Origin of the sequence: Streptomyces polyasparticus (genome assembly GCF_014493765.1) — a bacterium.
GTDB classification, from domain to species: Bacteria; Actinomycetota; Actinomycetes; order Streptomycetales; family Streptomycetaceae; genus Streptomyces; species Streptomyces polyasparticus.
The window spans coordinates 169,931-227,601 of sequence record NZ_JACTVJ010000005.1 but is presented as its reverse complement, the minus strand read 5'-3'; the positions used below and the strand labels follow the sequence as shown (position 1 = coordinate 227,601).

Here is a 57,671-nt window from a genome sequence, read left to right as displayed (position 1 = left end):
AGCCCGATCTGTATCTGCAGCAGGCCTACCAGTTCGGTGTGCTCGAGGACTTCGACCATCTGTACCGGTACGCGAACCTCTACGAGATGATCGAGCACCGCAAGGCGGACGCGATCGTGGAAGGCCTGACCGAGGTGATGCCGGGCCGGCCCACCAAGTTCCACCACCGCCACCCCGAGGACAACGTCCGCGAACCGTACGACCGTACGACGGCGAACCCGCTGTCCAAGCTGCACGCGCTGACCATCATGTCCGCCGAGCAGCAGACCATGAACTTCTACATGAACGTCGGCCCCCAGTACATGGAGCCGATCGCCCGCCAGCTGTACCAGGAGATCGCCCTCATCGAGGAGGAGCACGTCACCCACTACGAGTCCCTGGTCGACCCGGGGGAGACCTGGTGGGAGCAGCTCGTCACGCACGAGTACAACGAGTGCTACCTCTACCACTCCTTCATGGAGCAGGAGTCCGACCCGCGGGTGAAGGCGATCTGGGAGCTCCACCTGAACATGGAGCTCGAACACCTGCGTATCGCCTGCGACTTGATGCGCCGGCACGACGGCCGCGAACCGCAGGAGATCGTCGCGCCCCAGCTGCCGCCCGTGCTCACCTTCGAGCCGAACCACGGGTACGTCCGCGAACTGCTCGACACCCAGATGGACCTGACGACGCTCGGTACCGGCTACGTGCAGGAGGCGCACGAGCGGTTCCAGAAGCTGCAGGAGCAGATCCACGGCGGCGAGGAGCCCCCCAGCGAACGCGTGATGGCGCAGCACCGGCAGCTCTTCGGCGGCGAGTACCGCTCGCAGCCCTCCGGTGAGCACCCGGATATGGCCTCGCGCGAACGGAAGGAGTGAGCGATGTCGCAAGCCCCCGAAGCACCTGACGCCCGCGTGGCCCCCGAATCCTCCGAAGATGCCGTGGCCCTGCTGATGCGGCAGCACGGTGACATCCGCAATCTCTTCGACGAGGTCGAGAAGACCTCGGGCGAGGCCCGCGCCGATGCCTTCCGCCGCCTGGTGCATCTGCTCGCCGTGCACGAGACGGCCGAGGAGGAGGTGCTGCACCCCATGGCGCGCACCGCCTACGCCGGCGCCGAGAAGGTCGTCGAGAAGCGGCTCGCCGAGGAGAAGGAGGCCAAGGAGCTCCTGTCCCGCCTGGACGGCATGGACACCGAGGACCCGAAGTTCCTGCCGCAGCTGCTCACCCTGCGCACCGAGGTGATGAAGCACGCGCGCGCCGAGGAACGCTACGAGTTCCTGCACATCCGCAGGAACTCGAGTCCCGCACAGCTCGCCACGATGGCCAAGGCGCTGCGGGCCGCGGAGGCGACGGCGCCCACCCATCCCCACCCGGGCGTCGAGTCCGCCACCAAGAACGCCCTGCTCGGCCCGGTCGCGGCGATCGTGGACCGCACGCGCGACGCGGTACGGAAGGCCATGGGGCGTTGACGGGGCACGGAAGGTCCCTGCGCGGCGGAGTCCTCGGCGGGGTCGGGCTCGCGGCCTTCGTCGACGAGGTGGTGTTCCATCAACTGCTGCACTGGCACCACTTCTACGACAAGGCCTCCAGCGAGGCCGGCCTCGTCTCCGACGGGATCTTCCATGCCTTCGGCTGGCTGGCGATGGTGTCCGCGGTGTTCCTGTTCGCGGACCTCAGACGCCGCGGCACGCTGGCGAGGACCGCCTGGTCGGCGGGGCTCTGCCTCGGGCTCGGCGGCTTCCAGCTGTACGACGGCACCTTCCAGCACAAGGTCCTGGAACTCCACCGGATCCGCTACGACGTGGAGTTGGCTCCGTACGACTGGACCTGGAACACCATCGCCGCCCTGTTCCTGATCGCCGGTGCGGTGCTCCTGGTCCGGGCCCGGGGCCGCCGATGACGGCGGTCCTCGGGTGGGCGGTGGCGGTGTGCTGCCTGGGGTACGTGGGCGCGGCGGCCCGGCTGCGCACGCGCGGGGACGCTTGGTCGCTCGCACGGACCGCGTCGTTCTGCGCGGGCGGCGCGGTCGTCGTCGCCGCGCTCTCCGCCCCCTGGGACGCGTGGCCGCCGTTCACCGGCCACATGGCCGCGCATCTGGCCCTCGGGATGGTCGCTCCGCTGCTGCTCGCCGTGGGCCGGCCGGTCACCCTGGCGCTGCGCGCCCTGCCCGTCGCACCGCGGCGCGCTCTGCTCGGCTGCGTCCGCTCGCGGGCCGCGGCCCAGCTGATGTGGCCGCCCTTCGCCGCGCTCGTCCACACCGCGAGTCTGTGGGCGCTGTACCGGACGCCCGTCCTCGCGGCCGTACACCACAGGCCGTGGGCGCATCTGCTGGTCTCGGTCCATCTCCTGCTTTCCGGGCTCCTGTTCACGTTCGCGGTGCTGGCCGCGGAACCGGTGCGGCACCGCACCGGAACCGCCCTGCGCGCCGGGGCGCTGCTCGCCGCCTCGGCCGCACACGGCGTCCTGGCCAAATCCCTGTACGCCACGGCCCCGCCCGGCACGGCGTACCGCCCGGACGATCTGCACGCCGGCTCCCAACTCATGTACTACGGCGGGGACATCACCGGCATCGCCCTCGCGGTGCTGCTCGCCCACCAGTGGTACGCGGCCGGCGGCCGGGCCCTGCACCGCGAGCGCCGCCACGCACTCGGCGGGGCGCGACCCGGGGCCGCCGCGCTGCGGGATTGACCCCTGCCCGCCGGGGTACGCGCCACTCCCCACCCCGTCCGTACGGAGAGGCTGCCCAGGCATGAGCGTGATCGAGGGCTCGGTCGAGGTCGACGTGCCGATCAGGACGGCCTACAACCAGTGGACCCAGTTCGAGAGTTTCCCCCGGTTCATGGACGGCGTGGAGCGGGTCGACCGGCCGCAGGCCACCTTGTCGCACTGGGTGACCCGCATCGCCGGTGTGACCCGCGAGTTCGACGCGAAGGTCGTCGAGCAGCGCCCCGACGACCTGGTGGCCTGGTGCAGCCTGGACGAGCCCGACCACGCGGGGACGGTGAGCTTCGAGCCCCTCGGCGAGAGCCGCTGCCGGGTGACGTACCGCCTCGAATTCGCCCCGCAGGGCCTGCTTGAGCGGGCCGGTGACGCGATCGGTCTGGTCCGCAGGCAGGCCGAGGCCGGTCTGCGGGGCTTCAAGGAGTACATCGAGGGCCAGGGCAGGGAGACCGGCGCGTGGCGCGGCACCATCAGCGGCGGCCAGGTGAAGCCGCACGCCGGCCACCGGCCACGGCCGGTGCCGCACTGGCCCACCGGCTGAAGCGACGCCGGGCCCCGAGGAGAGCGGAGACCGAGCGCAAGGCTCTGACTCACTGGAGCCGACGAGACCGAGCGAAAGGCTGACGCGGTGCGAGAGTCATCGACTGCAGACCCGGGCGGCGAGCACGCGAGGGTCACGCCGCCGAAGACGTGGGCGGCCGGTGTCCCGGCCGTCGCCGAGGCGCTCCGGTACTCCCTGTCCGAGACGTCCCCGCGGCGTGCGGGCCGCAATCTGCTCGACCTGAACCAGACCAAGGGCTTCGACTGCCCCGGCTGCGCCTGGCCCGATCCGGAGCCGGGCGAACGGCACGTCAACGAGTACTGCGAGAACGGTGCGAAGCACACCAACGACGACGCCACCTCCCGACGTATCACCCCCGAGTTCTTCGCGCGCCATTCCGTCTCCGAGCTCGCGGGGGCCTCCGACCGCTGGCTGAACCAGCAGGGGCGGCTGACGCACCCCATGGTCAAACGGCCCGGCTCCGACCACTACGAGCCCATCAACTGGCATGACGCGCTGGGGCTGCTGGCCGCGGAGCTACAGGCTCTCGGCACCCCCGACGAGGCGGTCTTCTACACCTCGGGCCGGGCCGGCAACGAACCCGCGTTCGTACTGCAGCTCTTCGCCCGCGCGCTGGGCACCAACAACCTGCCGGACTGCTCCAACCTGTGCCACGAGTCCAGCGGCACCGCGCTCCACCAGACGCTGGGCATCGGCAAGGGCGATGTGAGCCTGCCCGACCTCCACCACGCCGACCTCGTCCTCACCCTGGGCCAGAACCCGGGCAGCAACCACCCCCGGATGCTGTCCGCGCTCGAAGTGACCAAGCGCAGGGGAGGGGAGATCGTCGCCGTGAACCCGCTGCCCGAAGCGGGTCTGATGCGCTTCAAGAACCCGCAGAAGCCGAGCGGTGTCGTCGGCCGCGGCACCAATATCGCCGACCAGTTCCTCCAGATCCGCCTGGGCGGAGACCTCGCCCTGTTCCAGGCCCTGAACCTCCTGTTGCTCGAAGCCGAGGAGGCCGCGCCCGGCACGGTCCTGAACCGCGCCTTCATCGAGGAACACACCGACGGTTTCGAGAAGTTCGCCGGCCATCTGCGCCGCACCGTCTCCTGGCCGGACGTCCTGGCCGCGACAGGCCTCGCCCGCGCACAGATCGAGGAGCTGCGGGACCGGGTCATCGCCGGCGAACGGATCATCGTCTGCTGGGCGATGGGCCTCACGCAGCAGAAGCACGCGGTGCCCACCATCCGCGAACTGGTCAACTTCCTTCTGCTACGGGGCAGCATCGGCAAACCCGGCACGGGCGTGTGCCCGGTCCGCGGACACAGCAACGTCCAGGGCGACCGGACCATGGGCATCTGGGAGCAGATGCCGCAGGACTTCCTCGACGCGCTGGAGCGGGAGTTCTCCTTCAAGCCGCCCACCGAGCACGGCCTGGACACGGTGAACGCGATCCGCGCCATGGCCGAAGGACGGATCAAGGTCTTCCTCGGGCTCGCGGGCAACTTCGTACGCGCCACGCCCGACAGCGACTTCACCGCGGACGCCGTACGCCGCTGCCGCCTCACCGCGCATATCTCCACGAAGCTCAACCGCTCCCACACGGTTTGCGGCGAGACCGCGCTGATCCTGCCCACCCTCGGCCGCAGCGAGCGGGACTGCCAGAGCGGCGGCGAGCAGTTCATCACCGTCGAGGACTCCATGAGCCAGGTGCACGCCTCGGCGGGGCAGCTGGAGCCGGCGTCGAAGCACCTGCTCAGCGAGGTCGCGATCCTCAGCAGGCTCGCCCGCCGCACGCTCGGCGACCAAGTGCCCGTCCCCTGGGAGGAGTTCGAGGCGGACTACGGTCATATACGGGACCGGATCGCAAGGGTCGTGCCGGGCTTCCGCAACTTCAACTCCCGGGTGGCCAAGCCCGGCGGCTTCGGTCTGCCGAACCCGGTCAACGACGGCGTCTTCCCCACGCCCAGCGGCAAGGCGCAGTTCACCTGCAACGACTTCGAGGCGCCGGGCACACCCGAGGGGCATCTCCTGCTCCAGACGCTGCGCTCGCACGACCAGTGGAACACCGTCCCGTACACCATGAACGACCGTTACCGGGGCATCCACGGCTCGCGCCGCGTCCTCCTGGTCAACCCGGCCGACCTGCGCGCCCTCGGTTTCGACGGGGGCGACCTGGTGGACGTGATCAGCGTCTGGCGCGACGGCACCGAGCGGCGTGCGGCGGGCTTCCGGCTCGTCCCGTACGCGACGCCGCCGGGCTGTGCGGCCGCGTACTACCCGGAGACCAACGTCCTCGTGCCGTTGGACAGCGTGGCCGACCACAGCAACACACCGACCTCCAAAGGCATCGTGATCCGCCTCGAACCGCGCTCCAAGGCACCGTGAGCGGCCTCGCCGCACCCGCGGTGCGGGGTGGCGACCTCTCCCGTCTTCGGGCCCCTGCTTTCCGCAGGCCTCCCGCACGCTTGCCGTCTGCCGGCACTACTCCTGCTGTACGTCTTCGCCGCCGTCATCCCCTTCCCCCGGAGCCGGCCGCCGCCGCAGTGCCGGCAGGACCGGCAGCACCGCCGCCGCCTGGGACGGGGCGGGCGCCGGTGCGCGCCGGCATACGAGGGCATCGGGATCCGTGGCCGGTACCTGGAGGCTGTAGCCCTCGGGGCAGGAGGGTCCCGCCTCGCCGCGCGGGCCCTGCGCGCCCTCGGGACCCACGGGTCCGGCCGGTCCCGGGTCGCCCCGCTCACCCTTCGTACCGCCGTCGCCGGGCGGCCCCGCGGGACCGGCCGGACCCATGGCGCCGTCCGCGCCCGCCGGTCCGGGGGCGCCACCGGCCCCCGGATCGCCCGAGGGGCCGGGCGCACCGTCCGCACCGGGGGGACCGGAAGGGCCGACGGGCCCGCGCTCTCCCCGCGCCCCGCTCGCGCCCGCCTTGCCGCTCGCGCCCGCCCTGCCGGGAGCGCCGGGGCTTCCGGCCGGTACGCGCACCCGCGCCAGCAGATCGTCCACCGCCTCCGACGGATCGGGCGCGGCCGGGGTTTCGCCCGCCGCCGAGACCTGGCGGCGCAGCGTGCGGACGTCCTCGGCGAGCGTCGACAGGGCCTCGCCCCTGCGCGTCGCCTCCTGCGCGAGACGGTCGGCCCGGCGCTCGCCCTCGTCGATACGGGCCCACAGGATGACGGCGATCCCGGACAGCGCGATCAGGAGGCAGACGAGGAAGATCTTGCGCCAGCGCAGCGCGAGCAGCCGCTCGATGCGGTTGGTCACGGGTGCCTCCGGGGGCGGGCGGGAGCCGAAGCGGGGGTGGCGCGATGGGCGCCGCGGGGGAGGAGGGCGGTGTGGTCCACGCTCCCGGGAAGCGGAGCGGCGGCGCGCGGCGCACCTCCCGGATACGGGACACGGCGTCGTACAGGAGGAATCAATGCGGACCTCCGAGCCGGTGTACGTCGAGGCGCAGCCGGGCGATCTCCGTCTGATCGGCCGCGTGCAGACTGGCCAGTTCGGCGATGCGGGAGTCGCGTTCGGCGACCTGGCGTTCGAGCCGGTCGCGTTCCGCCTGTAATCGCTCCGTCAGGCTCGAATATCCGGTCAGCGCGTTCTCGCCGCGCTTGCCGAGGTATGCCACCAAGGCCGCGCCCAAGACCCCCACGCAGGCCAAGGTCGAGCCGAGCAGGGTGGTGCCGGCATCCAAGGAGTGCCTCCTACTTGGCCACCGGATTGTGCCGGTGTGAACTCTCGGCGGAACAACGAGCGCGGAGCGAACTTGTTTGCTCCGATGTGCCCGGTACATCCGGAAGTGTGCTGACGGTGCGTCACTTCCGGTGCGTCAGCGAGGGGCTCCGCGGCCGGATCCGGTGGGGTTCCTGCGTACGGACGGCGGGTCTCTTGCGTACGGATCCGGCGGGCGCCCCGCGCGCGACCGTGTGGGATGTGCCGGACGTGGTACCCGGCCGGCATGAAGGCAGCGACCAAGGTGCGCGGTTGGCTTGACGGACTCCGCAAGGGATGGGGCTCCGGGCCCCGGCCCGCGGCCACGCCCCGGGAGAGCGACGTCGCGCAGGACGCGGCCGTCGCGGGCTCCCGGCCGGCCGGCGGTGAGCGGCCCGGGGAGGACCGGCCGGGAGACGAGGGCACCCGGGGGTCGACCACCGGCAGCGGGCCCAGCGGGCGGCCGGTGGGCCGGGTGGCCGGTGAGGACGCCGGCGACGTGGGGGAGAGCGGGGCGGAGGCGCGCGGAGAGCGCTGAGACGAAGCGATGACGCGGGCGACCTGACGTGGACCCTGCCGGATGACGCGGGCGAACGGACGCGGACGAACCGAGTGCTGACGCAGGTGAAGCGCCCGAGCTCAGGCCGCCGGTGCCTCGAAGCCGTGCACCGAAGCGTCGCGTACCGTCCGTCCCAGCTCGCCCGGGCGTATCGCCGCGCGCGTGCCTGCTTCGAACGCGCCCCGTACCAAAGGCAGTTGTTCAAGGCGGGGCGACAGGGCGGCGAGAGCGATGGCCGCGATCACACCCGTCCACGCGACCGGACCCAGCGGAGTGCAGCCGAAGAAGTGGCTGACGCCCGGGGTCTGCACCAGCGCGGCGAGCACCGCCGCCGAGCCCAGTGCCGTGACCCACACCAGCGGGCTGTGCCGCCGGCCCGCAAGGGTCTGGACGAGCTGGGCGCCGACCACTCCGCACAGCGCCATCGTGCTCGACCGCCGGACGGTGCCCGGCGTGAACCGGCCGATCAGATACGCGGTCACCGCCCCCAGGCATGTGGTCACCCCGCGCCGGCGGATCTGCCGCAGCAGCGGCTCGCCGAGAAGGTGCGTGCCCATCGGCCGCGCCGCCTGCCGGGCGCTGCTCTCGTCGTCGCTCGGCGTCACCGCCACGGCCAACGCAGGGAACATGTCCGTGAGCAGATTGACCAGGAGCAACTGCCGCGTGGAGAGCGGCGAGGCGCCCGAGACCAGGGTGCCGAGCACGCTGAACCCGACCTCGCCCGCATTGCCGCCGATCAGGATGCTGATCGCGTCGGCCACGCTGCGCCACAGCGCGCGTGCCTCGTCCACGGCGTCGGCCAGGACCGACAGATCGCCGTCCGTGAGCACGATGTCGGCCGCGCCCCGTGCGGCGGCCGAGCCGCGGGTCATGAGGGCGACGCCCACGTCCGCGGCGCGGATGGCGGCGGCGTCGTTGGCGCCGTCCCCGGTCATCGCCACGACCCGCCCCGCTTCCCGCAGCGCCTCGACGACGTGGAGCTTCTGCTCGGGCGCGACCCGGGCGACGACCTCCGCCCGGTGCAGCGCCGCGGCGCGGTCGCCGCGGTCCATGGCGAGCAGCTCGTCCCCGGTGATCACCTCCGTGTCCTCGGACCAGCCCAGCTGGACGGCGACCGCGTGCGCGGTGCGCGGATGGTCGCCGGTGAGCATCACGGGCAGGACGCCCGCGTCCCGCAGCCGCGACAGAAGGGCGGCGGAGGTGGGGCGGGGGACATCGGCCAGGGCGAGCAGGCCCTTGAACTCCAGGTCCTGGAGCGGGTCTTCGAGCCCGCGGCCCCGGGCGGTGGCCACGGCGAGCACCCGCAGGCCCTCGCCGGCCAGGCGCTGTGCCGCCTCGGAGGCGTGCGCGGGCAGGTCGCGGCAGGCCCGCAGGACGACCTCGGGCGCCCCCTTCACCACGAGGACGTCATCGGCTCCGTTGCGTCCCGTGGCGGCGGCATAGCCGCGGCTCGCCTCGAACGGCAGCTCCTCGCGCGCCTCCCACACATCGTCCCCGGGCGCCGCGGCGAGCACCGCCTCGTCGGTGGCATGCCGTGGCCGCCGCCCGTCGCCTTGGTCCGGCTGCGGGCAGGCCCGGGCGGCCAACGTCCTCACCTCTACGGTGTGTTCGTCCTCCGCTCCGTACAGCGTGCCGTCCGCCGTGGCGACGCGTACGAGATGCAGCCGGTTCTCCGTGAGCGTCCCCGTCTTGTCGAAGCACACCGTGTCGACCCGGCCGAGCGCCTCCAGGGTGCGGGGCGTCCGCACGAGCACGCCCCGGCGCGAGAGCCGCCGTGCCGCCGCCATCTGGGCCACGGTCGCGACGAGGGGCAGACCCTCGGGCACGGCCGCGACGGCCACCGCGACCCCGCTGCTCACGGCGCGCCGCAGCCCCGTGCCGCGCAGCACGGCCAGACCGCTCACGGCCGCGCCGCCGAACAGCGTCAACGGCAGCGCCTTGCGCGTCAGTTCCTGCAGCCGGGCCTGGACTCCGGCGGCCGGCGGGGTGCGGGCGGCGAGGGTGGCGGCCCGCCCCGCCTCGGTGCGCTCGCCCGTGCCCACCACCACGGCCGTGGCCTCGCCGGCGACCACGGTGGTCCCCTCGAAGACCATGCAGTGGCGTTCCGCCACGGGGGCGTCCGGCGTCGGACCGGTCCCCTTGCCGACCGGCAGGGACTCGCCGGTCAGCGAGGACTCGTCGACCTCGAGACCCTCCTGCTCCACGATCCGCGCGTCCGCGGGGACGACGTCGCCCGCGACGAGGACGATCCGGTCGCCGGGCGCCAGGCGGGCCGCGTCCGTGGTCAGGGCTCCGTTCGCCCCCGGTCCGGCTGCCCCCGCTCCGTTCGCCCCTGTTCCGGCCGCGACTTTCCGCGCCTTCGGTTTCTGCTCCGCCGCGAGGCCGGCGAGCGCCTGCTCGGCCCGCAGCCGCTGGATGCCGCCGGCCAGCGCGTTGAGATCCATGGCGCCCACCACCAGGAGCGCGTCCACGACCGAGCCGAGCAGCGCGGAAGCGGCCGCACCCGTGGCGAGCACCGGCGTGAGCGGATCGTCGAGCTCCTTGCGTACGGCGCCGGTCAGTTGCAGCGTCCAGCGCGCGGGGGCCAGCAGGGGCGAGCCGAGCGTGGCGCGGGTGCGCCGGCCGGCCGCCGCGCGCCATCGTTCGACGGCCGACGGCTCCGCGGCCGCCCGCGCGAGCCGGGCCTCGGCCTCGTCGACGGTCAGCTCGTGCCACGGCACGCGCGCACGCGGCTTCGGCGGGCGGGCCCGCGCCACCTCGGCGGCGGACCGCAGGCCGCCGAACAGGGCGAGTGAGGCGGCGGAGTTCACCGGAGCGTGCCGCGTGCCGGGCAGGGCGGGCCAGGAGCGCGGCCGTGTGCCGGCCGCGACCATCAGTCCGGACAGGGCGGCGCCGGCCCGCGCGAGCATCAGGGACCGGCTGCCCACGCTCCGGGCCGCCGGGATCGCGGCCACGAGCCGCCACACATCGGTGAGTCCGCCGCGCGCGAGCACATCCGCGCCCCACGCCACGGCGGAGTCCGCGTCGGTGACGGCGACGGCGATGTCCCCGGCCAGCAGGCCCCGCAGCACCTCCTCGTCACCGGAGGCGGGCACCCGTGCCACGGTCATGACCGTCCGCCCCTCGTCGTGCAGTCCGGACACGATCCGCTCCAACGGCCGCCCCCGCGGGGCCACTTCATCGGCCACGGAGGTGAACTCGGACAGCGCCGGATCGCTGGTGAGCACCACATGCAGCCCCGCTCGCCGGGCCGCGTCGAGCACGGCCTCCGTCAGCGGATCGGCCTCGGGCTCTTCCCGTACGGGGGCAGTCTCCGCGGCGGTGCCGATACGAGCACCGGCACCGATACAGGCACCGGCATCGACACCGGCACCAGCACCGGCATCGAGACCGGCACCGGGATCGAGACCGGCACCGGCATCAGCACCGGTCCGCGTCGCATCCCGTCCCCGCAGCGCCCCCGCCTCCAGAACCAACGTGTCCACGAGCTCGAGCCGCCGCAGCCGGCGCGCATCGCGTACGAGCACGCCGTCGCGCGCCAGCCCCAGGCCGAGTACGGAGCCGAAGGCCGCCGGTCCGTACCGTGCCGCCTTCGGCGAGCCGGCGAGCACCGCCTCCGCGGCCTCGCGCAGATCGTGTTTGACCAGGAGCGCCGCCGCGGCCCCCGCCCCGCTGCCCGCGCCCGCCGCGGCCGCGTACTCCTGGGCGGGCGTCACACGCAGCGCGGGCCGCGCGGCACCGGGCTCGCCGACGCTGCGCCGTCCCGGCGCGCACACCTCGTCGTGCGCGGTCTCGAAGAGCGCCGCACGCGCCGTCGCCTCCGCCAACTGGCCGGTGCGCAGCGCCGCGTCGAGCACCAGCGCCACAGGGGACTGGCCCGCTCCGTGGGCCGCGGCGTTGGCCGCCGCGAGCACCAGATCGCGCCCCGTACGGCCGAACCGACCGCGCAAGGCGGCTCGCGCCCGCGGGCTCTCCCGCAGCAGCGTCACCCCCGCGGTGACCAGGCGTGAAGAGGCGGGCAGTCGTAGGGCGAGCCCCGCCACGGCCCCCGCCACCCCCGCGGCGTCCAGGGCCAGCGCGGCCGCCGCCGTGCGGACCTCGCGTACGTCTCCCGGATGGGTGAGCTCCTCGTCCAGGACGTCCTCGGTCAGCTCCAGGCCGTGCTCGGCGAGGAGTTGGAAGACCTCCTCCAGTACGGACTCGGTGTCGGCGCCGGAGGCCAAGGAGAGCACCACCCGCTCAAGACCTTCGTCCCAGTGCACCTGCCGGATCGCGGGATGCCGCGCGATCCGGCCCGCCGCCCGCCGGGCGGCCGCCCCGAGCCGGTCCCGCCTGCGCCCCGGGGTGCTCGACCGCAGCGGGACGTGCACACGGGAGCCCGCCCGCCAGCCGGGACCGTGCCCCGGCAGCGCGCCGGCCGCGACGTGCTCCACCCGGACCGCCGCGGTGCCCACGGCCGCCGTCGCGTTCGCGGCGGCCCGCAGCGCACCCGTCGTCATCCCGGCGGCCGCACCCACGAGCGAGGCCGGTCGAAGCCGCCGAGGCATGCCGAAGTCCATGTCCGTCCCTCACCCGAGCCCGCTGTCGTACGAAGTGGTGTGCGCGGCCGAGTGATCCGATGGGCCCTGACGAAACCCGCGCCGCCGCACAGGCGGCCTCGGCGGTATCCGGGCCGGTCAATTTGGTAAGGCACTTGACGAATCCCCGTCCGCAGCCGGGAGAATCCACAGGAGAGCGGCCTTCCGACGAACTGTGCCCGTATGAAGGGGACCACGACATGAGCAGCCTGCCGACCGGTATCGACCCTGCGTGGCTGCCCGACGAGGTGCTGCGGGACGTGGGTTCCCGGCGCGTTCTGGTGCGGGGGGAGGGGCCTTTGGCCGACACGCTGCGGGGCGAAGTCGCTTACGCCTGCCGGAAGTTCGGCGGCGCTCAGGTGACGGGCGACGCGTCGCACGACCTCTGCTTCGACCTGGCCGAGGGGGGTGACGAAGGCCCCGAGGGGTTCACCTTGGAGCGCCGCCCCGGCCTGACCATGGTCACCGCGGCCGACCCGGCCGGGCTCCTGTACGGCTGGTTCCATGTGGTCCGCCTCGGCGAGTCCGCCTTCACCACCGCGCCCGCGCAGACGCACCGGCCGGCCGTCGCGCTGCGCATGCTTGACCACTGGGACAACGTCTCCGTCCATCCCGTGATGGGCCAGGTCGAGCGCGGGTACGCGGGCGGCTCGCTGTTCTGGCAGGACGGGCGGGCCCGCGGCGACATGGCCCGGGTGCGTGCGTACGCGCGGCTGCTCGCGTCCTGCGGGATCAACGCCCTGAGCGTCAACAACGTCAACGTCGGTCCGGTCGAGGCCCGGCTGCTCACCGACCGTATCGAGGAAGTCGCCGCGCTGGCCGACGAGTTCAGGGTGTACGGGCTGCGCGTCCACCTCTGTGTCAGCTTCGCCGCGAGCATGCTGCTCGGCGGTCTCGACACCGCCGACCCGCTCGACGAGCGGGTGCGGGCCTGGTGGCGGGAGGCCGCCGACCGCGTGTACGCGCACATCCCCGACTTCGGCGGCTTCGTCGTCAAGGCCGACTCCGAGGGCCAGCCGGGCCCCTTCGCGTACGGCCGCAGCCACGCCGACGGGGCGAACCTCCTCGCCGACGCGCTGGCTCCGCACGGCGGCACGGTCCACTGGCGGGCCTTCGTCTACAACCACCGCCAGGACTGGCGCGACCGGACCACGGACCGTGCGCGCGCCGCGTTCGACCACTTCGCCCCGCTCGACGGTCGGTTCAGGGACAACGCGGTCCTCCAGGTCAAGCACGGACCGGTCGACTTCCAGGTCCGCGAGCCCGTCTCGCCGGTCATCGGCGCCATGCCCCGCACCCGCGTGGCCGTGGAGCTGCAGGTCACCCAGGAGTACACCGGGCAGCAGCGGCACGCGTGCGCGCTCGCGCCGATGTGGGCCGAGGTCCTCGGTTTCCGGCCGGAGGGTGAACAGGGGCCGAGTGTGGGCGAGTTGGCCGCGAGCGGAGGCCTGGTCGCCGTGTCGAACGCCGGCGACGACCCTTTCTGGACCGGCCACCCCCTCGCCCAGTTCAACCTCTACGCCTTCGGCCGCCTCGCCTGGCAGCCCGACGCCGACCCCGGTCGACTCCTGGACGAATGGCTGGAGTCGACGCTCACCCCCGCGCGGACGGACGACCCGGAGCGGCTGCGCGCCGGGGTGCGGTCCGTCCTGGCCGGCTCCTGGGCCACGTACGAGAAGTACACCGCCCCCCTCGGCGTGGGCTTCATGGTGCAGCCCGGTCATCACTACGGGCCGAGCGTCGACGGCTACGAGTACAGCCCTTGGGGCACGTACCACTTCGCCGACCGGGACGGCGTGGGCGTCGACCGCACCCGGGCGACCGGGACCGGGTACACGGGCCAGTACGCGAAGCCGTGGTCCGAGACGTACGAGTCACCGGAGACCTGCCCCGACGAGCTGCTCCTCTTCTTCCACCACGTCCCGTACGGGCATGTGCTGCACAGCGGGAAGACCGTCGTCCAGCACATCTACGACACGCACTTCGAGGGAGTCGAGGAGGCCGAGGCCGCGAGGGAGCTGTGGTCCTCCCTCGCGGACCTGGTGCCGGAGGCCTGGCACGCACGCGTGGCCGAGCGGTACGAGGAGCAGGTGCGCTCGGCCCGCGAGTGGCGCGACCAGGTGAACAGCTACTTCCTGCGCAAGTCCGGGGTGCCGGACCGGTACGGGCGCCGGATCCACTGAGCCGTCAGGCGGTGCCGTATGCCGTGGCGATGAGATCCGTGTGGTGCTCGTCGTCGAAGACCCGTATCCGGATGGAAGCGCCCTCGGAGACGTTGCGGAGCGTGAACGTCTCGTAATCCATCACCGCGGAGGTCCCGGGCGCCTTGTACTGGCCCCAGCCGGTGAGGCCGTGGCCGTCGTGATTGTCGACCGCGACGTGCACGTAGAACGTGTCCCCGTCGTTCTTCGTGTCGTATACCCACAGCTTCTGCTGATACGGGTGGAACTCGACCTTGCCGACGAACCAGTCGCCGCTGTAGAGCTCGAGCTTTCTGGCGGTGCCGCCCGCGTCGTATTCGAAGTACGTCCCGTCGAAGGGATCGCCGAGGGTGCCGCCGCTGCACGGACAGGTGTCCGTGTCCCTGGAGTAGCTGCTGACTGTGGGATCGGGGTCGTATGCCTGCGCGGGCAGCGCCCCGCCGATCAGCGACGCGGTCAGCGCTGCCACTCCCGCCGCGAGCCCAGCGGCCTTTGCCTTGAACTGCATGGTGTTCCTCCCGTTGATCCGACTGTTACGCGATGCCGCTTCCGGAGCCGAAGTAGTCGCGCTCGCCGCTCTCGTCGTACAGCCAGAAGATGACGCCGGAGCCCTCGGGCAGGTCGAAGTCCTTGACCGTGTAGTCCATGACTGCCGAGGTGCCGGGCGCGGAGAAGGTGCCCAGGTCGTGGGTCGTCCCGTTGTGCCGGTAGGTGGCCTTGACGTAGAAGGTGTCGCCGTCGTTCCTGGTGTCGTAGATCCACAGCTTCTCGGAGCTGGGGTGGAACTCGACCTTGCCGATGAACCAGTCGCCGCTGTACAGCTCGACCTTCTGCGCCCTGCCGCCGGCGTCGTACTCGAAGTACGTGCCGTCGAACGGATCGGTGAGGTTCCCGCCGCTGCACGGACAGGTGTCGGTGTCGTACGTGAAGTGATCGGGAACCGGGTTGGTGCCGTACGCCTGTGCCGGGCCGGACGTGCCGATCAGGGCGGTTGCCGTCAGAGCGGCACCTGAAAGCAGCCCCGCCGCTCGCCGTGCGATGCCGTTCGGTTTCTTCACTTGTCCCCCTCATGCGGATGCACCGGCCGCCGAAGGGCGGCCGACGTCAGCAGTGTGCGGGGCGGGGGACCGACGCAGTACCTCTAACTTTGCAGGGTCATGCCAGGCGCAGCACGGCGACCCCCAGCGGACCGAGCGTGAAGGGGTCGCCGGGCTCGTACGGCTTGCCCGTCAGAAGGTCGGTCGCTGAGCTGTGGGCGGTCAACTCGGCAGTGGCGGCAGTGTGGTTGAGGAGGAAGTGCAGCTCGGTGCCGTCCGGTGTCACACGGCGGGACGACTCCACTCCCCGGTGCCGTGCGTACGGGCCGAGCAGGTCGTGGCGGGCGAGGACCTGACGTATCACCTCGCCGGTGCCGGCCTCGTCCAGGAGCGTGGCCACGTACCAGCCCTCGCCGCCGCGGTCCCCGAACCGGTGACGGGTCACCGCCGGGGTGCCCGCGTAGAAGTCGGCGGTGTACGTGCCGACGGGCTCGGCGCCCCGCGGCAGGACGATCTCGAAGACCAGACTGCCCGCCGCCTCCAGGTCGCCCAGCCGTACGGGGCGGTCCTCGTGAGCCGGCCGCGCGTCCCACTCGTCGACGCGTATGCCCATGAGCGGCCCGAGCGGGCCCGGCACATCGGCGAGGAAGGCCCGGTCGTGCTCGTCGTTGCGGCCGGAGAGGCAGGTGGTCAGAACGGTGCCGCCGCGTTCCGCGACGGCTTCCAGGCGGGTCGCGACATCACCCTTGATCAGGTGCAGGAGGGGCGCGAGCACCACGTCGTACGCCGAAAGGTCCGCGGTCACCGGAACGACATCGACATCCGCGCCGGCCTCCCGTGCCGCCCGGTAGTAGCCGTGCAGGACGTCCAGGTACGACACGAGCCGGGAGGGCCCGTCCGAGATCTCCAGGGCCCACCAGCTGTCCCAGTCGAAGAGCAGGGCGGTACGGGCAGGGGTCCGGGCTCCGAGCGTCGCGGGCCCGAGCGCGGCCAACTCCGCGCCCAGCGCCGCCACTTCGCGGAACACCCGGGTGTCCTCGCGCCCCGCGTGCCCGATCACCGCGCCGAAGTACTTCTCGCACGCGCCGCGCGACGCCCGCATCTGGAAGTACAGGACCGCGTCCGCGCCGTGCGCCACCGCCTGCCAGCTCGCAAGCCGCAACTCGCCCGGTCTGCGCAGGGGGTTGATGTCGCGGCAGGCCGTCGCGGCAGGTGTCTGCTCCATCAGCCAGAACGGGGCGCCGCCCTTGAGACCGCGCATCAGATCGTGGGCGAAAGCGGCGCGGGTCGGCGGTGCGTCCGGCGGCGGATAGCTGTCCCAGGACGCGAAGTCGAGGTGCGGCGCCCAGCGGTGGTAGTCGAGCGGCTGATACGGGCCCATGAAGTTGGTGGTCACGGGGGTGCCGGCGCTGTGGGCGCGTACGGCCTCCTTCTCGGCCACGAAGCAGCCGAGCAGCGCATCCGTCATGAACCGGCGGTAGTCGAGCGTGATCCCCTGGAACGCCGTGTGGTCGGGTCCGCGCCAGTGCTCGGTGAGCGCGCTCGGGGGCTCGATCTCGGCCCAGTCGGTGTAGCGGTGCGACCAGAACGTCGTCCACCAGGCGTCGTTCAGCGCGTCCAGGGTCCCGTACCGCGCGCGCAGCCAGTCGCGGAAGGACCGCGCGCACAGCTCGCAGTAACACGCGCCGCCGTACTCGTTGTTGATGTGCCAGGCGAGCAGCACGGGATGGTCCGCATAGCGCTGGGCCATCCTGCCCGCGAGCGCGGTGGAAAGGCGGCGGTACGCCGGTGAGCTCGGGCAGAAGTTGTGCCGCTGCCCGTAGCCGTGCCGCCGCCCCTCGAAGTCGGTGCGGTGGACCTCAGGGTGCGCGCGGGCCAGCCACGGCGGTACCGCGGCCGTCCCGGTGGCGAGGACGACACGGCGGCCTTCGCGTGCGGCCAGGCCGAGAACCCGGTCGAGCACCGTGAAGTCATAGGTGTCCGGCGTGGGTTGGACCACCGACCACGCGAACACCCCCACCGTGAGCGTGTCGATCCCCGCCTTGCCGAACAGCCGGTGGTCCTCCTCCCACACCTCCTCCGGCCACTGCTCGGGGTTGTAGTCCCCGCCGTACGGGATCTTCGCCGTGCGGGGCGCAAAGCCGGTCATGCGGTGAAGTCCTCCTCGGTCTCCGCGATCATCGGACGGCTGGTGCGCAGCAGCGACAGCAGAAGCAGCGGGGCGAGCAGCAGCGCCACGGCCTCTGTGAACCACACCGTCGCCGCGCCCGCGACGATCAGCGCGCTGAGCGCCCCGGCCGTCGCCCCGCCCCGGCGCACCATGAAGTACGCGGCGAGGCGCGCCGTGTCCGACGTACGGAAGGTGAACAGGGCCAGCAGCACAAGGCAGTTGGCGCCCCACAGGGCCGCTCCGACGCCGATCAGGCCGAGCAGGCCCGCCCACCAGCCGGGCAGCCCTGACGCCGCGAAATGCGTGAGGCTGTACGCGATGACCGTCAGCCAGGCCAGCAGCGGGAGCCAGATCCGCAGAGCGGACGCGTAGGTGAGGCGCAGCCCCCGCAGATACGTACGCGCCGGACGCAGCTCCGTCAGGTCGCGGCTGCGGTGGTGCAGCGCGTACAGGGCGGCGGTCAGCGCGGGGCCGAGGGGGAGCAGACACAGCGCGGCCAGCGGCAGGTTGGCGGGGGCGCCGCCGAGGAACAGCAGGCCGGCGGCGCCGGGTGCCACCGTGGCGAGCAGCAGCACCTCGACGGTGAGCAGGGTGTGCACGAGGGCGCAGGCACGGGACAGCGGCCCCGTGCCGAACGCCGCCGCGGCGGTCCCGCTCATCGGCCGTCCCCGCTCACCGGCTGTTCCCGTCCCCGGGCGACCGCTCGGCCCCGCCCCCGAGCAACCGCCTCTCGTCCCACCACGGCGGCGCCTCCTCCACCACCGGCTCCACCTCCACCAGCGTCACCTCGTTCAGCTCGAGCGCGATTTCGACGACCGCCTCGGCATCCCGTACGGGAAGGCGGTGGTGGGAGCGGACGGGCTCCGCCGCCTCCCGCAGCATGTCGAGCAGGCGCAGTCCGGGCGATTGAGGGCTGCCCATCCGCCGCCATGCCGTGTACGCGTTGCCGCGCTCCTCGTCCACGCTGGTGCGGCGCACGAACACCTCGTCGCCGTCCGGCACGGGCAGGGAGAGCCGCACCGTATGTCCGCCCGCACCGGCCGCCGCCCATGCGAGCACCGAGATCCTGCCGTCCGGATGCCGGGTGACCAGATGGTCGTCGCCGCGGGCGAGCACCTCGTCGCCCATGCGGGCCATGAAGGCGTACAGGTGGTACGTGGGCTTCTTGACCTGGCGGTGCGTCAGAAGCCCGAAGCCGCCGTGGAACAGGGCCGTCGGGATCCCCACCTCCTCGAACACGTCGCTGAACGTCCAGTACGAGAAGGAGTCCACGAGCTCGCCGCCCCCGGCCACCACCGGAGCCAGATAAGCGGCGTGGAAGGCCGTGTCGTGGACGGGGTTGTCCGGCCGGTAGGAGGAGTTGAACTCGGTGATGTGCACCGGGAGTCCGGCCAGGCCCGTGCCCTTCAGCTCGTGGCGCGGCGCCGCGAACTGCTCCAGGAGCCGGCCCGCGGGCGCCAGCGTCTGATGCGTGCCGAACGGCACCTCCTGCGCGGGACCCGACGTATAGGCGTGCCGCGACACGAAGTCCACGGGCAGACCGCGATCCTCCACGAACGCGGCGAACCGCGTCAGCCACCCGTCGTCCGCGCCCGGCGACAGCGCGGGACCGCCCACCTGCAGCGAGGCGTCCACGTCCGTCACCGCGAGCGCAGACGCCTCGTACAGGCGGTGGTAGGCCTCCTGGTCCGCGTCCTGCCAGAAGATCGAGAGATCCGGCTCGTTCCACACCTCGATCGGCCAGGTGCGCACCTCCTCCAGGCCATAGCGGTCCACCAGGTGGGCCACGGTCGCGCGCACCAGATCTCCCCACTCCTGGTAGGAGGACGGTGGCGTGACATGGCCGCCCCACCAGAAGACGGTCTGCTTCCCGGAGGCCAACTCCTCGGGCATGAAGCCCAGTTCGACGAAGGGTCGGATGCCGAGCTCCAGATACGCGTCCACGACCTGGTCGACATACGTGAAGGCATGCCGCACCTGCCGCGCGCCCTGCCACTCGTACGGACGGTGGACGCCCATCCCGTCGCTCAGGAGCCCGTGCCCGCGGATGTGCCGGAAGCCGATCTCGCGCTGGAGCAGCGCGAGCGACTCCTGGTAGTCGCGGCGCAGCGCGAGCTCGAGGCGGCCCGTGCCCACGCACGCGCGCCATGCGCCGCCGAGCCGGCCGACCGGCTCCGAAGGGACGCGGATCATGCGTTCTCCTTCGCGTAGCGCTCGTAGGCCTTGGTGTGCAGATCCGCGAGCCGCTCGCTGTTCTTCGCCTTCAACTCCGTGACATAGGAGTCCCATTCGGACAGCGGGCGCTTGCCGAGCACGAACTTCAGCATGTTCTGGTTCACGTGGTCCTTGAGCGGCGTCTCCCACAGCGTCGCCTGCTCCTGCTCGATCGACTGCAGCGGGTGCGGCGGGTCGATCGGCAGCTGCTTGCGCGTGGCCATCGCGTCCTGGAACTTCTTCTCGTCCGGGCCGAACGAGGAGGACACCAGGTCCCAGCTGCCGCCGTAGGTGAACACCCCGTTGAAGAACCCGTAGTCCTTCTGCAGATCCTTCGGCGCCTTCGGGTCGGAGCCCATCAGCGAGATGCCGGGCTTGAGCTCGTACGCACTCCCGGACTTGGTGTACGTCTCGCCCTCGACGCCCCACTTGCAGAACGCCTGGCCCTCGTCCGAGTACCAGAGCCAGTCGACGAACTGCATCATCGCGACGAAGTTCTTGCTCTTGAGCGCCTCGCTGGAGACCATCACACCGTTCTCCAGACGGACCCCGCCCAGGACGACCTCGCCGGCCGGGCCGAGCGGCACCGGCACCATCTCGATCTTCGCGCCCTTGACCTGCTTCTCCAGGTTGAAGCGGTAGTTCTGCACCAGCTCCTGCGGGTTCGCGCTGATGCCGAAGGACTTCTCGCCGAGCAGCTTGCGCGTCGCCTCGTCATCGGTCTGCGTGAAGCTCTCCGGGTCGAGCAGCTTCTCGGCGACCAGCTTCCGCAGATACTCGATCACCTGGCGGAAGGCGTCCGTGGCGCCGGTGAACACGAACTTCTTCGCCGAGGTGTCGAAGGTGACGTTGTCGTACGTCCAGCCCGCCTTCACCCCGTACGACGCGCCGAGATAGCTGACCAGCGCGCCCGCCGGATAGACGGTGTTGGTGGACCAGCGGTCGGAGAACGCGTAGCTGTCCGGGTACTCGGCCTTGATCGCCTTGAAGACCTCGTACACCTCGTCCCAGGTCGTCGGCAGGGCCACACCGATCCGGTCGAGGACGTCCGTACGCAGGGAGAGGGAGTAGCCGGCCTTCGGCTTCTCGTGCAGGCCGGGCAGCAGGTAGTACTTGCCGTCGGACTGGCGGAAGGAGTCCAGCTCGGGCTTGAGGTTCCACCTCTCGACCTTCTCGCGGAAGTTCGGCATCAGATGCACGTACTCGCTCACCGGCAGGATCGCGCCCGAGGAGACGAACGCGACCTCGGAGGGGTGGTACGTCTTCGGGATCAGGAACGGCGCGTCACCCGAGCCGATCAGCAGGCTGCGCTTCTTCTCGTAGTCGCTCAGCGGTACGTCGACGGGCTCGAGGGTCACCCCGGTGCGTTTGGTGACCTCCTCCCAGAACAGCCAGTCCTTCTTCGTCGGGTAGACCGGGTTGTTGTTGTGCAGCACGGACAGCGACAGGGCCTTGGTCGCCTTGAACTGCTCACCGGCGCGGTACTCCTTCATCGCGCCGTCCTGCTTCTTCGACAGGTCCTTGGAGTCGCCGCCTTCGTCGCCGCTGCCGCAGGCCGTGAGCGCCGCGAGGCCGGCGAAGCCCGCGGCGGCGAGCAGTGATCGTCTCGACAACTGACCGTGGTTGGACACGTGAACTCCCTTGAGGGGTAGGGGTGGTGGAGTGCTTTCGGTGCCGGCCCTTGACCGCGGTCAGCCCTTGACCGCGCCGAGCATCACGCCCGAGACGAAGTACCGCTGGACGAAGGGGTAGACGGCGAGGATCGGCAGCGCGGTGAGCACGATGGTCACCGACTGGATGTTCGCGGCGGCCTGTGAGAGCTGGTCGAGGCCGGCGCCCGAGTTGCTGCCCGTCGTGGCGCCCGCGATGAGGTTGCGCAGATAGACGGTGACCGGCATCAGCTCGGTCCGGTCCATGTACAGGAACGCCGAGAACCAGGAGTTCCAGAACGACACCGAGTAGAAGAGCACCATCGTGGCGATGACGGCCTTGGACAGCGGCAGCACGATCCGCCAGAGGATCCCGTACGTGCTCAGGCCGTCGATCTGCGCGGCCTCCTCCAGATCCTTCGGCATGTTCTCGAAGAACGCCTTCATCACGAGGAGGTTGAAGACACTGATCGCGTTCGGCAGGGCGATCGCCCAGACCGAGTTCTTCAGGCCGAGGCTGGTGATAAGGACGTAGTTGGGGATCAGGCCGCCGGAGAAGAACATCGTGAACACGGCGATCCCGATGAGCAGCCCGCGCCCGCGCAGCTCCCGCTTCGACAGGACGTACGCGTAGATCGTGGTCAGGGTCATCGCGATGACCGTGGAGACCACCGTGTACAGGACGGTGTTGCCGTAGCTGCGCCAGAAGGCGTCGTCCTCGAACACGATCTTGTACGTGGTGAGGTTGAACCCCTTCGGCCACAGGGTGACCTCACCCGCCCTGATCTGGCGTTCCCCGCTGAACGAGCGGGCGATGATGTTGACGAACGGGTAGAGGGTGACGATCACGACCAGGGTCAGGATGACGCCGTTGACGCCCTGGAAGACGCGGTAGCCGCGGGTGGGCTCGGTGACGGACTTGCGCGGTCCGCGGGACACAGGTGCTCTCACCACAGGCTCGTCCCCACCGTCTTGCGCGACATCTGGTTCGCGGACGTGATCAGCACGAGGCCGATGACCGCTTCGAACAGGCCGATCGCGGCCGCGTAGCTGAAGGAGTTGGACTCGATGCCCGTGCGGTACAGATACGTCGAGATGACGTCGGCCGTCGGGTACGTCAGCGGGTTGTAGAGCAGCATGATCTTCTCGAAGCCGACCGCGAGGAACGTGCCGACGTTGAGGATCAGGAGCGTCATCATCGTCGGGCGGATGCCGGGCAGCGTGACGTGCCAGGTCTGCTGCCAGCGGTTCGCACCGTCGATACGGGCCGCCTCGTACAGATCGTCGTCGATGGTGCTCAGGGCGGCGAGATAGAGGATCGTGCCCCAGCCGGCCGTCTGCCAGACCTCGGAGCCCACGTAGATGGTCCGGAACCACTCGGGCTCCTGGATGAAACGGATCGGGTCCTGGCCGAACGCCGCGAGCGCATGGTTGACCGGGCCGTCCGAGGCCAGCATCTGCATGGTGATGCCCGCGACGATCACGATCGACAGGAAGTGCGGCAGATACGAGACGGACTGGACGAAACGTTTCAACGAGGTACGTCGGACTTCGTTGAGCAGTAGGGCGAGCACGATCGGCACCGGGAAGCAGAACAGCAGCGTGAGGAAGCCGATCCAGAGCGTGTTCCGGAAGACCTGCCAGAAGGCGGGGTCGTTGAGGAACATCTCCACATAGCGCAGCCCCACCCAGTCCTCGCCGAGGATCGAACCGCCCGGCTCGAAGCGGCGGAAGGCGATCACATTGCCGATCATCGGCAGATAGCGGAACACCAGGAAGAACAGGATCGGCAGGACGGCCAGGGAGTACAACTGCCAGTCCCTGCGCAGTGCTTGGCGCCACGGGCGTTTGCCCGAGGGAGGTCTGAGGGGTGGCAGCGGGTCCTGAACCGGTGCGCTCAAGGGCGGGGTGCCCGTCATGGCGGACGTTGTCATGCAGGGCCTTTCGTCACACGGCGGGGAAAGGCGTGACCGAGAACTTTCGGGAATCTTCCGGTAACGTCGCCGCAACCTAAAGCCGCTCCCGACCCCTGTCAATGGGTGCCGCAGCAAAGGGAGTTGGCCCCACGACCCCCTGTGAGGTGCCTGTGCCCGCCTTCGACCTGCCCCTCGACCAGCTCGAGCGCTACCGTCCCGACCTCGACGAACCCGCCGACTTCGATGCGTTCTGGCAGGCCACCCTGAAGTCCGCCGAGCACGAGGAACCGCTGATACGGGCCGAACGCGTCGACAGCGGACTGTGGCTCGTGGAGAGCTGGGACATCACCTTCCGCGGCTTCGCCGGCGACCCGGTCCGCGCCTGGTACACCCGGCCCGCCGACACGCCCCGACTGCTGCCCGGCGTGGTCGAGTTCGCCGGGTACGGACGCGGCCGCGGCCTCCCGCACGAGCGCCTCACCTGGGCGAACGCCGGATACGCGCATCTGCTCATGGACAACCGCGGCCAGGGCGACCAGTACGGCAACGGCGGTGCGACCCCCGACCCGCACGCGTCCGCGCCCGGCGGCCCGGGGCCCGCGGTGCGCGGACTGCTCGACCCGCACGACCACCACTACCGGCGGCTGCTCACCGACGCGGTCCGCGCGGTCGCCACCCTGCGCGCCCTGCCCGGCACGGATCCCGCGCGCATCGCCGCCGTCGGCAACAGCCAGGGCGGGGGAGTGGCCCTCGCGGTCGCCGGGCTCGTCCCGGATCTCGCCGCGGTGCTTGTCACGGCGCCGTTCCTGTGCGGCATCCGGCGTGCCCTCGAACTCACCGACCATGCGCCCTACGGCGAGATCTCGGCCTACCTCGCCGTGCACCGCGGCGCCGAGACGGCCGCGTACCGCACGCTCTCGTACCTGGAGGGCATCTCGTTCGCCCGCCGCGCGCAGGCCCCCGCGCACTTCGGTGTCGGCCTGCGCGACACGGTCTGCCCGCCCAGCGGCGCGTACGCGGCCTACCACCGCTACGGCGAGCTGACCGGAACCGAGCCGGCCAAGGAGATCCATGCCTATCCGTACAACGGGCACGAAGGGGGCGAAGCCGTGCATGTGCGGCGTCAACTGGCCTGGCTGGACGGGGTGCTGGGGGTCGCACATGCATAGATCCGGGGCCGCGCGTCCGGCCGGACCCGAGGAAAGCGGGCTTGGCCGACACAGGGTTGACGGCATGACCTACGGTTTCCGGAAGGCGTCCGGAGATCTTTCGGATGACGAGTCGACGGAGGTGGGGAACGTGGCCCGGGAAGGCGCTCAGCGCACGGCGACCACACAGAGCCCGGACGGGCCGGCCAAGGTGACGATCACCGAGATCGCGAGAGAGGCCGGAGTGTCCGTACCGACCGTCTCGCGGGTCGTCAACGGACGCTCGGACGTGTCGCCCGCCACCCGCGCCCGGGTCGAGGACCTCCTGAACCGGCACGGCTACCAGCGCCGCCCGCCCGCACCCCGTCACCACGCCTCCCTGCTCGACCTGGTCTTCAACGACCTCGACAGCCCCTGGGCGGTGGAGATCATCCGCGGCGTCGAGGAGGTGGCGCACGCCGCGGGCGTGGGCACGGTGGTCTCCGCGATCCACAACGCCTCCGGCTCCGCGCAGCAGTGGATGACCAACCTGCGGGCCCGCGCCTCCGACGGCGTGATCCTCGTGACCTCGGCGCTCGATCCGGGCCTGCAGGAGGAACTGCAGCGCCTGGGCGTGCCGTTGGTGGTCATCGACCCGGTCGGCGCCCCCGTCTCCGACGCACCGACGGTCGGGGCCACGAACTGGGCGGGCGGGATGGCCGCGACGGAGCATCTGCTCTCGCTCGGCCACCGCCGGATCGGATTCATCGCGGGACCGCCGCGCCTGCTGTGCTCACGGGCCAGGCTCGACGGCTACCGCGCGGCCCTGGAGAGCGCCGGAGTGCCGGTGGACGACGCGCTGATCATGCCGGGCGACTTCTACCACGAGTCCGGATTCACCGGCTGCAACGCGCTGTTGGACCTGGACGAGCCGCCCACCGCCGTCTTCGCCGCCAGCGACCAGATGGCGCTCGGCGCCATCGAGGCACTGCGCCGGCGCGGACTGCGCGTACCCGAGGACATGAGCGTGGTCGGCTTCGACGACCTTCCGGAAGTCCGCTGGTGCGCCCCTCCGCTGACCACTGTCCGGCAGCCGCTTTCGGACATGGGCAAGCTGGCCGCCCGCGCGGTCCTCGATCTCGGGCGTTCCGTCGCCCCGGCCTCTCCGCGGGTCGAGCTGGCCACGGAGCTCGTGGTCAGAGCCAGTACGGCGGCGCCGCGCGACCGATGAGGGCGTGGATCAAGCCTGGGGTGTCAACGACCGATTTTGTTAAGGCCGTTGACACCCCTGATTTCTGTCCGTAACTTCCGTGGCCATCTACCGATAGTTTTCGGATCTCTTCCGGAAGGTGTGCCATGCCAGCCTCCGACTTCTCCCGCCGCCGGTTCCTGGGCGCCGCCTCCGCGGCCGGCCTGGGAGCCGCCGCACTGACCGCCTGCGGCGGCTCCGACTCCGGCAGCGGAAAGGACAGTTCGGGCCGCACCATCGTCGAGTGGTGGAACATCCAGACCACCGAACCGTCGAAGACCATCTGGCCCGAGCGTGCGAAGGCTTTCGAGGCCAAGAACCCCGATGTGCGCATCAAGCTCGTGACGCTCGAGAACGACGCGTACAAGTCGAAGATGACCGCGCTGACCAGCTCGGGGAAGCTGCCGGACATCTACCACACCTGGGGTGGCGGGGTTCTGAAGCAGCAGATCGACGCCGGTCTGGTCGAGGACCTCACCGGGCCCATGGAGTCCATGGCCGACACTCTCGTGCCCGCGTCGGTCAAGGCCTACCAGTTCGACGGCAAGACGTACGCGATGCCGTTCGACATCGGCGCCGTCGGCTTCTGGTACAACAAGGCGCTCTTCAAGAAGGCCGGGATCGGGGCCCCGCCCACCACCTGGGCCGAGTACCTCGACGCCGTGAAGAAGCTGAAGGCCGCCGGGATCGCCCCCATCGCCCTCGCGGGCAAGGAGAAGTGGCCCGGCATGTACTACTGGGCGTACCTGTCGATGCGGATCGCCGGGGTCGACGGACTGCAGAAGGCCGCCGACGAGAAGGACTTCACCGGCGACGCCTTCGTCAAGGCGGGCGAGCGCCTCAAGGAGCTCGTGGCCCTCGAACCCTTCCAGAAAGGCTTCCTCGGCGCCGCGTACTCCACGCCCAACGGCGAGGCCGCGGCCATGGGCAACGGCAAGGCCGCCATGGAGCTGATGGGCCAGTGGGCGCCCACCGTGCAGGCCGACGCCGGCAAGGGGATAGGCAAGGACCTGGGGTTCTTCTCGTTCCCCGCGGTCGATGGCGGCGCGGGCGCGCTCACCGATGTGTTCGGCGGAGGGGGCGGCTATGCGGTGCGCAAGGGCGCGCCGCAGGCGGCCGCCGACTTCCTGAAGTTCTTCATGACCGCCGAGTCGGACCGGATCCTCGTCGAGAAGGCCAACATGATCCCGGTCGTCAAGGACGCCGCGAGCGCGCTCACCGACCCCAACCTGACGGCCGTCTCGGACATGCTCGCCAAGTCCACCGGCTTCCAGCTCTACCTGGACCAGGCCTATCCGCCGGCCGTCGGCCAGGAGGTCAACGACTCCGTCGCCGCCCTGATCGCCGGGTCCAAATCACCCGACCAGGTCGCCCGTTCCGTCACCCAGGTCTTCAAGAGCCAGTAAGCGAACATGACTTCGACCTACGTCAAGGACGCGCGCCCCGCCGTGGACCAGGAGCCGGCCGCCGGGCCTGCGAACCGGCGGCCGCGCGCGCGGCGCGTGAAGGACTGGCTGACCGCCGTCTCCTTCACGCTGCCCGCCCTGCTCCTGTTCGGCGCCCTCGTCCTCGCGCCGATCCTCTACGCCCTCTACGTCAGCCTGTTCAACTGGGGCGGCTTCGGCTCGCCCGAGGACTACACCGGACTCGACAACTACACCCGCCTCATCGACGACCCCGTCTTCCTCGGGGACCTGTGGCGCGGCCTGCTGCTCGTCCTGTTCTCCATCGTCGTGCAGCTGCCGTTCGCGCTCGCCATGGCCGTCGCGCTCAACCAGAAGCTGCGCGGCCGTGCCGTCTACCGGATGCTGTTCTTCGCCCCGTACGTCCTGTCGGAAGTCATCACCGGCGTCCTGTTCTCGATGATCTTCGCGCCGGACGACGGACTCGCGGACCGCTTCCTCGGCTCGATCGGGCTCGACGGGCTCGGCGGCCTCTGGTTCGCCGACCAGGACACCGTCCTGCCGACCCTGTTCCTCGTCATGACCTGGAAGTACTTCGGCTTCCACATGATGCTTTACCTGGCCGGCCTCCAGAACATCCCGCACGAGCTGTACGAGGCCGCCCGCATCGACGGGGCCTCCGCCTGGCACCGCTTCCGCTACATCACGCTGCCGCTGCTCGGACCGACCGTCCGTATCAGCGCGTTCCTGTCGGTGATCGGTGCGATCCAGCTCTTCGACCTGGTGTGGGTGATCTCCCAGGGCGGCCCCGACCACGCCTCCGAGACCATGGCGATCACACTCTTCCAGTTCGGCTTCAAGCGCTACCAGATCGGCTACGCCAGCGCGATCAGCATCGCCCTCTTCCTGATCAGCCTGGTCTTCGCCCTCGCCTACCAGCGGTTCGTGCTGCGCCGCGACACCGAAGGAGCCCTCACGAACATGCGAGCCAACCGATGACCGCGCCCGAGGCGGTGGGCCGCCGGCGCTTCGGCAAGGTCCCCGTCTACGTGATCGTGTGGCTGGTCGGCATCGTCATGGTGACTCCGCTCCTGTACGCGCTGATCTCCGGGTTCAAGTCCACCGACCAGCTCTCCAGCAATCCCTTCGGCCTGCCCTCGCCCTGGGTGACGTCCAACTACACGGACATCCTCGCCTCCAGCTCGTTCTGGCGGATGCTCGGCTCGTCCACCCTGGTCGCCATCGGGACCACCCTGCTCACGGTGGGGGCGGCGGCCCTCGCGGCCTTCTCGCTCGCCCGGTTCGCCTACCGGGGAAGGGAGTTGCTCTTCACGCTCTTCACCGTGGGCCTGATGTTCCCGTTCGCGGTGGCGATCCTGCCGCTGTTCATCCTGCTCCGTACGTTCGGGCTGCTCGACAACCCCTGGGGTGTGATCCTGCCGCAGGCCGCGTTCGGGCTGCCGATCACCATCGTCATCCTGCGCGGCTTCTTCCGTGCGATCCCGGGAGAACTGGAGGAGGCGGCCACGCTCGACGGCTGCTCGCCGTTCGGGTTCTTCTGGCGGATCCTGCTGCCGATGGCGCGCCCCGCGCTCGGCACCGTGTCCGTGCTCGCCGTGGTGAGCAGCTGGAACAACTTCCTCCTCCCGCTGCTCGTGTTCACGCAGGAGACCTGGTGGACGATCCCCGTCGGTGTCCAGCAGTTCCAGGGCCAGTACGCCGCCGACATCGCCCGTGTCTTCGCCTATCTCGTCCTCGCGATGGTGCCCGCCCTCGCCTTCTACGCAGTGGCCGAACGCCAGCTGATCGGCGGCATCACGATGGGCGCGACCAAGGGCTGATCCCCTTCGCCGCCCGCCCCGCTTTCGCTGCCCGGCCGGACTGATCCCCGAGCGGCCCGATCCCCCTTGCTTACCCAGTACTTGAGGAGTTCCATGGTCAAGCCCTGGCAGGACACCACTCTGCCCGCCCATGTCCGGGCGGCGGACCTGCTCGCCCGGATGACAGCCGAGGAGAAGGCCGCCCAGCTGTCCAGCGTCTGGCTGGGAGCCGAGACCGACAGTCCCGAGGTCGCGCCGGGCCAGCACGAGTACGCGGTCGACAGCGCCGTACTCGACTCCCTCCTTCCGCACGGCCTCGGCCATCTGACCCGTCCCTTCGGCACCGTGCCCGTGGAGCCGGCCGAGGGTGCGGCCCGGCTCGCCGCGCTGCAGCAGCGCATCCGTGCGGGCAACCGCTTCGGTCTGCCCGCGCTCGCGCACGAGGAGTGCCTGACCGGGTTCACCGCCTGGCAGGCCACCGTCTTCCCCACCCCGCTCGCCTGGGGCGCCACCTTCGACCCCGCGCTGATCACGGAGATGGCCCAGTCCATCGGCGCCTCGATGCGCGCCGTCGGTATCCACCAGGGCCTCGCCCCGGTCCTCGACGTCGTACGGGATCCGCGCTGGGGCCGCACCGAGGAGTCCATCGGCGAGGACCCCTATCTGGTGGGCACCATCGGCACCGCGTATGTACGGGGCCTGGAGGCCGCCGGGATCGTCGCCACGCTCAAGCACTTCGCCGCGTACTCGGCCTCGCGTGCCGCCCGTAACCACGCACCCGTCTCGATGGGGCCCCGCGAACTCGCCGATGTCATCCTGCCGCCCTTCGAGATGGCGCTGCGGGACGGCGGCGCGCGGTCCGTGATGCCCGCGTACAACGACATCGACGGGCTGCCCGCGCACGCCCACACCGAGCTGCTCACCGGGCTGCTCCGGGAGCAGTGGAAGTTCAACGGGACGGTCGTCTCGGACTACTTCGGCGTCTCGTTCCTGGAGTCCAACCACCGGATCGCGGACAGCGCCGAGTCCGCCGCCTTCCTCACGCTCGCGGCCGGCGTCGACGTCGAACTGCCCTCCGTACGCTGCTTCGAGTCGGCCGCCCGCCTTCCCGAGGAACTCCTCGACCGGGCCGCGCTGCGCGTCCTGGAGCAGAAGTGCGAGCTGGGCCTGCTCGACCCGGACTGGGAGCCGGTGGGTGGCGAGGTGCCGATCGACCTGAACCCCCCTCAGATGCAGGAACTGGCGCGGCAGGTGGCGCAGGAGTCGGTCGTGCTGCTCGCCAACGACTCCGGTGTGCTGCCCCTCGCCGACGGCCTCCGCATCGCCGTCGTCGGAGAGCTCGCCGACGAGGAGGCGGCGATGCTCGGCTGCTACACCTTCCCGCGGCACGTGGGCGTCCACCACCCCGAGCTCTGCGCGGGCATCGAGGTCCCCACCTTCCTGCAGGCGCTGCGCGCCGAGTTCCCCGCCGCCGAGTTCGTGGCCGATCCGGCGCAGGCCGATGTGTGCCTGGCCGTGGTCGGCGACCGCTCCGGCCTGTTCGGACGCGGTTCCTCGGGCGAGGGCTGCGACGCCGAGGACCTGGAACTCCCGTACGGGCAAGGGGCCTTGCTGGACGTGACCTTCGGGCACGAGGTGCCCACCGTGATCGTGGTGCTCAGCGGACGTCCGTACGCGCTCGGCCGCTGGGCCGACCGGGCCGCCGCCGTCGTGCAGGCCTTCTTCCCCGGCCAGGAGGGCGGCGCCGCCGTCGCGGGCGTGCTCGGCGGACGGGTCGAACCGTCCGGCCGGCTGCCCGTGGGCGTGCCCCGCAGCCGGGGCGGCTCGCCCGCCCCGTATCTCGCGCCGCCGCTCGGCGAGCGCAACGGCGCGAGCACCGTGGACCCCACCGCGCTCTACCCGTTCGGGCATGGCCTGTCCTATACGACCTTCAGCTGGGACACGCCCCGCTGCGAGAACCCCGAGCTGACCACGGACGGCGAGACCACCGTGAAGCTCAAGGTCCGCAACACCGGCGACCGGCCCGGCACCGAGGTCGTCCAGCTCTACCTTCACGACCCCCTCGGCACCGTCGCCCGGCCCGAGGTCCGGCTCGTCGGCTACGCCAGGGTTCCCCTCGACGCCGGGGCGTCGGCGGAGGTCCATGCGACCTTCCCCGCCGACCTGGCCGCGTACACCGGGGCGGACGGCCGCCGCGTCGTCGAACCGGGCGCACTCGAACTGCGGATCTCCGCATCGAGCACCCACGTCCACCACACCGTGCCGCTCAGCATGACCGGGCCGGTGCGCGAGGTCGGACACGAGCGCCGGATGCGGTGCGAGATCCGGGTGAAGTGACCCACGCGGGGCGTGGCGTGCCGGGGGCGTGACCCACACGTCCAGGGCCGCCACGCCCGTCGAGCACCGCACAGCGCAAGCCCAACTGCCCATCCGCACTCAACAGTTGAGGAGTTCCCTCATGCGCGCATCCGCACCCGCCCGCCGCATCCGCACAAGATCCGCGGTGGTCGCCGCGGCCGCGGCCGCCGCCCTGCTCGGCTCCCTCGCCTCGGTGCCCGCCGCCCACGCGGACAGCGACAGCGACCGGCGCAGGCCCGCCCGTACGCTCCATGAGCTGGCCCGGGAATCCGGCCGCTACTTCGGCTCCGCCGTGGACAACCCGGAGCTGGCCGACACCGAGTTCGCCGAGCTGCTCGGCACCGAGTTCGGCCAGACCACACCCGGCAACGGCATGAAGTGGTACGCCACCGAACCCGAGCGCGGCGTCTTCGACTTCACCGCCGGTGACGAGATCGTCGACTACGCGAAGGCCAACGGACTCAAGGTCCGCGGCCACACCCTGCTGTGGCACAGCCAGCTCCCCGCCTGGCTGTCCGAGGGCACCTGGACCAAGGCCGAACTGCGCTCCATCCTCAAGAACCACATCACCCAGGTGGTGAAGCACTACAAGGGCAAGGTCTTCGCCTGGGACGTCGCCAACGAGATCATGAACGAGGACGGGACGTACCGCGAGAACATCTTCTACAAGGTCATCGGTCCCGGCTACATCGCCGACGCCCTGCGCTGGGCCCGCGCGGCCGACCCGAAGGTGAAGCTGTATCTCAACGACTACAACGTCGAAGCGCTCGGCCCGAAGTCGGACGCGTACTACACGCTGATCAAGCAGCTCAAGAAGGACCGCGTACCGATCGACGGCTTCGGTCTGCAGGCCCATCTCGCGCTGCAGTACGGCTTCCCCGGCGGCTATGAGGAGAACCTGCGGCGCTTCGCCGACCTCGGGGTCGACGTGTCCATCACCGAGCTCGACATCCGCATGCAGCTGCCGGCCGACGAGGCGAAGCTGGCCGAACAGGCCGACTGGTACGGCCGGGTCACCGAAGGCTGCCTCGAGGTGCGGCGCTGTGTGGGCATCACGCTCTGGGGCTACACCGACCGGCACTCCTGGATCCCCGACTTCTTCCCGGGCGAGGGCGCGGCGCTCCCGTGGGACGAGAACCTGCGGCACAAGCCGGCCTACGACGCGATCCGCGAGGAGCTCGCGGAGGCGGCCGAGGACGACTGACCGCCACCCCTGACGCGGTGTGCCGGCCGGGCAGCAGCCCGGCCGGCACGTTCGCGTATTCCCGGAGGTACTAGCCGAATGTCACGACCAGACGGCCGTCCGCGGCGAACGACCACTTCATCGCGCCGTCGTAGGACGAGCAGCGCGAGCCGTTCGTGCCCATCCAGAACTGGTTGGTGCTGTCGGAGTTGCCCACGATCCGGTCGTTCGTCCCGCTCCCGCTGCGGCACGAGGTGTTGTTGCGGAACGTGTGCGTGCCCGCGTCGAACGAGAAGTTGCGCTGCGCGTTGTCCACGCTGACGTTGTCGGAGACCGTCATCGCGCCGGGGTTGCTGTTGTACGTGAACCCGTGCTTGCCGTTGTTGTACGCGATGCTGCGCCGCACGATGTGGTTGACCGGGATGTCCTCGCCGCCCAGCTTGTAGCCGTTGCGGTCACCCGCGCCGGCCTGCGAGCCGTCGCTGAGCGTGCCGTTGCCGAACGCCAGGGAGTCCTCGATGGTGACCACGCCGATGGGGCCGGTGTCGGGCTTGGTGTAGAGGTCCCAGCCGTCGTCGATGTTGTGGTGCGCCACCGCGTAGCGGAACACGTTGCCCGGGCCCACCGTGAGCTTCGCCGCGAAGCCGTCGGCGTCCTCGCCGTCGGAGTCCGCGTTGTCGTGCGACTCGGCGCTCAGGACCAGGTTGTTGGACGGCCACTGCGCGGTGGGCGTGGTGGAGGCCATCCGCGAGAGCTGCAGTCCGGTGTCGCGGTTGAAGCGGGTCACCGTGCGCTCGAGGATGTTGTTGCTGCCGCCCACGAAGATGCCGTTGTCACCGGCGCGTTCGACGACGATGCCGCTCACGTGCCAGTACGAGCCGTTCACGGCGAGCCCGCGGTTGGCCGGATCCTCGGTCTGCGCCGAGAAGTTGAGCACCGGGGTCTCGCCCGGGTACGCGGACAGCTTCGTCCGGGCGCTCGCCGTGCCGTTGTTGGTCGCCGGGATGGTGATCGTCTGCGTGGGCCGGTAGGTGCCGCCGCGCATATGGATCGTGCCGCCCGGGGTGATACGGGAGATCGCCGAGGTCAGGGTCGTCGGGGCCGCCTGCGTGCCGGCCGCTCCGTCCGTCCCGTTCGGCGCCACGTACAGCGCGGAGCCGGTCGGCGGCGGGGTGGTGGTCGCCGTGTCGGCGTCGAGGGCGTCGATGTTGGCCAGCCCGCTCGCCGTGGTGGGGCTGAGCCGGACGGTGTTGCTGCCCGCTTTCACCGGCACGGTGAGCGTCTGGGTGGTCCATGCGGTCCAGGTGCTCGTGGCCGCGAAGGTCAGGGATCCGGCCGCCGTGCCGTTGACCGCGACATCCGCCGGGCGGGCCGCGCCCGAGCCGTTGGCGTAGCGGAACGCGAGGGTCGCGGTGCCGGCCTCGGAGGCGTTGACCGTGAACTGCAGCGCCGCGCCGGTGGCGTTACGCCCGTTGCAGAAGCCCGTACCGGAGAACCCGGTGTGGTTGGTGTCGATGGTGCCGTCGCAGGTCGCGGGGGAGACCTCGGCCTCGTAGCGGGTGGTGGCGGCGGAGGCCGGTGTGCCGGGCAGGACGAGGGCGGTGCCGGCCGAGAGTGCGGCTATGGCGAGGAGGGAGAGCGAGGATCTCTTGCTGGGCATGCGGCTCTTCATCACTGGCTTGTCCTTCTCCGTGATCGCCCGCGGGGCGGGCGGCAGGGGGTGCGCAGGGCAGATGGAAGTGACTCTCGACAGGCCAGGTGGAAAGCGCTTGCCAAGCTAAGAGCGGAACGGCGGTTCCGTCAATGGGTGTGTTGCGCGGGCCAGTTGAGGCCCTCGGGCCGGGGACCCTCCTTCTTTCCCCACTTCTGTCAGGAGCATTGACGAACCGCTGGACGGCTCCTAGCTTCATCGCTCGTATCTCGTGCCTCATACGTCATATACGAGATGGGATACGCGATATGCGAGCCGGAGCGGTCCGCGACACTCGGCAGGCCAGCCCGCACGGGCCGCTCCGGCACCACCAGTCAGCAGGCACGACGCGCAGTCCGGTACGACCCGCACCCCGCATCACCCGCACCCCGGCACCACCCGTAATGCCCTGGTGAGCCGCACCTGAAGGAGCAAGGCGTTGCCCTCAAGTCCCGTGTCCGGCAGCAGAGTCGGCCCCCTCTCCGGCAGCGGAGTCGGTCCCGTCTCCAGCCGGAGAACCTTCCTCGTCGCGAGCGCCGGTGCCGCCCTGGCCCTCGGTCTCGCACCGGAGGCCGTGGCCGCCGTCCCCGGCCGTGACCTCGGCCGCATCGGCCTCGGCCGCTTCGGCCGCTACGGCTCACCGTCCGCCCGCCTCGACGCCCGCACCCTGTACGTGGACGCGCAGGGCGGCGGCGACTTCACCACCGTCCAGGCCGCGGTCTCGGCCGCGAGCGGCACCGGCCACACCCTCGTCATCGCCCAGGGCACCTACCGCGAGACGGTCGCCGTGAGCCCCGCCCGTACGGAGATGACCTGGATCGGCGCCTCCGAGGACCCGCGCGACGTGGTCGTCGTGTACGACAACGCGGCCGGCACCCCGAAGCCCGGCGGCGGCACCTACGGCACGACCGGCTCCGCCACCACCACCGTCCAGGCCGACGGGTTCACCGCCCGCTGGATCACCTTCGCCAACGACTGGCTGCGCGCCGACCACCCGGGAGTCGCCGGCACCCAGGCCGTGGCGATCAAGGTCCAGGGCGACCGCTCGGCGTTCCACCACTGCCGCTTCCTCGGCCACCAGGACACGCTGTACGCCGACTCGATGTCCCTTGCCGCGTTCGCCCGCCAGTACTTCGCGCACTGCTACGCCGAGGGCGATGTGGACTTCGTCTTCGGGCGGGCCACCGCGGTCTTCGAGCACTGCCACTTCCGCACCCTGACCCGCACCGACCTCGCCTCGGCCCCGTACGGCTTCGTCTTCGCGCCGTCCACGGCCGGCGAGAACCCCCGTGGCTACCTGGTGACTCGCAGCCGTATCAGCAGCGAAGCCCCGGACGCGTACTACAAGCTGGCCCGCCCGTGGGTGCCGAGCTCGGACCCCACCGCCCGCCCGATGCTCACCGTCCGCGACAGCCGCCTCGGCGCGGGGATCGACGCGGTGGCGCCCTACGCCAACATGTCGAACAACTTCCCCTGGCAGAACCAGCGCTTCGCCGAGTACCGCAACACGGGCCCCGGCGCCGAGATCGCCGTCCCCGAGAACCGGCCCCAACTCATCGCGCAGGAAGCCGAGTCGGCGACCCGCGAGGCGTACCTGGGGGACTGGGCTCCGTGGGAGGGATGCTGAGATGCGGCGACGCAGTCTGCTGACCGCGGTGGCGGCCGGGGGACTGGGCGCTCTCGCGGCAGCCGCCCCCGCCTCCGCTTCCCCCGTGGGCCGCCGCGTCCTCCACGTACGCCCCGGCGACCGCGTCCAGGACGCCGTCGACGCGGTGACCGGCCCCGGCTGGACGATCGTGGTCCACCCCGGAACGTATCGAGAAGTCGTCAACATCCCTGCTGGCGCAAAGGACTTGACGCTGCGCGGCGCGACCCGCGACCCCCGTGCCGCGGTCATCGTGTACGACAACGCCAACGGCACCCCGCGCCCGGACGGCTCCGGCACCTACGGCACCGCGGGCTCCGCCACCTTCACCTCGGCGGCGCCCGGCCTGACCGTACGGAACCTGACCCTCGCCAACGACTGGCTGCGCGCGGACCACCCGGAGATCACGGGCACGCAGGCCGTCGCCGCGTATGTCACCGGGGACCGCTCGTACTTCGAACGCGTACGGCTGCTCGCGCACCAGGACACACTGTTCGCCGACACGAGCGCGCTCGACGCCTTCGACCGGCACTGCTACCGCGACTGCTACATCGAGGGCGATGTGGACTTCGTCTTCGGCCGGGCGACCGCGGTCTTCGAGCGCTGCCACTTCCACACCCTCGACCGGGACGTCGCCTTCAAACCCGAGGGCATGGTCTTCGCACCGGCCACGGCCCGCGCGAACCCGTACGGATTCCTCGCCGTGCGCAGCCGGGTCACGTCCGGCGCGGAGGACGGCGCCTACAAGATCGCCCGGCCCTGGGTGCCCTCGTACGAGACGACGGCCTGGCCGTCCTTGGTCGTACGGGAGACCGAGCTCGGGCCCGGGATCGACGCGGTGGCGCCGTACACGAACATGCGCGAGGCCTATCCCTGGCAGACGATGCGCTTCAGGGAGTACGCGAACACCGGGCCCGGTGCGGTGATCACCGTTCCGGAGAACCGGCCCCAACTGACGGTCGGGGAGAGCGCGTTGCACACGCCCGCCACGTATCTGCGGGGCTGGAGGCCCGGTGCGTAGGGGCGCCGCGATCGCGGCGCTGCTGACCTGCCTGCTTGCTCCCCTCACGCCCGCGACCGGTGCCGTGGCCGACGAGAGGGGCCCCGTCGGGTGGGCCTCCATGAACGGCGGCACCACCGGCGGCAGCGGAGGCGCCGTATGGACGGTGGAGACGCGCGCCGAGCTGAAGGAGGCCCTGGAGAACGGCGGGGACCCCGCGGCCCCGAAGACCATCCGTGTTGTCGGGGACATCAACGGGCATGAGGCGGCGGACGGTTCCGGGGCCCTGCTCGGCGAGCAGGACTACGCGCCCGGCTACGACCTGGGCAAGTACCAGTCCTGCTTCGGCCTGGACGGGACCACCTGGTCCGACACCCGCTACGCCTACTGCAAGCAGCAGCGCACCCTGCGCCAGACCGGCTCCCACCGCGAGAAGGCGCAGATCCAGCTGACCGTGCCGAGCAACACCACCCTGGTCGGCGTGGGCGGCGACGCCCGGCTGCTCGGGGTCTTCCTGACCGTCAACACCGGCACGAACATCATCGTGCGCAACCTCGAACTCGAAGCCCCCGTCGACCACTTCACGTCCTGGTCGCCGGACGACGGCACCCAGGGCAACTGGAACGCGCGCTTCGACGCGATGACCGTGATCACCGGCCGGAACATCTGGATCGACCACTGCACCTTCACCGACGGCCGCTTCCCCGACCGCGAGGCCCCCGTGGGCTTCCACGGCAAGCGGGTGCAGCGGCACGACGGGCTGCTCGACATCGAGGACGGCTCGGACTTCATCACGGTCTCCGACAGCCGGTTCACCGATCACGACAAGGCGTTGCTCATCGGCTCCGGGGACGGCAGGGGAGAGCGGGACCGCGGCCACCTCAAGGTCACCTTCTTCCGCAACCTGTTCACCGACATCACCCAGCGCGCCCCACGGGTCCGCTTCGGCCAGGTGCACGTGGTCAACAACGTGTACCGGGGCCAGGCGCCCGACACCGGGTACGCGCTCGGCGTCGGCGTGGAGTCGGCGGTCTTCTCCGAGGGCAATGTGTTCGCGTATCCCGAGGCCGATCCCTCCTTCGTCCTCGCCGCCTACGGAGGCACCGCCTTCCGCGACCGCGGGTCGTGGTTCGACGGCCGTCCCGCCGACCTGAACTCCCTTGCCGCAGGCCTCGGCCTGACCGACGCGGTGGGCTGGGATCCGGCCGACGTCTACGCGTACCGGCCGCTCAAGTCCCGCGCGGCCGTGGAGCATTACGTCCTGCACCACGCCGGCGCCGGCAGGCCGCATGGCTGACGCGGCCGGCCGCCGGTCCCTGGCCTCCGGCTGCCAGGGACCGGCGGCCGAACCGGTCGAGGGCAACCTCCCCGCCTTCCACGGCGCGCTCAAGGCCGAGCTGGACTTCCCCTCCGCCTGGGGACGTTCGCCCGTCCGCGACTTCCGTGCCTGGCGCCGCGCGGCCCGCGCCACGGTCGAGGAGCATCTCCTCGTCGACCGCCAGGACGGCACACCGTACGCACCGGAGTTCACGGCGGGGCCCCGAGGCGACGGCTGTACGCGGGAGTCGGTCACCATCTCCCTGACGCGCTACGAACGTGTGCGCGGCGCCCTGCTCACCCCGCGGGGCCCCGGCCCCTTCCCCGCCGTCCTGCTGCTGCACGACCACGGGTCCATGTTCGCCATCGGCAAGGAGAAACTGGTCAGGCCCTGGGGCGACGACGCCGGGCGGGCCGTCGCGCAGGCGTGGGTGAACCGGCATTTCAGCGGCCGGTTCATCGGCGACGAACTCGCCCGGCGAGGCTATGTCGTCCTGTGTCTGGACGCCCTGGGCTGGGGCGACCGCGGCCCCGTCGCGTACGGGCAACAACAGGCCCTGGCCTCCAACTTGTTCCACCTCGGTTCCTCGCTCGCCGGACTCATGGCCCGAGAGGACGCCCGCGCCGCGGAGTTCCTCGCCGGCCTCGACCGGGTGGACGCCCGCAGGGTAGCGGCGCTCGGCTTCTCCATGGGCGCCTACCGCGCGTGGCAGACGGCCGCGCTCACCGACTCCGTGCGCGCCGCGGCCGCGGTCTGCTGGATGACCGGCCTCAGGGAAATGATGGTCCCCGGCAACAACACGCTGCGGGGGCAGTCCTCGTACTGCATGCTCCACCCCGGGCTCTCCCGGTTCCTGGACTTCCCCGACGTGGCGAGCATCGCCGCGCCCAGGCCGATGCTCTTCTTCCACGGCGGGCTCGACCCGCTGTTCCCGGCCGAGGGTGTCGCGGCCGCCCACGCCAAGATGCGCGCCGTCTGGCGTTCCGTCGGCGCCGAGGAGCGGCTGCATCTCAAGACCTGGCCCGGCCTCGGCCATGTCTTCGTCGCCCCCATGCAGGACGAGGTCTTCGACTGGCTCGACACCGTGCTGAGGCCGTCCCATGTGTCCTCACCTGGATAGGCGGCTGTGGAATTCCCCCGCCGCGCCGGCCGTCGCAGCTGTGGAATTCCCCCGCCGCACCGGCCGGCGAACTGCGCCTGCGCAAGCGCGCGTTCGAGGTGCCGAGGGCCTGAAGGAGTCAGCGTCTCGCCGGCCGAGCACCTCGCGAAGCAAGGGGACACCGTGACCGACGACGAGATCCACGCACCGGCCGCGACCGCGAAGCCCTGCAGCCTGGCGCTCCTGCGCCGGGGACGGGAGCGGACCATGGACGGCGCGGACGCGATCGAACGCGAACACCGGCGCCGCACGGTGTCGTTGCGCGCCGAGGGAGTGATCGTGATCCTGTGCCCGGTCGCCTCCGACACCGTGTCCGGCGTCGCGATCACGGCCGTGACGGCCGCGGAGGCCGAGCAGGTCATGGCCGGGGATCCCCGCGTGCGGGCCGGGACGATGACCTACGAGGTGCACCTGTGTCCCGGCTTCCCCGGAGACAGCCTGCCGAACCGAACGACGAGCGGCGCGACGGACGGGCTCAGCCGCCGGCCGTCAGTGCCGCACGTGCGGTCGTGAGGATGTCCTCGGAGAGCGGGGAGCCCTTGGTGGCCCGGGACAGGACCAGCGCGCCCACCATCGTGCACAGCCGGGTGAGCCCCTCCTCGTCCTCGGTCGTGAGGAACTCGGCGAAGGCGCCCACTCCCTCCGTGTAGACACGGCGGGCCTCGGTGTCCCCGGGCTCGCGCGCCATGTCCGTGACGAGCGCGGCGACGGGGCAGCCGTCCGCCGCGCTGTCGCGGTGCCCGGCTGAGAGGTAGGCGTCGATCACCGCGTCCTGCGCGGCGGTCCGCTCGCCGGGATGCTCGTCGAGACCCTGCTGATAGCGCCGGGTGAGTTCGGCGAAGGCGTGGGCCGTGGCCTCGTCGACCAGGGCTTCCTTGGACGCGAACTGCTTGTAGAAGCCGCCGTGGGTCAGACCCGCCGCCTTCATGAGGTCGGCGACGCTGACATGGGTGCCCTGCTCCCGGAACAGCCGGGACGCGGTGTCCACGACCCGCCGGCGGTTCTCCTGCGCCTGCGCCTGCGATACGCGGCCCATGAGCCACCTCCCATTTGGATGTCGATTGGCATCTATCTTAGGCACGTGTTTAGATTATGGATGTAATCTAAATTACACGGGCCGTCACCGGGCGGCCCCGCACCCTGGGAGCAGGCATGGAACAGACGTCGGGCATGGACCTGAGGAACGCGGTCGCCGTGGTCACGGGCGCCAACCGGGGGCTCGGGCGGCACCTGGCCGCACAGCTCGTGGACCGCGGGGCGAAGGTGTACGCGGCGGCCCGGCGCCCCGAGACGGTGGAGCTCTCCGGGGTCACCCCGCTGCACCTCGACCTCACGGACGAGGCGTCGATCCTCGCCGCGGCCCGTACCGCGTCCGATGCGACGCTCCTGGTCAACAACGCCGGGATCAACACCCTCACCCCGCTGGTCGCGGGCGGCCTGGACGCGGTGCGTCTGGACATGGAGACGAACTTCTTCGGCCCGCTGGCCGTGACCCGTGCCTTCGCCCCGGTCATCGAGGGCAACGGCGGCGGAGGCGTGCTCAACGTCCTGTCCGTCCTGTCCTGGCTGCACCCGGCCGAGCTCGGTGCCTACGCCGCCGCCAAGGCGGCGGCCTGGGCGCAGACCAATGCCGTACGGCAGGAGCTGGCACCCCGCGGCATCGCGGTCTCCGCGCTGCACGTCGGCTACATGGACACCGGCATGGCCGCAGGGCTGCCCGACGACCAGAAGGCCGATCCGGCCGATGTCGCCGCCCTGGCGCTGCGCGCGCTCGAGACGGGCCTGACCGAGGTGCTCGCCGACGACACCAGCCGCTTCGTCAAGCAGAGCCTGGCGGCGGCGCCGGCCGCGGTGTGAGGCGCGCGGGAACACCGGAGCGGATGCGGGAACACCGGAGCGGATGCGGGAGATGGAGCAGACCATGAAGGCCTTTGTGATCGAGAAGTACGGGGACCGGTCCGCGGTGCACGCCGGCGAAGTGCCGGAACCGGTGGTGGGCGCCGAGGACGTCCTGGTCAGGGTGGACGCGGCGAGCGTCAATCCGCTGGACTTCAAGATCCGTGACGGCGCCTTCAAGACGGTCCTGCCGTACCGCCTCCCGCTCGTCCTCGGCAACGACCTCGCCGGAACGGTGGTCCGAGTGGGCCCGTCCGTCACGCGGTTCGCGGTCGGCGACGAGGTCTACGCGCGGCCCGGCAAGGACCGTATCGGCACGTTCGCCGAACGGATCGCCGTTCACCAGGACGACCTGGCCCTCAAGCCGGCCGGTCTCACCACGGCCGAAGCGGCCTCCCTGCCGCTGGTCGCCCTGACGTCCTGGCAGGCCCTGGTGGAGAAGGCCCGGGTACGGCCGGGACAGAAGGTCCTGATCCACGCGGGCGCCGGCGGCGTCGGCACGATCGCCGTGCAGCTGGCCAAGGAGCTGGGCGCACACGTGGCGACCACGGTGAGCACGGCGAAGGTTCCGCTGGCGAAGGAGCTGGGCGCGGAGGTCGTCGTCGACTACCGGACGCAGGACTTCGCGGAGGTCCTCGACGGGTACGACCTCGTTCTGGACACGCTCGGCGGCGAGACCCTGGAGAAGTCCCTGCGGGTGCTCAGGCCCGGCGGCCGGGTGATCAGCATCGCCGGTCCGCCCGACGCGGACTTCGCCCGCGAACTCGGTCTGAACCCCGTCCTGCGCCAGGTGATGAACGTGCTGAGCTTCAGGATCCGCCGTCGCGCGAAGCGGCACGGTGTGACGTACGGATTCCTGTTCATGAAGGCCGACGGCGAGCAGCTGCGGGAGGTCGCACGGCTCGTCGAGGCCGGGAGGATCCGTCCCGTCGTCGACCGGGTCTTCCCCTTCGCGCAGACGCGGGAGGCCATGGAGTACGCGGAGCAGGGGCGGGCGAAGGCCGGCAAGGTCGTCGTCGCGATGAACTGAGACGGCCGTGCGGGAGAGCCCTCGCCTGACCGCGTGAACACCGCACCCCAGGACGGCGTGCGGTGTTCACGTTGTTCCGGCGAGGCCCATCGCCGGGGTGCCGGGCCGGTCAGTCGTCGACCGCGTCCATCACCGTGCCGAGGTCGACGAACTTGAAGTTGGTCGAGGCGCGCTCGGTCTCGCCGGGCGCGTCGTGGCCGTCCTGCACGACGAGCAGACCGTTCGGGTAGCGGCGCCCGAGCGGCTCGTTCAGCGCGGCCGCGCCGTCGCACTCCTCGGAGCCGTCGAGCGTCGCGGAGGCCGGCGTGACACGGAAGCCGCCCTCGTACTCGTTCGCGTCGGACACCTCGCGGTCGTACGCGGCGAAGGTGTTGTCGCCCTGGCTGGAGGCGAGCAGCAGGCCGTCACCGTCCTCCTCGTGGACCAGGGTCAGGCCCTCGACGTCCGCCGAGATCCGCGTACCGCCGAAGCCCGGGTCGGCGCCGGCGGTGCACTCCTCGGTCTCCTCGTCGTACGTGCCGGGGACGCCGAACTCGCGGACCTTGTCCACCAGTTGGGGCGTGCCCGTCAGGTCGGCGCGCAGCCGCCAGATGCCCACGTCCTCCTGGCCCGCGTACAGCGTCCCGTTCGCCGGGTCCACCACCATGCCCTCCACCTGCGGGAGCTCACCAGGCTCTCCGCACGGCGTCCACGAGGTCCCGTTCGGGAGCTGGAAGCTCTGCGGCAGGTCCAGCGTGCGGACCTTGGTGTAGCCGACCGTGCCGTCCGTGCGGGCGCTGAGTTCGAGCAGCGCGACCCGGGTGCGCTCGCGCTGACTGACCAGCGCGTACGAGCGTCCCGTCTTCCGGTCCGTCCAGGTCGCGAGGCCGTACGCGGTGCGCTGCTCGTTGACCTCGTCCTGCGAAGCCGAGAACACCCTGGGGGCGTTCGGGTCGGTCACGTCCTTCAGCGGGCCGCCGGGCCGGTCGCGGTCGATCCGGTACACGCGCAGCCGGTCGGCGCCGCGGTCGGAGGTGACGGCGAGGTCGCCGAGACGCGAACTGCGCACGAGATCCACGTTGTTGAACCGGCCGGGCGCATCGTCGGGGCCCGGCGCGGCGGGCGCGGCGATCGACTGCACCTCGCGGGCGTCGAGGTCGTACACGCGCAGGCCACCCTGCTTAGCCGTGGCGACCACCAGGCTGCGGTCGGGGTCGGCGGCGTTGCGCCAGATCGCCGGGTCGTCGGCATCGGCGTCGCCGCCCGCCTCGTCGTCGTACAGCGTGGCCGTCTCGGCCTTCGGCACGACGGCGGGCAGGGGCTCGGCGGCCTGCACCGGGGTGGCGCACAGCGCGGCGACGGCGGTCGCCAGGGCGAGGAGGCGCATACGGGGGACGGCCACGTCGGGGCTCCTTCATGTCGGGAACACGGCAGCACGTGTCAGGGACACGGCGAGAGCATCGTGTGATCTTGCTGTGAGGGCCAAGGGGGCCGGACGTGGCTTCGAACCGTCCGGGAGGTGAATTCAACGTGCCCGGATTCACGTCGAGTTGAGTGCGGAAAGTCCAACCCCCGCTCCACAAGTCCAACACCGGCCCCACCTTTGTCCATGGGCCCGGGGGCCTCGCAACCAGCATCGTGGCGGCCACGGAACCGGTCGGACGAAGGGGTGCGCAGTGCTGCCGTCGCAAGAGATCCATGGACCGAGCCGCAGGGCGATCGTGGCAGGTACGGCCGCCGCAGGGGCCGCTCTCACGCTCGGCCTGCCGGGCATCGCCGCCGCGGGACCGCGCGCCGCCGGCGAGACGACCCTGCGCTCGGCCGGCCTCGACGTCCTGGTCGACACCGCGTTCCCGCGGATCGTCCGCTACACCGACCGCGCCTCGGGCGCCGTCCTGCACGGCCAGCCGGACCCCGTCACCTCGGTCCTGGTCAACGGCGCGGCGCACACCCCCGAGGTGACCTCGCAGCCCGCGGACGACCGCATCACGTACACCCTCGCCTTCACCGGCGGTACGCGGATCACGGCGGAGATCGCCGTCGAGGGACGCAAGGTCCGCTGGCGCATCACCGAGATCTCCGACACGGACGCGCTGCGCGTGGGCACCCTGCAGATCCCGTCCCTCGCCTTCCTCTCCGTACGCAGCGACCAGCCCGGCGCCGCCCTCCTCGCCGCCAGGATCCAGCTGGACAAGGCCAAGAGCGGGGACACGCTCGTCACGGTCACCCCGGACACCCCCGCCGAGGCCGCCGTCGGCTGCGCGTACGCGGTCGTCGCCCATGACAGTCTCGGCGGCGCGATCGAGACCAACACGGTCTGGGACAAGCCCGATTCGGCCTCCGGAACGACCTGGGAGAACGGCCGCCTTTGGCGTACGACCGTCAGGACCGATGCGCGAGTCGAGGCGCGCCTCGCCGCCGGCCAGTGGACCCACCGGGCCGCGACCGCACCCGTCGACGCCACCGAACCGCTGCCGTACGCCACGGTCGTCGTCACCGGCGACCGCAACGGGGACGGCAAGGTCGACTGGCAGGACGCGGCCATCGCGTACCGCGACATCATGGTCACGCCGCTCGGCGCCGACGAGCAGCATCTGCGGGTCGTCCCGCACATCCCGTTCAACTTCGCCTCGCAGGCCACCAATCCGTTCCTGCTGACCCTCGACCACGTGAAGCGGATCTCGCTCGCCACCGACGGCCTGCGGCAGTACACGCTCCTCAAGGGCTACCAGTCCGAGGGCCACGACTCCGCGCACCCCGACTACGCGGGCAACCACAACAAGCGCGCCGGCGGCCTCGACGACCTCAACACCCTGGTCAGGGAAGGGAAGAAGTGGGGCAGCGACTTCGGTGTGCATGTGAACGCCACCGAGTCCTACCCGGTCGCCAACGCCTTCTCCGAGACGCTCGTCGACAAGACCAACGAGCAGTGGGACTGGCTCGACCAGAGCTACCGCATCGACCAGCGCCGCGACCTCGTCTCCGGTGACATCGTCAAGCGGTTCGCCGATCTGCGCGCCGAGACCGACTCGGCCCTCAACATGCTCTACATCGACGTGTTCCGCGAGTCCGGCTGGACCTCCGACCGGCTCCAGCGCGCCCTGCGCGAGCAGGGCTGGATCGTCACGACCGAGTGGGGCCACGGTCTGGAGCGCTCCGCGATCTGGGCGCACTGGGCCACCGAGACCGACTACGGACCCGACACCTCACGCGGCATCAACTCCCAGCTGATCCGATTCATCCGCAACCACCAGAAGGACGTCTTCGCCGACAAGTGGCCCACGCTGCTCGGCATTCCGCGCACCGGCAACTTCGAGGGCTGGGTCGGCAAGACCGACTGGAAGACCTTCTACGACCTGATCTGGACCGAGTCGCTGCCCGCCAAGTATCTGCAGGCGTACCCGATCAAGTCCTGGTCCGCGCACGAGATCACCTTCTTCGGCCCGACCGGCACCTCCGTCTCGGACGAGGGCGGCAAGCGCGTCATCCGCACCGACGGCAGGGTCGTCTACGAGGACGGCCGTTACCTCCTGCCCTGGGAGCCCCGAAAGGCCACCGACCCGCCGAAGCTCTACCACTACTCCGCGAAGGCGGGCACCAGCACCTGGCAGCTGCCGCGCGGCTGGGCGGGCGCCGGCTCGGTGGCGCTCTACAAGCTCACCGACCAGGGGCGCGTGCACGTCTGCGACCTCGCGGTCCGCGACGGCCGGATCACCGTCAAGGCGGCCGCCGGCCAGCCCTACGTGGTCTACCGCAGCCGGGTCCCCGCGGCCGGCGACCCGGACTGGGGCCAGCACACGCCGCTGCACGACCCCGGCTTCAACTCCGGTTCCCTGAAGGGCTGGACGGTATCCGGGCCCGCCTCCGTCCAGCTCAGCGCGCTCGGCGACTACGAGCTGGTGATCGGCGCGGGCGGCGCGGCCGCCGTCGGCCAGCGCGTGTCCCGGCTCGCCCCCGGTACGTACGCGGCCTCCGTACAGGTCGAGGTCGGCGAGAAGCCGGGGGAGACCCGCAAGGCGTCCCTGGAGATACGGACCGCCGACGGCGTGGTCGCCTCGAACTGGACCGCCTCGTCCACCGCGGGCAACTACGTCGCCGCGGACCGCAAGCACGGCACCCGCTTCCAGCGCATGTTCACGTACTTCACCGTTCCCGAGGGCGGCGGCCCCGTCGACCTCGCGCTGCGCGCCGCCGCGGGCCGCGCACGGGTCCGCTTCGACAACGTCCGTATCGTCGCCGCGCGGCCCTCCGTGAAGGCGGGCACGGTCGTGTACGAGGACTTCGAGTCGGTGCCGCAGGGCTGGGGCCCCTTCGTCAAGGGCGACTCCGGCGGCGCGACCGACCCGCGCACGCATATCGCCCAGCGGCACGCGCCCTTCACCCAGCGGGGCTGGAACGGCAAGGCGATCGACGACGTCATCGACGGCTCGGAGTCGCTCAAGTCCCGTGGTGAGAACGGGGGGTTGGTGTACCGCACGGTGCAGCACACCTGCCGCTTCGAGCCGGGGAAGACGTACCGCGTGACGTTCCGGTACGAGAACGAGACGGCGGGCCAGTACGCCTGGATCACCGCGGTGGACGCGCCCGGCGAGCGGGAGCTGTCGCGGCAGCCGCTGCCGGTCGCCGTCGAACCCACGGTCCTTTCCTACGAGTTCACCGCGCCCTCCTCGGGCGAGGCCTGGGTGGGCCTGCGGAAGGTCGGGGACGACGGGGTGGCGGAGTTCGTGCTCGACGCGTTCGAGGTGACGGAGCTGTAGGCAAAGGGCCGTCGTCGGGGGCGTTCCGTATCGGGAACGCCCCCCGCGGGTGCTCACCCGCCGAGCAGTGCCACCGTCTCCCGCAGATGCCCGCACGCCCAGTCGTAGTGCCCGTCGTCGCTGTAGGCACGGTAGGTGGTCTCGATGCACAGGACCAGCGCGAGATGAAGGTTGTACAGGCGCCGTCGGATCCGCTCGGGCTCGGTCAGCGGCGGGTGGCCGTACCCGCGCAGGAAGGCCGTGGAGTCCCCGAAGGCGCTCGACTCGCACCCGGCGAAACCGAACTCCATCAGCGGGTCGCCGTAGAACGCCCGCTCGTGGTCGACGATCGCGACGACCCGGCCGTCGCGCACCATGCAGTTGCCGGACCACAGGTCCCATTCGACGAACCGGGGTTCGGTCACCTCGTCCAGCGCGTCGGCGTGGGCGGCCACGAGGCCGCGGATCAGGTCGTAGCCGCAGGGGAGTGCGATGCCGCGGCGCTCGCCGTCGCGCAGGAGTTCGTCGACCATCCGCAGGAAGGCCGGGCGCCATGTGCGCGTCCCCGGGCCCGTCAGCGGTCCGAAGGCCGGGCCGGGGATGGAGTTGAGCTCACGGGTGATCGCGCCCAGCCGCTCGTCGTAGGCCTCCTTCTCCGCGTCGGTGAGGGTGTCCCTGAGGGTGTGGAGGTCGTCGCCGTCCACGTACGACATGAAGAAGTAGGCGGCATCGCACACCTCTTGGCTCCGGTCGGCGAACTCGACCTCGGGCACGGGCACCTTCGTGTGCTCCCGTACCAGCCGGAGCGCCGCAAGCTCGGTCGCCATGGCTCCTCGCTCGTACGTCAGGACCTCGACGTCCGGCGGCGGTGCGATCTTGAGAACGGCCTGCGTGCCGGAGCGCAGCCGGATCCGGTAGACCACGTTGAAACAGCCGTTGCCCAGCTCGCCGGCCCAGTCCTCCCCGTCGCACACCTCGTCCGGGCCGTAGGCACGGGCGACCATGGCGCGAAGCGCCGCGGCGGACTGCCGGTTCTTGGTGATGCTCTCCATTCGTTCCTCCCGCCCGAAGTCTGCCCCACCGCCCGCGTCCGGCGGGCACCGACCGGGCAGGGGACACGGCCCGGCAGCCTGCTCAGGTTCCGGGGAGGATACGGCGCGTTTCGTAGGCCCACATCGCGATCTCGACCCGGTTGCGGGCGCCGAGTTTGGCCATCAGGCTCGCCAGATGCGTCTTCACCGTGCTGAGGCTGATGTGCAGTGCGTCGGCGATCTCGGTGTTGGTCAGCCCGCGGGCGACCGCGAGGAGCACCTGCTCCTCGCGAGCGGTGACGGGGGCGACCGGCTGGGTCACGGGCCGGCCGGCGGGCAGGTCCGCGAAAGCCCGGAGCAGACGCACGGTGACGCTGGGCGCGATGAGTGCCTCACCGTCGGACGCCGACCGTACGGCCTGCGCCAGGAGGTCAGGGCCCGTGTCCTTGAGGAGGAATCCGCGGGCGCCGGCCCGCAGTGCGCCGTAGACGTACTCGTCGAGGTCGAACGTGGTGATGACGACCACGGCCAGCGGGTCGGCGACGCCCGGTCCTGCGACGAGCCGGGTGGCCTCGAGCCCGTCGCATACGGGCATACGGATGTCGAACAGGCAGACGTCGGGGCGTAGTTCACGGGCCAGACGTACCGCTTCCCGCCCGTCGTCGGCCTCGGCGACCACCTCGATGCCGGGCTGGGCGTTCAGCATGATCCGCAACCCGTTGCGGATGATCGCCTGGTCGTCAGCGACGAGGACGCGTATGGACACCGTTCTCGCTCCTGGCTCTCGGCAGTTCGGCTTCGACATGCCAGCCCCGGTCGGTACCCGGGCCGGCTCGTAGTGTGCCGCCGAGCAGGGTCGCGCGTTCGCGCAGTCCGGTAAGTCCGTATCCGTCGCGACCACGGCCGGGGCGCCGGCCGTTGTCGCGCACGCTCACCCGTACCGTGTGCCGTTCCGCGGCGACCCGGACGGCGAGCTCGGTCGCGTCGACCGCATGGCGCAGCGCGTTGGTCACCGACTCCTGCACGATCCGGTAGACGGCCGCGTCCACGGCCGGGGGCAGCGCGTCCAGTTCGCCGTCGAGGTCCAGGTCGACGCTGAGCCGACCACCCGGGGTGCGCACCAGGCGCTCCAGATCCGCGACTCCGGCAGGGGGCGCCAGCTCGGCGCCGACCCCGCGGTCGCGCAGCGTGGCGACCATGGCGCGCATCTCCTCCAGCGTGCGCGCCCCTTCCTCCTCGACCCCCTCAAGGGCCGCGACGGCGGCGGACGGGTCGGCGCCCGCGAGCACGCGGCCCGCCTGCGCGATGATCACCATGGCCGACACATGGTGGGCCACCGTGTCGTGCAGTTCGCGGGCGAGCTGCTCGCGCTCGCGGGAGCGCACCTGCTCCAACTGCCGCTCGCGCGCGGTCATCCGGAACCGCACGGCGGCCCCGAGCACGCCGGGCAGCAGCAGGAAGACGAGGCCCACGACCTTTTCGACCACCGGGGTCCCGTCGATGGCGACACACAGCGTGCCGACCGCGACGACCACCCCGCCGCCCAGCATGATCTCGCGTCCCGATCCCCACCGGGGCAGCGCGTACACCAGCACGAGCACGACCGCGCCGGTGTACAGGCCGACGGGCTCGCCCTGCCCGGCGACGAACGAGGCCACCGCAAGCAGGCCCACCGAGCCGAACGCCAGCGTCACCGTCGCCAGCGGGCGGGTCCGGCGCCACAGGGGCAGCAGCCACAGCCATACGGCGAACACCACCGCCACCGGCCGCCACACGACGTGCTCGCGCAGGCCGGCCTCAAGCGCCACACCGGCGAGGCCCGCGGCGAGCAGCGCCCAGTCCCGCCGCACCCGGGCGGGCGCGCCGGGCGGCCGGGGTTCGGTCCACAGGGTGCGCAGGTCGTGTCGGAGCACGGTTCTCAGCGTAGGGGCCGCGGCGTGGCGCGCATCGGCCGAAAGGACTGGTCGCAACTCCGTCTCCGGGCCGACGAGTTGGCGGCTCGCGGGCCGATGCCGCAAAGCGCCGTGGCGAGGAGCCTCGGCACGGTCGGCCGTACAACGACGGCCGACGAGGTGGTTGGAGGACCCGATGCTCTCGAAAGCCCTGTTCCGCTTGGGCACAAGCGCTGCGCGCCATCCCTGGCGGGTGATCGCGGCATGGCTGATCGCCGCCACGCTCGCCGTATCGGCCGCCGTCGCCTTCGGCGGGCGGACCGCGGACTCCATGACCGCTCCGGGCCTTGACTCCCAGCGGGCAGCGGAACTGATCGAGCGGGCCGGCACCGGCCAGGAGGGCATGACCGCCCAAGTGGTCGTCACCCCCCTCGAGGCGGGTGCGACGTTCTTCGACGACAACGGCGCGCGCACCGCCCTCACGCGGCTGCGGGCCGAGGTGAAGACCCTGCCGCATGTGCTCGGTACGAGCGACCCGGCGGGTGCGCTCGTCACGGGCGGGGACGCCGCCGTGCGCGCCGGGCTCGTGTCGGCCGACGGGCGGATCGCGGTCGTGCGGGTGCAGTACCCCGACCAGAGCGAGTTGTCGGCCGAAGACCTCGACGCCCTTGTCGGTCTCGGCGACCGGCTGCGCGCCGAACTGCCCCTGCGCATCGAGATGGGCGGGAACCTCTTCTACGCCTTCTCCGGCGCAGAAGGCGGCGCGAGCGAACTGATCGGCCTCCTCGCCGCGGCCACGATCCTGTTCCTGGCGTTCGGTTCGCTCGTCGCCGCCGCGCTGCCGATCGGCATGGCGGTCTTCGGGCTGACCATCGGAGTCGCCACGATGACGGTCCTTGCGGGGGTGACGGAGGTCCCCACCTTCGCACCGGTCCTGGGCAGCATGGTCGGGCTCGGAGTGGGCATCGACTACGCGCTGTTCGTGCTCGCCAGGCATCGGGAGTACCTCGCGTGCGGACTCGGTCCGCAGGCGGCGGCCGGACGAGCGGTGGCCACGGCGGGGCGGCCGGTGGTCTTCGCCGGCGGCACCGTCGTCGTGTCGATCCTGGGCCTGGCGGTCGCGAACGTGCCGTTCATGACGGTGGGCGGGCTCGCCGTCTCGATCGTCGTCCTGATCATGGTGCTCGCGTCGGTGACGCTCCTTCCCGCCTTCCTCGGCGCGGCGGGCCCGCGCCTGGCCCGGGCCGGCCGGATCGGCCGGGCTCTGCGGGCCAGGAAGCCGGGCCGGCTCGCACGGCCGCGGGACCTGTCGGCGGGCCCCGCCGGGTGGCGTCGCTGGATCGGGCACGTCAATCGGCACCCGGTGCTGTACGCGATCGGCGCGGCGGGGCTGCTGCTGGCCGCGACGCTGCCCGTGCTCGGCCTGCGCGTCGGCCTGCCCGACGACGGGTCACTGCCGCAGAGCCGCACCGAACGCCGCGCCTACGACCTCGTCGCCGAGGGGTTCGGCCCGGGCACCAACGGTCCGCTCGTCATCGCCGCGGACCCCACCGGCGATCCGGGAGTGGTGGACCGACTCGTCAAGGCGGTCGCGGGAGATCCGGGCATCGCAACCGTCGCACCGACGCAGATCGATCGGGCCACCGGCATCGCCACCCTCGTGGTGTTCCCGACCACCAGCCCTCAGGACAAGGCCACGGCCGACACCATCGCCCGGCTGCGCACCGACGTGCTGCCCACGGCGATCGGGGACGGCCAGGCCAGGGCCCACGTCGGCGGCGCCGCCGCGAGCCTGTCCGATGTCGGCCAACGCACCAGCGAACGCCTGCCGTTGTTCGTCGCCGCCGTCCTTGCCATGTCGTTCCTGCTGCTGATGCTGGTCTTCCGCTCGGTACTCGTACCGCTCAAGGCGGTACTCCTCAACCTGCTGAGCATCGGCGCGGCCTACGGCATCATGGTCGCGGTCTTCCAGTGGGGCTGGGGAGGCGCACTCATCGGTCTTGAAGCGACGGTTCCCATCGTGTCGTTCATCCCGATGTTCCTCTTCGCCATCCTGTTCGGCCTCTCGATGGACTACGAGGTGTTCCTCCTCTCCCGCGTACGCGAGGAGTACCTGCGCACCGGCGACAACGGCACGGCGATCGTCGAGGGCATCTCACGCACCGCCCGGATCATCACCTCGGCCGCCCTCATCATGGTGGCGGTCTTCCTGTCCTTCGCCGTAGCCGACGACCCCTCCACCAAGATGTTCGGACTCGGCCTGGCCACCGCGATCTTCATCGACGCCACGGTCGTCCGCATGGTCCTTGTACCGGCGACCATGACACTCCTCGGCCGGACCAACTGGTGGCTGCCCAAGTGGCTGGACGGGATGCTTCCCCGCGGCCCGGTCGGCGCCGACGGCACCGACGGCACCGACGCGGAAACCACGGGCGAAGCCCCGCGGCCACGGCTGGTCGACCGCTGACTCACCTCCTGCCCGCCCTAGGCCCCACCACCCGGCGCCGTCAGCCCCGTCTCGTACGCGAGGACGACCGCCTGCACCCGGTCGCGCAGGTTCAGCTTCGACAGGATGCGGCCGATGTGGGTCTTGACCGTGGTGGGGCTCAGGTGGAGGCGTTGCGCGAGTTCGGCGTTGCTCAGGCCCGTCGCCAAGAGGCGGAGCACCTCGAGTTCGCGCGGGGTCAGACCGGACAGATCGGGGTGGAGGGCGGCGGGCCCGGGCTCCTCGCGCTGGGCGAAGCGTTCGATCAGACGGCGCGTGATGGCGGGGGCGAGCAGGGCGTCGCCCGACTGCACCAGGTGGACGGCGGCGACGAGCTGCTCCGGCGAGACGTCCTTGAGAAGGAAGCCGCTGGCACCGGCGGTGAGCGCCGCGTAGACGTAGTGGTCGAGATCGTAGGTGGTGAGGATGATGACCCGTGGCGCCCGCGCGTGAGCGGCTTCGTCCGCGAGGATCCGCCGCGTGGCCTCGATGCCGTCCATCTCCGGCATACGGATGTCCATGAGGACGACGTCGGGACGCGTGCGCCGCACCGCCGCGACCGCTTCGACTCCGTCGGCCGCCTCGGCCGTCACCTCGATGCCGTCGGCGGCGAGGATCATGCCGAAGCCCGTACGGACCAGGGCCTGGTCGTCTGCGAGGACGACGCGCAGGGGTGGCTGCTTCATGCCGCCCGCCAAGGGATACGGGCCTTGACGCGGTAGCCGCCGGCGAGGGTCGGGCCGGTCTCGAGTTCGCCGCCGTAGACCGCGAGGCGCTCGCGCAGACCGATGTGGCCCCGGCCGTTGCCGTCCACCACGGCCGCCTCCCGGGTGCCGCCGGTGTCCGTCACGTCGATCTCCAGGAGCTCGTCGGTGTGACCGATCGTGACGGCCGCGTCGGCGCCGGGCGCGTGCTTGAGGGTGTTGGTGAGCGCCTCCTGCACGACCCGGTACGCCGTGAGATCCACTCCCGGCGGCAGCGGGTCCGGGGGCAGCGAGACCGCGATGCTCACCGGTGTCCCCGCGGCACGGACCCGATCGACCAGGGCGTCGAGCCGGTCGAGGCCGGGCTGCGGGGCGAAACCGTCGGGGCGTTCGTTGTCCGGGACGGCGAGCAGGCCCATCACATGCCGCAGTTCGGCCATCGCCGCCCGGCCGCCGGACTCCACCGCGAGCAGCGCCTGCTTGGAGCGCTCGGGTGCCACGTCCATCACCTTGCGGGCCGCGCCCGCCTGGATCACCATCACGCTCACATTGTGGGTGACGACGTCGTGCAGTTCGGCGGCGATCCTGGAACGCTCCTCCGCCACGGCCCTGCGCATGGCCTCCTCCTGGGTCTGCTGCAGCCGGGCGTATCTGTCCCGGCCCGCGGCCAGCTGCCGCTGCCAGACCCGGACGAGGATGGTCACCACCCCGGCGAGCAGCAGCACCACCGCCGGTGTCAGCCAGCCCGGCATGATGGGCTCCGCGTTGCGGAACGCCAGGCCCGCCAGGAGCGCCGCGGTCATCATGGACACCGCCGCCCCCACCCGGTGACGGCTGTACATCACGGCGCTGTAGGCGCCGATGACGCAGGTCACCACGTTCATCCAGGTCGCGTCGTCGCTCAGGACCAGCATCGCGAACAGCACCACCGCGAACGCGGTCAGCGGATACCGGCGCCGTCCGGCGAGCGGCAGCGCCGAGAGGACCACGAGCAGCCAGAACCCCGCGGGAGGCTCCTCGTCCACCCGTATGTGCGTGGGCGGCCGGACTTCCGGATACGGCGGGAACTCAGGGTGCGTGGGCGGCTGGACCTCCGGATACGGCGGGAACTCCGGCTGCGTGGGCGCCTCCGGGGGCGTCGGGGCCTGCGGAGGCGTCGGGGTATCGGTCACGCTCGGCGGCGCCGACACGTCCTGCTGCATCCGGACCGGTCCGCTGTCCGGATAGCGCGCCGCCACGATCAGCGAGACGACCGTGAGCAGGACCGCGAGCACCACGTCCCAGCGCACCGCGCGCCGCGGCAACGGGGCCGGTTTCGGGTCGGGGCGCAGGGCGTCGCGCAGGTGCTGACGCCAGCCGCGTCGCTCTTCCGTCTCCATCGGTTCATTGTGTGGCCCGCCCGCCCCGGCCCGCGTCCGCCTTCCGATCAGGGGTGCTGTCCCGCAGGCGTACTTCTCGGGGATGACCCCGCCGGAAGGTCGTCCGCGGGGAGGGCCGCATGTCGGTGCCGCGGCCGACGCGCCCGCGGCCCCTGCGCCCGTACGTTTCCCGGGCCGGCCAAGACGCCGAGCGGTCCCGGGGGAAGCACTGGCAGGTCCCCGGGACCGCTCGGCTTCCCGGAGTCCTTCACCACGCGGTGGACTCCACGACGCGAAGGACTGACGACACCCATGACCCACGTCGCAGAGACGACACCCATGACTCCCGTCATACAACTGTCCGGTGTGGCCAAGCGCTACGACAGCGCCGGCGCACCCGCGCTCGGACCGATCGACCTCGGCGTCGCCAAGGGCGAGGCCCTGGCCGTGACGGGGCCCTCCGGCAGCGGCAAGTCGACGCTGCTCAACCTCGTCGCCGGCCTGGACAAGCCGACCGAGGGCGCCGTGACCGTGGCCGGTGAGCGGATCGACCGGCAGAGCGAGCACGCGCTCGCGCGGTTCCGCCGCGCGCACATCGGCATGGTCTTCCAGTTCTTCAACCTGCTCGACGACCTCACCGTGGCCGACAACATCCAGCTCCCCGCCCAACTGACCGGCACCGCACGGCGGACGGCGGCCGACCGCGCCGGGGAGCTGATGGAGCTGCTCGGCATCGCCCGGCACGCCCGCGCCTACCCCGGCCGCCTCTCCGGCGGCGAGCGCCAACGCGTCGCGGTGGCCCGCGCGCTGGTCAACCGACCCGCACTGCTGCTCGCCGACGAACCGACCGGTGCCCTGGACACGGCCTCGGGCCAGGACGTACGGGAGCTCCTCGTCGATCTGCACCGCGGCGGCCAGACCATCGTCCTGGTCACGCACGACCTGGCGCTTGCCGAGGCCTGCGCGAGCCGCACGATCCATCTCGTCGACGGCCATGTCGCCCTCGACTCGGCCGCGCAGGCCGTCCGATGAGCCGCTGGGGAACGGGCGCGCTGGGCCGGGTCGTACGGTCCGGGGTGGGCCGGCGCCGCGTGCAGCTCGTGGTGATCGTCGTGTCCACGATGATGGCGGTCGCCTCGGCCGTGGTCGCCGGATCGCTGATGGTCGCCGTGAACGCACCCTTCGACCGCGCCTTCGCCCAGCAGAACGGGGCGCACCTGACCGCGCAGTTCGACCCGAGGAAGACGAGCGCGGCGCAGCTCGCGGCCACCGAGCAGCTGGACGAGGTCACGGCGAGCGCGGGCCCGTACCCGACCACCACCGTCGAACCGATCGGTGAGGGAGGCGGGCATCTGCCGTCCCTCACCGTGGTCGGGCGCGCCGAACCGGGCGGCACGGTGGACAAGCTGGAGCTGAAGTCCGGGCGCTGGGCACAGAAGCCCGGCGAGATCGTGCTGTCCTCCTCCTTCAAGGGCCCGATGCTCACGCTCGGCTCCACGCTCAAGAGCTCGGACGCGAAGGACGCGGTGACGCTGACCGTCGTGGGCTTCGCCCTCTCGGCGAGCGAGACCGCCGATGCCTGGGTGACCCCCGCGCAGGCCGGGACGCTCGCGCCGAAGGGGCAGCCGGCCACGCAGCAGATGCTGTACCGCTTCGAACAGGCCGATACGAGCGGTCAGATCACCGCCGCCCGCAAGCAGATCGCCGCCGCCGTCCCGTCGGGCGCGCTGCTCGGCAGCCAGTCGTATCTGGACACCAAGCAGGCCGCCGAACAGGGCGCGGCCGCGACCGTGCCCTTCCTGATGGCCTTCGGTGTGCTCGGCATCGTCATGTCGGTGATCATCGTCGGCAGTGTGGTCAGCGGCGCCGTGGGCACCGGTCTGCGCCGTATCGGCATCCTCAAGGCCATCGGCTTCACGCCGCGCGAGGTCGTCCGCGCCTACGTGGCACAGGCGTTGATCCCGGCCGGCGCCGGCATCGCGCTCGGTGTCGTCCTGGGCAACGTCCTCGCCGTACCGCTGCTCGCGAACACCGAGCAGGCGTACGGCACCGTCTCGCTCACCGTGGCGTGGTGGGTGAACCTCGTGGTGCCCGCCGCCGCGCTGCTCGTCGTCGGTGTCGCGGCACTCGTGCCCGCGCTGCGGGCCGGGCGGCTGCGCACCGTCGAGGCGATCGCGGTCGGCCGTGCCCCGCGCACGGGGCGGGGCCAGTGGGCGCACCGGGCTGCGGGACGGCTGCCGCTGCCGCGTGCGGTGACGTACGGGCTCGCGAGTCCGTTCGCGCATCCGGTCCGCACGTTCGCGCTGCTGCTCGCGGTGGTGTTCGGCACCGTCACGGCCACGTTCGCGGTGGGCCTGACCCAGTCGCTCAACGCGGTCGGCAGCGCCGCGGACCCCGAGGAGCGTGCCGCGGTCACCGCCATCGCGGGCGGCGGCCGGGGCGGCGGGCCCGCGGGGCCGGGGCGCGAACCGGGCACCGTCGGACGCGAGCAGAAACCCGCGGGACGCGAGCAGCCCGCGGGACGTGAGCAGCAGCCCGCGGGCCAGGCCCCCGCCCCCGCCTCGGCCGACCCCGCGAAGGTCGCCGCCGCCATCGAGGCCCAGTCCGGCACGGCCTCGTACTACGGCCTGTACGAGGAGGAGGTCCGCGTCACCGGTGCATCCGGAGCGGTCCGGGCCACCTTCTACCAGGGCGACACGGGCTCCGGCAGCTACGAGATGATCTCCGGCCGCTGGTTCGAGGGCCCGGGAGAGGCCGTCGTGCCGACGCGCTTCTTCGAACGCACCGGCACCTCGATCGGCGACACCGTACGCGTGACCCTCGGCAAGGACACACAGACCCTGCGCATCGTCGGCGAGGTCTTCGACACCTCGGACGACGGGATGCATCTGCGCGCGGACATGGCGACGTTCGCCGCGGCGAAGCCGCAGATGTTCCAGATCGACGTCGAGTCGGGCGTCGACGCGGTCGAGTACGCCGAGCAACTCGCTGCGAAGATCGCACCGTTGGGCGGACATGCCGTAGCCCAGGAACCCGCCGAGGCGGAGGCGATGATCATCCTGCTCGACGCGATGGCGGTGCTGCTCACCTTGATGCTGGTCTCCGTGGCGAGCCTCGGCGTGCTCAACTCCGTCGTCCTCGACACCCGCGAACGCGTCCACGACCTGGGCGTGTGCAAGGCGCTCGGCATGTCACCGCGGCAGACGGTGAGCCTCGTCCTCGCGTCGGTGGCCGGGATCGGCGTCATCGGCGGCCTGGTCGGCGTACCCGCCGGCTTCGCGCTGCACGGCTACGTCCTGCCGGTGATGGGGGACTCGGCCGGCACCAATCTGC

45 protein-coding genes (2 of these 45 running past the window's edge) are annotated in these 57,671 nt (G+C 71.4%); 26 read left to right on the top strand and 19 right to left on the bottom strand.

Annotated features, from left to right (window positions below):
* The 6 genes from H9Y04_RS09450 to H9Y04_RS09425 all read left to right on the top strand — a co-directional run.
* Window positions 1-857 carry the 3' portion of a hypothetical protein gene (locus H9Y04_RS09450; RefSeq protein WP_187813283.1) on the top strand. Its footprint begins 349 nt before the window's first position, so the window shows 857 of its 1,206 coding nt (coding positions 350-1,206); its start codon lies off the left edge, out of view; the stop codon is at window positions 855-857.
* Between the two features lie 3 nt (window positions 858-860).
* On the top strand, window positions 861-1,451 hold the full coding sequence (locus tag H9Y04_RS09445) for a hemerythrin domain-containing protein (RefSeq protein ID WP_187813282.1): 591 nt from the start codon (window positions 861-863) through the stop codon (window positions 1,449-1,451).
* A complete protein-coding gene (locus H9Y04_RS09440) occupies window positions 1,448-1,882 on the top strand; it encodes a DUF2243 domain-containing protein (RefSeq protein ID WP_214661065.1) in 435 nt (144 codons plus the stop codon). The genes H9Y04_RS09445 and H9Y04_RS09440 overlap by 4 nt, the downstream gene beginning before the upstream one ends.
* Complete coding sequence (locus H9Y04_RS09435; RefSeq protein ID WP_187813281.1) at window positions 1,879-2,670, top strand: cytochrome c oxidase assembly protein; 792 nt, start codon at window positions 1,879-1,881, stop codon at window positions 2,668-2,670. Before H9Y04_RS09440 ends, H9Y04_RS09435 begins: the two co-directional genes overlap by 4 nt.
* A 61-nt stretch (window positions 2,671-2,731) precedes the next feature.
* Window positions 2,732-3,244: an SRPBCC family protein gene (locus tag H9Y04_RS09430; RefSeq protein ID WP_187813280.1), complete on the top strand. Its 513-nt coding sequence runs from the start codon at window positions 2,732-2,734 to the stop codon at window positions 3,242-3,244.
* 87 nt (window positions 3,245-3,331) lie between these two features.
* Entirely contained in the window at window positions 3,332-5,635 is a 2,304-nt protein-coding gene (locus H9Y04_RS09425; protein WP_187813279.1) for an FdhF/YdeP family oxidoreductase, read from the top strand.
* A gap of 96 nt (window positions 5,636-5,731) precedes the next feature.
* Here the strand turns inward: H9Y04_RS09425 and H9Y04_RS09420 are convergent, their stop codons facing one another.
* Together H9Y04_RS09420 and H9Y04_RS09415 are read right to left on the bottom strand one after the other, a co-directional pair.
* A complete protein-coding gene (locus H9Y04_RS09420; RefSeq protein ID WP_187813278.1) occupies window positions 5,732-6,511 on the bottom strand; it encodes a collagen-like domain-containing protein in 780 nt (259 codons plus the stop codon).
* A gap of 151 nt (window positions 6,512-6,662) precedes the next feature.
* Window positions 6,663-6,935 (bottom strand): hypothetical protein, encoded by a 273-nt coding sequence (locus H9Y04_RS09415; protein WP_187813277.1) that lies wholly within the window; start codon window positions 6,933-6,935, stop codon window positions 6,663-6,665.
* 264 nt (window positions 6,936-7,199) lie between these two features.
* Between H9Y04_RS09415 and H9Y04_RS09410 the strand changes: the two genes are divergently transcribed.
* On the top strand, window positions 7,200-7,490 hold the full coding sequence (locus tag H9Y04_RS09410) for a hypothetical protein (protein ID WP_214661064.1): 291 nt from the start codon (window positions 7,200-7,202) through the stop codon (window positions 7,488-7,490).
* A 101-nt stretch (window positions 7,491-7,591) separates the two neighbouring features.
* Here H9Y04_RS09410 and H9Y04_RS09405 read toward each other — a convergent pair whose 3' ends face one another.
* On the bottom strand, window positions 7,592-12,070 hold the full coding sequence (locus tag H9Y04_RS09405) for a cation-translocating P-type ATPase (protein WP_236070695.1): 4,479 nt from the start codon (window positions 12,068-12,070) through the stop codon (window positions 7,592-7,594).
* Window positions 12,071-12,288: 218 nt separating this feature from the next.
* Between H9Y04_RS09405 and H9Y04_RS09400 the strand changes: the two genes are divergently transcribed.
* Window positions 12,289-14,271, top strand: a complete 1,983-nt coding sequence (locus H9Y04_RS09400) for an alpha-glucuronidase (protein WP_187813276.1) — start codon at window positions 12,289-12,291, stop codon at window positions 14,269-14,271.
* A gap of 4 nt (window positions 14,272-14,275) precedes the next feature.
* Here H9Y04_RS09400 and H9Y04_RS09395 read toward each other — a convergent pair whose 3' ends face one another.
* The 8 genes from H9Y04_RS09395 to H9Y04_RS09360 all read right to left on the bottom strand — a co-directional run bounded on the left by H9Y04_RS09395 (window position 14,276) and on the right by H9Y04_RS09360 (window position 23,293).
* The gene (locus H9Y04_RS09395) at window positions 14,276-14,797 is read right to left on the bottom strand and encodes a hypothetical protein (RefSeq protein WP_187813275.1); all 522 of its coding nucleotides are present in this window, start codon (window positions 14,795-14,797) and stop codon (window positions 14,276-14,278) included.
* Window positions 14,798-14,822: 25 nt separating this feature from the next.
* On the bottom strand, window positions 14,823-15,347 hold the full coding sequence (locus H9Y04_RS09390) for a hypothetical protein (RefSeq protein WP_187813274.1): 525 nt from the start codon (window positions 15,345-15,347) through the stop codon (window positions 14,823-14,825).
* 97 nt (window positions 15,348-15,444) lie between these two features.
* Entirely contained in the window at window positions 15,445-17,475 is a 2,031-nt protein-coding gene (locus H9Y04_RS09385) for a beta-galactosidase (RefSeq protein ID WP_187813273.1), read from the bottom strand.
* Window positions 17,472-18,155: a YesL family protein gene (locus H9Y04_RS09380; protein ID WP_187813272.1), complete on the bottom strand. Its 684-nt coding sequence runs from the start codon at window positions 18,153-18,155 to the stop codon at window positions 17,472-17,474. The genes H9Y04_RS09385 and H9Y04_RS09380 overlap by 4 nt, the downstream gene beginning before the upstream one ends.
* Window positions 18,156-18,168: 13 nt before the next feature.
* Window positions 18,169-19,689, bottom strand: coding sequence for a GH39 family glycosyl hydrolase (locus H9Y04_RS09375; RefSeq protein ID WP_187813271.1), 1,521 nt, complete (start codon window positions 19,687-19,689; stop codon window positions 18,169-18,171).
* Window positions 19,686-21,341 carry an ABC transporter substrate-binding protein gene (locus H9Y04_RS09370; RefSeq protein WP_187813270.1) on the bottom strand — a complete coding sequence of 552 codons (1,656 nt, stop codon included), beginning with the start codon at window positions 21,339-21,341 and terminating at the stop codon, window positions 19,686-19,688. Before H9Y04_RS09370 ends, H9Y04_RS09375 begins: the two co-directional genes overlap by 4 nt.
* 60 nt (window positions 21,342-21,401) lie before the next feature.
* The gene (locus H9Y04_RS09365) at window positions 21,402-22,310 is read right to left on the bottom strand and encodes a carbohydrate ABC transporter permease (RefSeq protein ID WP_308800925.1); all 909 of its coding nucleotides are present in this window, start codon (window positions 22,308-22,310) and stop codon (window positions 21,402-21,404) included.
* Window positions 22,307-23,293 carry an ABC transporter permease gene (locus H9Y04_RS09360; protein ID WP_187813269.1) on the bottom strand — a complete coding sequence of 329 codons (987 nt, stop codon included), beginning with the start codon at window positions 23,291-23,293 and terminating at the stop codon, window positions 22,307-22,309. The genes H9Y04_RS09365 and H9Y04_RS09360 overlap by 4 nt, the downstream gene beginning before the upstream one ends.
* Before the next feature lie 152 nt (window positions 23,294-23,445).
* Here H9Y04_RS09360 and H9Y04_RS09355 point away from each other — a divergent pair, with 152 nt between their 5' ends.
* The 7 genes from H9Y04_RS09355 (at window position 23,446) to H9Y04_RS09325 (ending at window position 32,436) form a co-directional block, all read left to right on the top strand.
* Entirely contained in the window at window positions 23,446-24,444 is a 999-nt protein-coding gene (locus tag H9Y04_RS09355; protein ID WP_187813741.1) for an acetylxylan esterase, read from the top strand.
* Between the two features lie 64 nt (window positions 24,445-24,508).
* Window positions 24,509-25,633: a LacI family DNA-binding transcriptional regulator gene (locus H9Y04_RS09350; protein ID WP_187813268.1), complete on the top strand. Its 1,125-nt coding sequence runs from the start codon at window positions 24,509-24,511 to the stop codon at window positions 25,631-25,633.
* A gap of 125 nt (window positions 25,634-25,758) precedes the next feature.
* Window positions 25,759-27,057 carry an extracellular solute-binding protein gene (locus tag H9Y04_RS09345; protein WP_187813267.1) on the top strand — a complete coding sequence of 433 codons (1,299 nt, stop codon included), beginning with the start codon at window positions 25,759-25,761 and terminating at the stop codon, window positions 27,055-27,057.
* A gap of 6 nt (window positions 27,058-27,063) precedes the next feature.
* Window positions 27,064-28,053 (top strand): carbohydrate ABC transporter permease, encoded by a 990-nt coding sequence (locus H9Y04_RS09340; RefSeq protein WP_187813266.1) that lies wholly within the window; start codon window positions 27,064-27,066, stop codon window positions 28,051-28,053.
* Window positions 28,050-28,895 carry a carbohydrate ABC transporter permease gene (locus H9Y04_RS09335; protein ID WP_187813265.1) on the top strand — a complete coding sequence of 282 codons (846 nt, stop codon included), beginning with the start codon at window positions 28,050-28,052 and terminating at the stop codon, window positions 28,893-28,895. The genes H9Y04_RS09340 and H9Y04_RS09335 overlap by 4 nt, the downstream gene beginning before the upstream one ends.
* A gap of 93 nt (window positions 28,896-28,988) precedes the next feature.
* Window positions 28,989-31,211: a beta-glucosidase gene (locus H9Y04_RS09330; protein ID WP_187813264.1), complete on the top strand. Its 2,223-nt coding sequence runs from the start codon at window positions 28,989-28,991 to the stop codon at window positions 31,209-31,211.
* A gap of 121 nt (window positions 31,212-31,332) precedes the next feature.
* A complete protein-coding gene (locus H9Y04_RS09325; protein WP_187813263.1) occupies window positions 31,333-32,436 on the top strand; it encodes an endo-1,4-beta-xylanase in 1,104 nt (367 codons plus the stop codon).
* A 70-nt stretch (window positions 32,437-32,506) separates the two neighbouring features.
* Here the strand turns inward: H9Y04_RS09325 and H9Y04_RS09320 are convergent, their stop codons facing one another.
* Window positions 32,507-34,075, bottom strand: a complete 1,569-nt coding sequence (locus H9Y04_RS09320; RefSeq protein ID WP_187813262.1) for a right-handed parallel beta-helix repeat-containing protein — start codon at window positions 34,073-34,075, stop codon at window positions 32,507-32,509.
* Between the two features lie 484 nt (window positions 34,076-34,559).
* Between H9Y04_RS09320 and H9Y04_RS09315 the strand changes: the two genes are divergently transcribed.
* The 5 genes from H9Y04_RS09315 (at window position 34,560) to H9Y04_RS46610 (ending at window position 39,740) form a co-directional block, all read left to right on the top strand.
* On the top strand, window positions 34,560-35,732 hold the full coding sequence (locus tag H9Y04_RS09315; RefSeq protein WP_187813261.1) for a pectinesterase family protein: 1,173 nt from the start codon (window positions 34,560-34,562) through the stop codon (window positions 35,730-35,732).
* Between the two features lies 1 nt (window position 35,733).
* On the top strand, window positions 35,734-36,771 hold the full coding sequence (locus tag H9Y04_RS09310; RefSeq protein WP_187813260.1) for a pectinesterase family protein: 1,038 nt from the start codon (window positions 35,734-35,736) through the stop codon (window positions 36,769-36,771).
* Window positions 36,764-38,047 (top strand): pectate lyase family protein, encoded by a 1,284-nt coding sequence (locus tag H9Y04_RS09305; RefSeq protein ID WP_187813259.1) that lies wholly within the window; start codon window positions 36,764-36,766, stop codon window positions 38,045-38,047. The genes H9Y04_RS09310 and H9Y04_RS09305 overlap by 8 nt, the downstream gene beginning before the upstream one ends.
* Entirely contained in the window at window positions 38,040-39,188 is a 1,149-nt protein-coding gene (locus tag H9Y04_RS09300) for a dienelactone hydrolase family protein (protein WP_187813258.1), read from the top strand. The genes H9Y04_RS09305 and H9Y04_RS09300 overlap by 8 nt, the downstream gene beginning before the upstream one ends.
* A 162-nt stretch (window positions 39,189-39,350) precedes the next feature.
* Window positions 39,351-39,740 carry a YciI family protein gene (locus tag H9Y04_RS46610; RefSeq protein WP_236070693.1) on the top strand — a complete coding sequence of 130 codons (390 nt, stop codon included), beginning with the start codon at window positions 39,351-39,353 and terminating at the stop codon, window positions 39,738-39,740.
* On the opposite strand, the gene H9Y04_RS09290 is transcribed toward H9Y04_RS46610, so the two are convergent.
* A complete protein-coding gene (locus H9Y04_RS09290) occupies window positions 39,703-40,263 on the bottom strand; it encodes a TetR/AcrR family transcriptional regulator (RefSeq protein WP_187813257.1) in 561 nt (186 codons plus the stop codon). The two genes, H9Y04_RS46610 and H9Y04_RS09290, sit on opposite strands and share 38 nt — an antisense overlap.
* Window positions 40,264-40,397: 134 nt before the next feature.
* Here H9Y04_RS09290 and H9Y04_RS09285 point away from each other — a divergent pair, with 134 nt between their 5' ends.
* Complete coding sequence (locus H9Y04_RS09285) at window positions 40,398-41,084, top strand: SDR family oxidoreductase (RefSeq protein ID WP_187813740.1); 687 nt, start codon at window positions 40,398-40,400, stop codon at window positions 41,082-41,084.
* A gap of 64 nt (window positions 41,085-41,148) precedes the next feature.
* Window positions 41,149-42,153: an NADP-dependent oxidoreductase gene (locus H9Y04_RS09280; RefSeq protein ID WP_187813256.1), complete on the top strand. Its 1,005-nt coding sequence runs from the start codon at window positions 41,149-41,151 to the stop codon at window positions 42,151-42,153.
* Between the two features lie 109 nt (window positions 42,154-42,262).
* Here H9Y04_RS09280 and H9Y04_RS09275 read toward each other — a convergent pair whose 3' ends face one another.
* Entirely contained in the window at window positions 42,263-43,519 is a 1,257-nt protein-coding gene (locus tag H9Y04_RS09275; protein ID WP_187813739.1) for a phytase, read from the bottom strand.
* A gap of 289 nt (window positions 43,520-43,808) precedes the next feature.
* On the opposite strand from H9Y04_RS09275, the gene H9Y04_RS09270 reads away from it, so the two are divergent.
* A complete protein-coding gene (locus H9Y04_RS09270; protein WP_308800924.1) occupies window positions 43,809-46,889 on the top strand; it encodes an endo-alpha-N-acetylgalactosaminidase family protein in 3,081 nt (1,026 codons plus the stop codon).
* 53 nt (window positions 46,890-46,942) lie between these two features.
* Here H9Y04_RS09270 and H9Y04_RS09265 read toward each other — a convergent pair whose 3' ends face one another.
* The 3 genes from H9Y04_RS09265 to H9Y04_RS09255 form a co-directional block, all read right to left on the bottom strand.
* Window positions 46,943-47,920, bottom strand: coding sequence for a phosphotransferase family protein (locus tag H9Y04_RS09265; RefSeq protein ID WP_187813255.1), 978 nt, complete (start codon window positions 47,918-47,920; stop codon window positions 46,943-46,945).
* Between the two features lie 82 nt (window positions 47,921-48,002).
* Window positions 48,003-48,665 (bottom strand): response regulator, encoded by a 663-nt coding sequence (locus H9Y04_RS09260; RefSeq protein WP_187813254.1) that lies wholly within the window; start codon window positions 48,663-48,665, stop codon window positions 48,003-48,005.
* A complete protein-coding gene (locus H9Y04_RS09255) occupies window positions 48,640-49,812 on the bottom strand; it encodes a sensor histidine kinase (protein WP_187813253.1) in 1,173 nt (390 codons plus the stop codon). The genes H9Y04_RS09260 and H9Y04_RS09255 overlap by 26 nt, the downstream gene beginning before the upstream one ends.
* Window positions 49,813-49,987: 175 nt before the next feature.
* Between H9Y04_RS09255 and H9Y04_RS09250 the strand changes: the two genes are divergently transcribed.
* Complete coding sequence (locus tag H9Y04_RS09250; RefSeq protein ID WP_187813252.1) at window positions 49,988-52,258, top strand: MMPL family transporter; 2,271 nt, start codon at window positions 49,988-49,990, stop codon at window positions 52,256-52,258.
* Window positions 52,259-52,275: 17 nt separating this feature from the next.
* Here H9Y04_RS09250 and H9Y04_RS09245 read toward each other — a convergent pair whose 3' ends face one another.
* Complete coding sequence (locus tag H9Y04_RS09245; protein ID WP_187813251.1) at window positions 52,276-52,962, bottom strand: response regulator; 687 nt, start codon at window positions 52,960-52,962, stop codon at window positions 52,276-52,278.
* The gene (locus H9Y04_RS09240) at window positions 52,959-54,359 is read right to left on the bottom strand and encodes a sensor histidine kinase (RefSeq protein WP_187813250.1); all 1,401 of its coding nucleotides are present in this window, start codon (window positions 54,357-54,359) and stop codon (window positions 52,959-52,961) included. Before H9Y04_RS09240 ends, H9Y04_RS09245 begins: the two co-directional genes overlap by 4 nt.
* A gap of 318 nt (window positions 54,360-54,677) precedes the next feature.
* On the opposite strand from H9Y04_RS09240, the gene H9Y04_RS09235 reads away from it, so the two are divergent.
* Together H9Y04_RS09235 and H9Y04_RS09230 are read left to right on the top strand one after the other, a co-directional pair.
* Window positions 54,678-55,370, top strand: a complete 693-nt coding sequence (locus H9Y04_RS09235) for an ABC transporter ATP-binding protein (protein WP_187813737.1) — start codon at window positions 54,678-54,680, stop codon at window positions 55,368-55,370.
* A protein-coding gene (locus H9Y04_RS09230; RefSeq protein WP_187813249.1) for an ABC transporter permease crosses the window boundary here: on the top strand, window positions 55,367-57,671 show its 5' portion. Its footprint extends 143 nt past the window's final position; only the first 2,305 of its 2,448 coding nucleotides appear in the window; its start codon is at window positions 55,367-55,369; its stop codon lies beyond the right edge, outside the window. The genes H9Y04_RS09235 and H9Y04_RS09230 overlap by 4 nt, the downstream gene beginning before the upstream one ends.

Excerpts from the sequence above, each read along its gene's own strand:
- H9Y04_RS09430 (WP_187813280.1), top strand. The coding sequence starts at position 2,732 with ATGAGCGTGATCGAGGGCTCGGTCGAGGTCGACGTGCCGATCAGGACG.
- H9Y04_RS09395 (WP_187813275.1), bottom strand. The coding sequence starts at position 14,797 with ATGCAGTTCAAGGCAAAGGCCGCTGGGCTCGCGGCGGGAGTGGCAGCG.
- H9Y04_RS09445 (WP_187813282.1), top strand. The coding sequence starts at position 861 with ATGTCGCAAGCCCCCGAAGCACCTGACGCCCGCGTGGCCCCCGAATCC.
- H9Y04_RS09300 (WP_187813258.1), top strand. The coding sequence starts at position 38,040 with ATGGCTGACGCGGCCGGCCGCCGGTCCCTGGCCTCCGGCTGCCAGGGA.
- H9Y04_RS09350 (WP_187813268.1), top strand. The coding sequence starts at position 24,509 with ATGACCTACGGTTTCCGGAAGGCGTCCGGAGATCTTTCGGATGACGAG.
- H9Y04_RS09380 (WP_187813272.1), bottom strand. The coding sequence starts at position 18,155 with ATGAGCGGGACCGCCGCGGCGGCGTTCGGCACGGGGCCGCTGTCCCGT.
- H9Y04_RS09245 (WP_187813251.1), bottom strand. The coding sequence starts at position 52,962 with ATGAAGCAGCCACCCCTGCGCGTCGTCCTCGCAGACGACCAGGCCCTG.
- H9Y04_RS09405 (WP_236070695.1), bottom strand. The coding sequence starts at position 12,070 with ATGGACTTCGGCATGCCTCGGCGGCTTCGACCGGCCTCGCTCGTGGGT.
- H9Y04_RS09310 (WP_187813260.1), top strand. The coding sequence starts at position 35,734 with ATGCGGCGACGCAGTCTGCTGACCGCGGTGGCGGCCGGGGGACTGGGC.
- H9Y04_RS09250 (WP_187813252.1), top strand. The coding sequence starts at position 49,988 with ATGCTCTCGAAAGCCCTGTTCCGCTTGGGCACAAGCGCTGCGCGCCAT.
- H9Y04_RS09235 (WP_187813737.1), top strand. The coding sequence starts at position 54,678 with ATGACTCCCGTCATACAACTGTCCGGTGTGGCCAAGCGCTACGACAGC.
- H9Y04_RS09400 (WP_187813276.1), top strand. The coding sequence starts at position 12,289 with ATGAGCAGCCTGCCGACCGGTATCGACCCTGCGTGGCTGCCCGACGAG.
- H9Y04_RS09375 (WP_187813271.1), bottom strand. The coding sequence starts at position 19,689 with ATGATCCGCGTCCCTTCGGAGCCGGTCGGCCGGCTCGGCGGCGCATGG.
- H9Y04_RS09335 (WP_187813265.1), top strand. The coding sequence starts at position 28,050 with ATGACCGCGCCCGAGGCGGTGGGCCGCCGGCGCTTCGGCAAGGTCCCC.
- H9Y04_RS09345 (WP_187813267.1), top strand. The coding sequence starts at position 25,759 with ATGCCAGCCTCCGACTTCTCCCGCCGCCGGTTCCTGGGCGCCGCCTCC.
- H9Y04_RS09385 (WP_187813273.1), bottom strand. The coding sequence starts at position 17,475 with ATGACCGGCTTTGCGCCCCGCACGGCGAAGATCCCGTACGGCGGGGAC.
- H9Y04_RS09340 (WP_187813266.1), top strand. The coding sequence starts at position 27,064 with ATGACTTCGACCTACGTCAAGGACGCGCGCCCCGCCGTGGACCAGGAG.
- H9Y04_RS09265 (WP_187813255.1), bottom strand. The coding sequence starts at position 47,920 with ATGGAGAGCATCACCAAGAACCGGCAGTCCGCCGCGGCGCTTCGCGCC.
- H9Y04_RS09290 (WP_187813257.1), bottom strand. The coding sequence starts at position 40,263 with ATGGGCCGCGTATCGCAGGCGCAGGCGCAGGAGAACCGCCGGCGGGTC.
- H9Y04_RS09360 (WP_187813269.1), bottom strand. The coding sequence starts at position 23,293 with ATGACAACGTCCGCCATGACGGGCACCCCGCCCTTGAGCGCACCGGTT.
- H9Y04_RS09275 (WP_187813739.1), bottom strand. The coding sequence starts at position 43,519 with ATGCGCCTCCTCGCCCTGGCGACCGCCGTCGCCGCGCTGTGCGCCACC.
- H9Y04_RS09285 (WP_187813740.1), top strand. The coding sequence starts at position 40,398 with ATGGACCTGAGGAACGCGGTCGCCGTGGTCACGGGCGCCAACCGGGGG.
- H9Y04_RS09240 (WP_187813250.1), bottom strand. The coding sequence starts at position 54,359 with ATGGAGACGGAAGAGCGACGCGGCTGGCGTCAGCACCTGCGCGACGCC.
- H9Y04_RS09280 (WP_187813256.1), top strand. The coding sequence starts at position 41,149 with ATGAAGGCCTTTGTGATCGAGAAGTACGGGGACCGGTCCGCGGTGCAC.
- H9Y04_RS09325 (WP_187813263.1), top strand. The coding sequence starts at position 31,333 with ATGCGCGCATCCGCACCCGCCCGCCGCATCCGCACAAGATCCGCGGTG.
- H9Y04_RS09320 (WP_187813262.1), bottom strand. The coding sequence starts at position 34,075 with ATGCCCAGCAAGAGATCCTCGCTCTCCCTCCTCGCCATAGCCGCACTC.
- H9Y04_RS09330 (WP_187813264.1), top strand. The coding sequence starts at position 28,989 with ATGGTCAAGCCCTGGCAGGACACCACTCTGCCCGCCCATGTCCGGGCG.
- H9Y04_RS09410 (WP_214661064.1), top strand. The coding sequence starts at position 7,200 with ATGAAGGCAGCGACCAAGGTGCGCGGTTGGCTTGACGGACTCCGCAAG.
- H9Y04_RS09435 (WP_187813281.1), top strand. The coding sequence starts at position 1,879 with ATGACGGCGGTCCTCGGGTGGGCGGTGGCGGTGTGCTGCCTGGGGTAC.